The 43,910-nt window shown below is 57.7% G+C and carries 33 protein-coding genes (1 of these 33 only partly in view); 26 read left to right on the top strand and 7 right to left on the bottom strand.

Features of this window, described 5'->3' with window-relative positions; genetic code table 11:
* The 4 genes from ACESLM_RS04755 to ACESLM_RS04740 all read left to right on the top strand — a co-directional run.
* On the top strand, window positions 1-835 hold an 835-nt coding region (locus ACESLM_RS04755), incomplete at its 5' end, for a copper amine oxidase N-terminal domain-containing protein (protein ID WP_372630231.1).
* A gap of 146 nt (window positions 836-981) precedes the next feature.
* The gene (locus tag ACESLM_RS04750) at window positions 982-1,539 is read left to right on the top strand and encodes an RNA polymerase sigma factor (protein ID WP_372630230.1); all 558 of its coding nucleotides are present in this window, start codon (window positions 982-984) and stop codon (window positions 1,537-1,539) included.
* On the top strand, window positions 1,536-3,074 hold the full coding sequence (locus tag ACESLM_RS04745) for an ABC transporter substrate-binding protein (RefSeq protein ID WP_372630229.1): 1,539 nt from the start codon (window positions 1,536-1,538) through the stop codon (window positions 3,072-3,074). Before ACESLM_RS04750 ends, ACESLM_RS04745 begins: the two co-directional genes overlap by 4 nt.
* Before the next feature lies 1 nt (window position 3,075).
* Window positions 3,076-4,440 (top strand): ABC transporter substrate-binding protein, encoded by a 1,365-nt coding sequence (locus ACESLM_RS04740; protein ID WP_372630228.1) that lies wholly within the window; start codon window positions 3,076-3,078, stop codon window positions 4,438-4,440.
* A 90-nt stretch (window positions 4,441-4,530) separates the two neighbouring features.
* Here the strand turns inward: ACESLM_RS04740 and mazF are convergent, their stop codons facing one another.
* The 3 genes from mazF to ACESLM_RS04725 all read right to left on the bottom strand — a co-directional run bounded on the left by mazF (window position 4,531) and on the right by ACESLM_RS04725 (window position 6,860).
* Window positions 4,531-4,872 carry an endoribonuclease MazF gene (gene mazF, locus ACESLM_RS04735; RefSeq protein WP_372630227.1) on the bottom strand — a complete coding sequence of 114 codons (342 nt, stop codon included), beginning with the start codon at window positions 4,870-4,872 and terminating at the stop codon, window positions 4,531-4,533.
* A complete protein-coding gene (locus ACESLM_RS04730) occupies window positions 4,866-5,093 on the bottom strand; it encodes an AbrB/MazE/SpoVT family DNA-binding domain-containing protein (protein WP_372630226.1) in 228 nt (75 codons plus the stop codon). Before ACESLM_RS04730 ends, mazF begins: the two co-directional genes overlap by 7 nt.
* Before the next feature lie 228 nt (window positions 5,094-5,321).
* The gene (locus ACESLM_RS04725) at window positions 5,322-6,860 is read right to left on the bottom strand and encodes a sulfatase family protein (RefSeq protein WP_372630225.1); all 1,539 of its coding nucleotides are present in this window, start codon (window positions 6,858-6,860) and stop codon (window positions 5,322-5,324) included.
* 122 nt (window positions 6,861-6,982) lie between these two features.
* Here ACESLM_RS04725 and ACESLM_RS04720 point away from each other — a divergent pair, with 122 nt between their 5' ends.
* From ACESLM_RS04720 to ACESLM_RS04685, 8 genes are all read left to right on the top strand, one after another.
* Entirely contained in the window at window positions 6,983-7,840 is an 858-nt protein-coding gene (locus ACESLM_RS04720) for an AraC family transcriptional regulator (protein ID WP_372630224.1), read from the top strand.
* A gap of 48 nt (window positions 7,841-7,888) precedes the next feature.
* Window positions 7,889-9,691 (top strand): sensor histidine kinase, encoded by a 1,803-nt coding sequence (locus ACESLM_RS04715; RefSeq protein ID WP_372630223.1) that lies wholly within the window; start codon window positions 7,889-7,891, stop codon window positions 9,689-9,691.
* A gap of 3 nt (window positions 9,692-9,694) precedes the next feature.
* Window positions 9,695-11,269: a response regulator gene (locus ACESLM_RS04710; protein WP_372630222.1), complete on the top strand. Its 1,575-nt coding sequence runs from the start codon at window positions 9,695-9,697 to the stop codon at window positions 11,267-11,269.
* A gap of 138 nt (window positions 11,270-11,407) precedes the next feature.
* Window positions 11,408-13,012 carry an extracellular solute-binding protein gene (locus ACESLM_RS04705; RefSeq protein WP_372630221.1) on the top strand — a complete coding sequence of 535 codons (1,605 nt, stop codon included), beginning with the start codon at window positions 11,408-11,410 and terminating at the stop codon, window positions 13,010-13,012.
* A 23-nt stretch (window positions 13,013-13,035) separates the two neighbouring features.
* Window positions 13,036-13,998, top strand: a complete 963-nt coding sequence (locus ACESLM_RS04700; RefSeq protein ID WP_372630220.1) for an ABC transporter permease — start codon at window positions 13,036-13,038, stop codon at window positions 13,996-13,998.
* A 16-nt stretch (window positions 13,999-14,014) separates the two neighbouring features.
* The gene (locus tag ACESLM_RS04695) at window positions 14,015-14,908 is read left to right on the top strand and encodes a carbohydrate ABC transporter permease (protein WP_372630219.1); all 894 of its coding nucleotides are present in this window, start codon (window positions 14,015-14,017) and stop codon (window positions 14,906-14,908) included.
* Window positions 14,909-14,952: 44 nt separating this feature from the next.
* The gene (locus tag ACESLM_RS04690; protein ID WP_372630218.1) at window positions 14,953-16,980 is read left to right on the top strand and encodes an alpha-L-arabinofuranosidase C-terminal domain-containing protein; all 2,028 of its coding nucleotides are present in this window, start codon (window positions 14,953-14,955) and stop codon (window positions 16,978-16,980) included.
* The gene (locus ACESLM_RS04685) at window positions 16,977-18,737 is read left to right on the top strand and encodes a glycoside hydrolase family 2 protein (RefSeq protein WP_372630217.1); all 1,761 of its coding nucleotides are present in this window, start codon (window positions 16,977-16,979) and stop codon (window positions 18,735-18,737) included. Before ACESLM_RS04690 ends, ACESLM_RS04685 begins: the two co-directional genes overlap by 4 nt.
* A gap of 128 nt (window positions 18,738-18,865) precedes the next feature.
* Here ACESLM_RS04685 and ACESLM_RS04680 read toward each other — a convergent pair whose 3' ends face one another.
* The 4 genes from ACESLM_RS04680 to ACESLM_RS04665 form a co-directional block, all read right to left on the bottom strand.
* On the bottom strand, window positions 18,866-21,190 hold the full coding sequence (locus tag ACESLM_RS04680) for a S8 family peptidase (protein ID WP_372630216.1): 2,325 nt from the start codon (window positions 21,188-21,190) through the stop codon (window positions 18,866-18,868).
* Between the two features lie 150 nt (window positions 21,191-21,340).
* Window positions 21,341-22,318 carry a sugar ABC transporter substrate-binding protein gene (locus ACESLM_RS04675; protein ID WP_372630215.1) on the bottom strand — a complete coding sequence of 326 codons (978 nt, stop codon included), beginning with the start codon at window positions 22,316-22,318 and terminating at the stop codon, window positions 21,341-21,343.
* Window positions 22,287-23,894 (bottom strand): response regulator, encoded by a 1,608-nt coding sequence (locus tag ACESLM_RS04670; RefSeq protein WP_372630214.1) that lies wholly within the window; start codon window positions 23,892-23,894, stop codon window positions 22,287-22,289. Before ACESLM_RS04670 ends, ACESLM_RS04675 begins: the two co-directional genes overlap by 32 nt.
* An 11-nt stretch (window positions 23,895-23,905) precedes the next feature.
* Complete coding sequence (locus ACESLM_RS04665; protein ID WP_372630213.1) at window positions 23,906-25,711, bottom strand: sensor histidine kinase; 1,806 nt, start codon at window positions 25,709-25,711, stop codon at window positions 23,906-23,908.
* A 262-nt stretch (window positions 25,712-25,973) separates the two neighbouring features.
* Here ACESLM_RS04665 and ACESLM_RS04660 point away from each other — a divergent pair, with 262 nt between their 5' ends.
* From ACESLM_RS04660 to ACESLM_RS04595, 14 genes are all read left to right on the top strand, one after another.
* The gene (locus tag ACESLM_RS04660) at window positions 25,974-27,026 is read left to right on the top strand and encodes an ABC transporter substrate-binding protein (RefSeq protein WP_372630212.1); all 1,053 of its coding nucleotides are present in this window, start codon (window positions 25,974-25,976) and stop codon (window positions 27,024-27,026) included.
* Between the two features lie 88 nt (window positions 27,027-27,114).
* On the top strand, window positions 27,115-28,623 hold the full coding sequence (locus ACESLM_RS04655; protein WP_372630211.1) for a sugar ABC transporter ATP-binding protein: 1,509 nt from the start codon (window positions 27,115-27,117) through the stop codon (window positions 28,621-28,623).
* A gap of 5 nt (window positions 28,624-28,628) precedes the next feature.
* Entirely contained in the window at window positions 28,629-29,669 is a 1,041-nt protein-coding gene (locus ACESLM_RS04650) for an ABC transporter permease (protein ID WP_372630210.1), read from the top strand.
* A complete protein-coding gene (yjfF, locus tag ACESLM_RS04645; protein WP_372630209.1) occupies window positions 29,659-30,627 on the top strand; it encodes a galactofuranose ABC transporter, permease protein YjfF in 969 nt (322 codons plus the stop codon). The genes ACESLM_RS04650 and yjfF overlap by 11 nt, the downstream gene beginning before the upstream one ends.
* 108 nt (window positions 30,628-30,735) lie before the next feature.
* A complete protein-coding gene (locus ACESLM_RS04640) occupies window positions 30,736-31,788 on the top strand; it encodes an ABC transporter substrate-binding protein (RefSeq protein WP_372630208.1) in 1,053 nt (350 codons plus the stop codon).
* A 423-nt stretch (window positions 31,789-32,211) separates the two neighbouring features.
* Window positions 32,212-33,102: a glycoside hydrolase family 43 protein gene (locus ACESLM_RS04635; protein WP_372630207.1), complete on the top strand. Its 891-nt coding sequence runs from the start codon at window positions 32,212-32,214 to the stop codon at window positions 33,100-33,102.
* A 202-nt stretch (window positions 33,103-33,304) separates the two neighbouring features.
* Window positions 33,305-35,098 (top strand): sensor histidine kinase, encoded by a 1,794-nt coding sequence (locus tag ACESLM_RS04630; RefSeq protein ID WP_372630206.1) that lies wholly within the window; start codon window positions 33,305-33,307, stop codon window positions 35,096-35,098.
* A gap of 2 nt (window positions 35,099-35,100) precedes the next feature.
* A complete protein-coding gene (locus ACESLM_RS04625) occupies window positions 35,101-36,726 on the top strand; it encodes a response regulator (protein WP_372630205.1) in 1,626 nt (541 codons plus the stop codon).
* 96 nt (window positions 36,727-36,822) lie between these two features.
* A complete protein-coding gene (locus ACESLM_RS04620) occupies window positions 36,823-38,169 on the top strand; it encodes an ABC transporter substrate-binding protein (protein ID WP_372630204.1) in 1,347 nt (448 codons plus the stop codon).
* Window positions 38,170-38,342: 173 nt separating this feature from the next.
* On the top strand, window positions 38,343-39,236 hold the full coding sequence (locus ACESLM_RS04615; RefSeq protein WP_372630203.1) for a carbohydrate ABC transporter permease: 894 nt from the start codon (window positions 38,343-38,345) through the stop codon (window positions 39,234-39,236).
* 33 nt (window positions 39,237-39,269) lie between these two features.
* Entirely contained in the window at window positions 39,270-40,109 is an 840-nt protein-coding gene (locus ACESLM_RS04610) for a carbohydrate ABC transporter permease (protein WP_372630202.1), read from the top strand.
* Window positions 40,110-40,114: 5 nt separating this feature from the next.
* Window positions 40,115-42,154: a hypothetical protein gene (locus ACESLM_RS04605; RefSeq protein ID WP_372630201.1), complete on the top strand. Its 2,040-nt coding sequence runs from the start codon at window positions 40,115-40,117 to the stop codon at window positions 42,152-42,154.
* A gap of 265 nt (window positions 42,155-42,419) precedes the next feature.
* Complete coding sequence (locus ACESLM_RS04600) at window positions 42,420-43,766, top strand: ABC transporter substrate-binding protein (protein WP_372630200.1); 1,347 nt, start codon at window positions 42,420-42,422, stop codon at window positions 43,764-43,766.
* Window positions 43,767-43,777: 11 nt separating this feature from the next.
* Window positions 43,778-43,910 carry the 5' portion of a cache domain-containing sensor histidine kinase gene (locus ACESLM_RS04595; RefSeq protein ID WP_372630199.1) on the top strand. The gene runs 1,676 nt beyond the window's last position, so 133 of the gene's 1,809 nt are visible here — the first part of the coding sequence; the start codon lies at window positions 43,778-43,780; its stop codon lies beyond the right edge, outside the window.

Raw genomic sequence — 43,910 nt, 5'->3', positions numbered from 1 at the left:
CGGCGCAGTTGTTGAAGCGAATCAGTTGAATAAAATGATCGGCAGTAAAAGTGAGCTTGTGATTACCAACAGACGTTATCAAGCAAGCTTTGCCGCCGGGCAGCTGAAGGAATGGGGACTTAAAGAGAACTCCAAGGTTACCATCATTTTTGCGCCAAGCCCTGTCGTCATTAAGGATAATGTCATTAATAAACTGGTAAAGACGGATAAGGTGAATGAGACGCTTCTGAAAGAGGTCTATGAGATCAACATTAAGACAGACGGCCAGGCTGTTGGTAGAACCAAGACACCGACGAAGGTTACGATTCATGTTTCCGACTTAAATCTGACCGACGAGCAGAAAGCTAACTTCACCGGTATCATTTTTGATGAAAAAACGCAGACCTACCGTCAGCTAGGCGGCGAGTTCTCGCCAGACGGCAAAACCTTTGAATTTTACACCTATGAAACAGGAACGCTTGGAGTGATTGTTTCGGACAATCTGTACAAGATTAACTTCAAAATTGGCGACCAAGAATTTTCGAAAAATGGAGAGCAAATGGATAATGACGTTGCGCCTTATATCGCTGGAGGCAGGACAATGATGTCGCTCCGCGCTGTAGCTGAAGCGTTAGATGCGTCTGTGAGCTGGATCGCCGATACAAGAACCGTTGTGATTACCAAAGGCGGCGTAACCTTGAGACTTGTTATAGACGAGCAACTGCCTGATGGCATGGGTTCAGCTACTTTATCTCCTGCAGGTCGCACATTTGTGCCAATTAGGTATATTTCAGAAAATCTTGGCGCTAATGTAGTTTGGGATGCAAAGAAAAAAACGGTTAATATTTATAAATAACCGCAACGTAAAAAACCTTGCCGATAAATGAAGGCAAGGTTTTTTACTGTAGAATCAGTACCCTATCTGTCGTCTTGGCGATTTATTTTTCCGGAAAAGGGAACTTTCGCCGCATTGGCTCGTCCTATTGTCGGGAGGGATCGAAAGTGGCTTTCGATTACTTGAAGCATATGACCGGCGGAGTGGACAAGCACGCTCTGTTCGACGAGTTAATGATGACCTACGGCAGAGACGTATCGAACTACGCCTACTTCATCACCAAGCGCAAAGACTTGGCGGAAGATATCTGTCAAGACGTATTCGTGAAAGCTTACGAGCATCTGGATTCTTTCCGCGGCCGCTCCAGCGTGAAATCCTGGCTCTTATCCATTACCCGCAATACCGCGCTCGACTATCTCAAGACCGCCTGGATGCGCAGGGTGCAGCTCTTCCCTTCCTGGTTCCGGCAGGACTCGCAGCGTTCGGCTGAGAGCGAATGGTTCGGCAGCGAGGAGAAAAACCGCATCTGGAGCCTGGTGCTGAAGCTGCCTCGCAAGCAGCGCGAAGTGCTTATTCTGTTCGCTCATTACCGCTTGTCTATGAAAGAAATTGCCGAGTTGCTGAATATTTCCGAAGGTACGGTCAAATCCCGGCTTCATCGGGCGAGGTTGTCGATCGGCTCGAGCTTGTCGGAGAATGCCGAAGAGAGGAGCGAGCGCTTATGAGCCGGAAGCTGAGCGATTGGGAAAAAGAGCTCTCCGAAGCCCCCCTTGGAATCGGAAGCTTTAACGAACGCACGATGCGAAAAATCAAGGAGCGTGTTGCTGTGCCTGCCACTCGTAAACCCAGATTTCAGCCGGTCTTCGCCGGGGCCATGGTCGTTCTTCTGCTCGCCTCCGGATGGTTGATGCGAGATTCGTTGTCGGGCTTGTTTGCCGGCAAGGAGAGCGGGGAGACGGCTCGAATCGACGCTTGGGATCAGGAGGATGTCGTTCTCAAAATCCAATATTCCGATCGGGCGAGCTTCATGAACGAATTCGGTCTTCCGTTCGTCGTGCGGCACCCGAATGCGCAGATTGAAGTTCCGCCCTACCCGGAATCGACCGAGCCGGAGGAATATAAACAGTGGCTGCTGCAGTACGAGCCCGATCTGCTGCAAATTCCGCTGTTCCTCGTCGACGCTCTCTCGAAGGAAGGTCTTATTCAGCCGCTGGACGCCTGGGCAAAGAGAGACAGCTTTGAACTGGACGATTTTCACGCGCCGATTATCCGTACGATCCGGGAAGCCGGGAATGGCGAGCTGTACGGCTTGACGCCCTACTTTGAAACCTATGCCTTGTACTATAACAAAAGCCTGTTCGAGCGCCTCGGCGTTGCGCCTCCGGAAGAACGGATGACGTGGAGCGAGATTCTGGAACTGGCCGCCCGTTTCAACGGACAGGGACAGTCCGGGCAGCCGATCTACGGGCTGACAACCGCTTGGGGCATGTCGCCCTTTGATCTGATCCAAAATGTCGGGGAAGCGGACGGACTTCGTCTGACAGACGCGGATCTGAACCCGACGATCGACTCCGCTTCGTGGCGAAACGTCTGGGACAAGGTAACTCGCGGTTATCGGGATGGATGGATATTCGACGGAGTATGGCCGTCCTCCGAGCCTGACGGCCACATCTCGACGACCGATCTGTATAAAGCAGACCCGTTCCTGACCGGGTATGCGGCGATGACGTTCAGGTCGAGCTACTACAGGCAGGATGTCTTCTCTGCCGCCGATCAGATCGGATTCCAGGACGAGTGGGGAATCGTCACTCAGCCGGTCTCGTCGGATCGTTCCGACATTGCCTCGGAGTTGTCGATTGCGACGGTGTACGCGATCAACGCAAAGTCTCCGAACAAGGACGCCGCTTGGTCGATGCTCCGATTTATGAACGGGCCGGAGCACGCGCAGAGCGAGCGGAGTCGCAAAGGGAGTTCATTGTCTTCGAGGCTCCCCGCTTCGCAAGAGGATTCGGCAACCGGAGAGGGCGTCTTCTATAAGCTGAATGTCGACAGCGCCTCCGTGCTGCGGTACGAGGAGTCGATTTACAGGCCGCCCAACCCGTCTTTCATCCAATCGGTGAGAGCTGCGGGCGACGAAGCGGCGCGCGGGGCGATCAAAGGGAACTATTCGTCGGAGCAGGCGGTGAGCCAATTGCAGCAGCGTACGGAAGAGCTTGCCATTGCGGCGCGGGCGGAGATGGCAGCGCGAAAGGAGAACTAACGTGACTAAAATACGAAAACGAATGCGGCAAACGCTGCTATGGGCGGTTGCGGCCGCCGTACCGGCAGCCTTGCTGTCCGGCTGCCAGCCCGAGGCCAAACCGGAAGCGCCGAAAGAGCTCGTGCTGGGCGTGATCGATGAAGGAACTTACGATTATCAGTTTCGGGCGATATTCGAAGGACGTTTTCCCGGCTGGAAAATTACACTTGCGCCGATGAGCGACGTCAAGCTGTATGAATTAAAGGGGGAAGAGGCACTACGAGCGTTTAATGATTACTTGGAGCGAACTAAACCCGATCTGGTCATTATGAACAGCTTGATGTACTCGCCTATGGCCGACATGGGGGCTTTGCGGGATTTGGGCGAATGGGTGTCGCGGGACAAGATGGACCTGAACGTATTTTCTCCCGGCATGATCGAACGGATGAAGGACAATGAAGAGGGCAAGCTGTTCGGGCTGTCGCCAAGCATCCGAACCTCCATCCTGTACTACAATAAAACGATGTTTAACACCTACGGCATCGAGAAACCCCAGCAGCGGATGACTTGGAGCGAGGTGCTGAGCCTGTCCGATCGTTTTACGCAGGATGCGTCGCTGGAGAAAGGAAGCTATGGCTTCTACGAGCCTTACGTCAGATCTCCTTTCGATTTGGTTCAAGTCGCAGCGCAGACGGAGGGGCTGAATTTTGTCGATACCCGCAACGGTAAAATGACCATGCAGAGCGAGGAATGGAAGCGGATGTGGCGCATGGTCGCCGATTCCTACCGCCGCGGCTCGCTCGGGTTGAACGGCCGGCAGCAGAAAGTTGTCGACGGCGTGACGTATGTGAGTCAGGAAGAACAGGAAGCCTCCGACTTGTTCTACAAAGGCAAGGTCGCCATGACCTACGGGCAAGTCGATCTGATGCAGAAGCTGAAGGCGAATCCGCCGTCCTTCGAATGGGGCGTGCTTCCGGGGCCGGTCAGCGAAAGAGACCCTGAACGCACCTGGTGGTTCACCGCCGACTACATATTTGTTATTCCGACCGTCGCAAGCCGACCGGAGTCGGCCTGGAATGCGATCCGCGAGCTCCACTCCGAGCCGGTCGGCAAAGTTTACGCTTCGGCAGGCACAGAGCTGTCTTCCTTCAAGGATTATCCGAAGTGGAAAAACGATCCCGATTACGAGCCTTTTTACCAGCAAAAAGGCTGGCCGAGTCCGCCGAACTACGTTACGAGCGTCATTCCGACGGAGTTTTACGCGCCGTTTAACAAGCTGGTCGTCGAGCAGATGGACGCCACGATTGCAAACGAAATTACGACGGAGCAAGCGCTTGAGACGCTGCAGTCGGAAGGGCAAAAATTGCTCGACCAGTTCGCACCCTAATCCTGCGCGAGTACCGATTCTCGCGCTGCAGCCCGACCGGGTCGGGCTGCAGCAGTTGTTTGGATTCCCACCGCTCCAGGATGATGGAGCTCACCGGATCAACAAATCGATTTTGGACAAAACTTCGTTTAACGTCTCCTCGGACACTTTACAGATGAATTTGGCTTGACGGGACTGCCAATCGAGATTTTTTAACTGATCGGATAGAACGACCCCTTCGATCGGGAGATCCTCGGGGAGATTAACTTCGAACGGATACCCTTTGACTCGGGAGGTTACCGGGCAAAATAAGGACAATCCGGTCTTCCCATTGTAGGCGGCCGGGGAAATCGTGAGGGCGGGGCGTTTTCCCGATTGTTCATGCCCCGCTTGAGGATCGAATTGAAGCCAAACCAAGTCGCCGCGATCCGGAACGTATCTCACTTCTACCATGTTTCCCGTCCTTGCCGCTCTCCCGTTTGAATCTCGGCATGGAGATTGTCGGGCGTTATTTTGTCCAGCAGTTCGTCCAAAGCTTTGGTCTTCGGAACGATAACGAGATGGCCGTCTTCGATGTCGAGATCAACTTCGCTGCCTTCTTCCAGTCCGACTTTGGTGGCCAATGCTTTTGGAATGCGTATCCCCAGACTGTTGCCCCATTTCTGAACCAGCAATCGAATCACCTCGCGAAATGATTGTTTATACAAAGTTTAAACATGTCATGGAAGAAAGTCAATTCCAGGCAGGAAACCCGAGCATAAAAAAAGTAGGCTAGCGGCAACGGGCCGCTAGCCTCAAGGTATATATGATTGAAAAGGGGGGTCATGTTTGTATTGTAACCCCTCAACATGAAGATCAGATGAAAGCTATATTACGGTTCGATTACAAATGGTCAGGCTCTGTTACGCATGATGGATGCGCGGCATCGGCATCGGTTCTTTGCCAAGCTCGGCCCAGATATATTTCAGCAGAAGCTCTCCCTTTAATACCGCGTGCTCCGGATCGTCCCACAGGTTGCGGAGCTCCCCGGGGTCTTCGTCCAGATCGAACAATTCGCCGTAGGTTTGATTGTAATATACCGTGATTTTGTACCGTTGATCCACATAGGTTTTCTGGTGGATCGTCGTAGGCTCATGACGGAATTCGCAGATGGCGTGCTGCCTCGCCCTCTCCTCGGTTCCGAGCCACACTTCCTTCTGGTCGACGCCCGTCATGGCAGGCGGAATCGGCAGGCCGCTGAAGGAGAGGAACGTAGGCGCCAAGTCGACGAGCGATTGAATCGCGTTCGAGGTCGCCCCGGCCGGCACATGTCCCGGATATCGGACGATGAACGGCAGCTTGATCAGATCCTCGTAATGGAAACCTCCCTTGGCTTGAAGGCCGTGCTGGCCGAAGAAGTGCCCGTGGTCCGTCGTGAACACGACAAGGGTATCGTCCGCCAATCCCAGTTCGTCCAGCTTATCGAGAATACGCCCGATATATTTGTCCATCAAGCTGATCATCCCGTAATACACGGCGACCAGCTTCTTCCTGTCGGCATCGGTCAGCCGGAACTTCGTGCCGTATTCATAGTAATGGTGCGAGCGGTAGCCGTGGATGCCGAACCCGGTCTCCCCCAAGTGGGAGAAGTCGGGATTGTCTTCCTGGGTCAGGCCGAAATGCGGCGGATTCCGTTCATGCTCTCCCGGCGCGGCGGACGGAATCGTCAGCTTGTCCGGATCGTACATCGTGTCCCAAGGCTCGGGCACCAAATACTCCGGATGCGGATCGAAAAAGCTCGACCACAGAAAGAAAGGAGAATCGTCCTTCTTATAGTTTTCCAGCAGGGCATTCGTTCGATCCGCAATCCAGGCGTTGTAGTGGTATTTTTCCGGAATGGGCCACTTGTACGTCACCGCCGAGTCCATCGTTCCGGTCGGAGGGAGAAAATAATCGCGCCAGTTGGCGCATCCCTGCTCTTCCATCCATAGCGCGTAATGCTGCCCGACATGCGCTTCGTTCGTATGGTTGCGGGCCAGCTCGACATGATCGAAGCCGTAGAACGGTCCGTTGAAGCGCCTCCAGTAGTCCAGATCCTGCAACACCGGGTAAGCTTCGAGAGAAGGATATTGCTCCGTCGATTTCAGCGGTTGAAAATGGGCTTTGCCCACGAGCGCCGTCCGGTATCCGGCCTGCTTGAAATCTTCGCCTACCGTATGGCGATCCTCCAGCAGCTTCGTGCCGAGCGTCCAGGCTCCGTGCTGGCTCGGATACATCCCCGTAATGATGGAGGATCTGCTGGGCGTGCAGGTCGGATTCGGGCAATAAGCCCGAGAGAAAACGGTGCCTTCGCGGGCAAGGCGGTCCAGGTTCGGCGTAGAGATCTCCGGATTGGAAGTGCCGAGGGTGTTCCAATGCTGTTGGTCGCTTGTAATTAACAAAATGTTAGGTGCGCTAGACAATTGAAATCGCCTCCAACTATGATATTATGGGGTAAACGACATTTCGTAAATGGCATGATGTTAGATTTGGTTTATCATTTTGTCGCTTTTGTGCGGAAAATGATTAAGCGGAGGGAGCCGGGATGATGCAGGAATACGATTACGAGTACGCGGAATTTTTTTACTATACGCCCGCGGACTTGGACCGGGAGGGGCGATTATGGCCGGTACGGGCGGGACGCAGCCGTGCCAAGCCGAATTACAAAGTCGGGCCGAAACGGATCGAATGCTATAGTCTTCATTTCATACACGACGGGATGCTGCGGCTTGAGCACGACGGCAAACAGACCGACTTGCGGAAGGACGATCTGTTCTGTCTTTTTCCTGACCGTACGTATCATTACCGCATGCTCCCGTCGGACACGCCGCTTCGCATGAGCTGGCTCGCGCTGGACGGGGACAGGGCGAAGCCGCTGCTGGAGCTCGCCGGACTGAGCCCGGAGAAGCCGTATGGCCGGAAGCTGGCGACCCCTCGCGTCAAGGATGCGGCCGAACAAACGATTCGGACGTTGGCGGAGGTGGAGCGGTGGAGTCCGTCCGCGGCGTTGAAGCTGCAGAGTCTCGTCTGCGGACTGCTGGCGGACCTGATTCCGGCTACGGCATCCGTTTCTTCTGCGGAATCCAGCGGTTGGATCGGCGAATGTCTGGAATACATGGAACTGCACGCCACGGAAGGAATCTCCGTGCAGCAGGTCGCCGCCTTCGCGGGCGTCCACCGCTCTTATTTCACCCAGGTGTTCACCGGCCAGACCGGCTTGTCCCCCATAAAGTATCTTCAGAGAATCCGTATGGAGAAGGCGAAACGGCTGCTGCGGGAGACGAGCGCGACGATTACGGAAATCGCTCTTACTCTGGGGTATCCCAGCCTGTATACCTTCACCAGAGCGTTCAAAATGTACTACCGAATGTCGCCTCAAGCCGTTCGCGCGACGGAAGGCTGAGCGTCTCTGCACTGCTGCAAGCGCATACACGAACAAGGGGGCATGGACATGATTCTATCCCGGCTTCGAAGATGGTTTTCTCCCCGACTGAATATTCAGGGTAAAATGTTTATCGCATTCGGACTCGTCACCTTGCTGTCGATCGTCTCCGTCACTTCCATTATCTATGTCAACATGCGCGAGACGATCAAGAAAAACGCGGTGACCTCGGTGTCGGACAGCATCCGTCAGGCGGACGAATCCTTGAACATGATGCTCCAGGAGATCGACCGGCTGAATACCGTAGCGGTGACCAGCAAGACGAGCGTGCTCGATACGCTGCTGAGTCCGCATGACCAAGTCAGCTACGAAGGGTTTCAGGAGCAGAAGCGGACCGAAGAATTCCTGTCGGGGCTCATGGCCTACAAACCGTACATTACGCGGATGGCGATCGTCGGCTTGAACGGGAAGGTGATCTTCTCCGGCGCGCCTTGGCTGGACCGCAGATTTCTGGACACCGAGATGATGGCCTACATCCTCAGCAACGGATCTCGCCATGCTTACTTCAAGCCTCCGGGCGATACGGATGCCATTACCGTAGGGCGGGAGATTCGTTACAATCGCGAGACGATCGGGGTCGTCATGGTCGATCTGAACTACGATTTCATCAAGAAAACGTTCGGCGTAAGACCGACGAAAGACAGTCTGCTCTACGTGCTGGATGCCCAGAACGAGTTCGTCTACCAGACGGAATCCGCCCCTTCCGCCTCCACCCCTTCCATAGACACGATTAACGCCATGAATCGGCAGTATGCCGGCCTCACCCGTTCGGCAGAGCATGAGCTGGACGGCAAATCCTACATCGTCGTCCGCCATCAATCCGACTATACGGGATGGACGACGCTGGCTCTCGTTCCGATGGACTCGCTGCTGAGCGAATCGACCCGAGTCCGCAATTTGATGATCGAGGTATCGGTCGTCGTCTTTCTTGTCGTCCTGTTGGGGGCTCTGCAGATGTCGTTCCGGACGACCGTGAATATCAGACGCTTGAAGTCGATGATGATGCAGGTGAAGGAAGGGAATTTATCCTTTCCGCGGACGGAGATCCGATCAAGGGATGAAATCGGCGAATTATACCGCGTATTCGTCAGCATGGTGGAGGAGCTGAAGCGTTTGATGGAAGGGATACGGGTCAGCGAGAAGAAGAAGCGGGAGGCGGAGCTGACGGCGCTTCAGGCGCAGATTCGGCCGCATTTCCTGTACAATTCGCTGAACACGATCAAATATTTGGCCAAGCTGAACGGAGTGCCCAACATCGAGGAGGTGTCCGGTTCGCTGATCGAGCTGATGCGGGCCGTGCTCGGCAATTCGAACGAGTTTCTGACGGTACGCGAGGAATTGGAGTACGTCTCCAGCTACGTTTCGGTCGTGAAGTACAAGTATATGGAGCCGGTTCGGATGTCGACGCAGATCGAGGATCGGGCTTTGCTGGAATGCCAGGTGCCGAAGCTGATGCTGCAGCCGCTGGTGGAGAATGCGATCCTTCACGGCATAGGGCGGACGGATCGAGAGGGGAACGTGATCATTCGCGTGTACGGGGAGCATAACGACCTCGTCATCGAAGTCGAGGATAACGGCGGGGGGATGACGCGGGAGCAGATGGACGGCATGCTGAAGCCGGGGGACGGCGAAGCTTCGTCGCGGTTCAGCGGAATGGGCGTTCGCAACGTGCATGAACGAATCTTCCGCATGTACGGGGAGCCGTACGGAATCCGCTTGTTCAGCGAACCGGGCAAGCATACGAAAGCGCGAATCCGCTTCCCCAAGCTGTACTCGGAAGAAGTCGAAACGATCGGAAAAGAGGCGATGTAGACGATGCTGCAAGTACTGCTGGTAGACGACGAACCGTTGGCGCACCATCATCTGCGAAATCTGCTCGATTGGGAGAAGCACGGCTTTAAGCTGTGCGGCGAAGCTTATACGGCCGGCATGGCGTTGGAGATGATCGAGCGCTCTCCGCCTCACATCGCCGTCATCGACGTGGACATGCCGGAAATGAACGGCGTCGAGCTGAACCGGACGATCCGCGACCGCTATCCGTCCGTTAGGACGCTCATGCTCAGCAGCTACGACGATTACGACTATGTGCGCGAATGTCTGAACAGCGGCGCCGCCGATTACCTTCTGAAGCATCGGCTGGACGATGCCGCTCTGATCTCCTTGCTGAATAAGGCAGCGAAGGAATTGCGGCAAGAGAGCGGCGCCGCCGAGCTTCCTTCCGCGCGCCGGAGTCTCGATTCGGCCGTTCTTCGCGATCTCGCGGCCGATCTGGCGAGAGGCACGCCGGAGTCCGCCAAGGAGCTGGAGGCTTTGGCGGATAGGCAGGGTCTGTATCCCGGAGCGATAAGCTACGTGGCCGCGGTCGTGCAGATGATTCCGTTCCTGCTGCTGACGGAATCGTACAGCGACGTTCAGACGAACCGGATGGTTCAACAGGCCGTCGATATTCTTCAACAGAGCTTGGGCGACATACGCGATCGCACGGTCGCTTACGTCGAAGACGGACGATTTATCGTCGTATTCGCCTTCAAGGAACGCAGCGAGCATGCGGTAGCGAGCGAGGCGGACAGACAGATGAGCAAGCTTCGGCATTCTCTGGAGCTGTTCCTGAATTTGAAATGCATCTGCGCGATCGGGCATGCCTGCGGCAGCTTGTCGCAGCTCGGCGCGAGCTACGCTTCCGCCGAACGGAAGCTGGATCGAACGAGCCAAGGTTTGCCCGAAGAGCGCGCTTCGTTATCGATCGAGGAGCAGAAGCTGCTGCTGCTGGCTGTCGAAAGGCAGGATCATGAAGCGATTGGGCGGCTGCTCGCCGCCATTTTCTCGTCGCTGCGCAGCTATCCGTATCATTCCCATGCCGTGCAGACCATCGTCGGCGAGCTGCTCAAGGTGAGCGATAAAGCGTTCAAAGAAGGGCTGGCGTCGGCCCGAATCGGGCAAGGGGAGCTGCCTTCGCGCACCGATCTCGGCCGGATCGCCGAGATCGGCCAACTGGAGAGGTGGATGCAGGATTACTACTCCGCGCTGCTGAATCTGCTCAAGCGGCAGCGCGCGGGCGGCTCGTATTCCCGCCACGTCTCCCAAGCGATCCGTTTCGTTCGCGAGCGGTACCGGGAGAGCGTCACACTGGAGATGGCGGCCAAGCATATCGGCTTGAACCCTTCGTATTTAAGCCGGATTTTCAAGGAAGAGACGCATTCGACCTTTTCCGAATATTTGAACCGGGTGCGCATCGACGCCGGCCGCAAGCTGCTGGAAAGCGGGCAGTATTCGATCAAGCAGATCAGCGATCAAGTCGGATTCGGGACGTACAACTACTTCTTCAAGGTGTTCAAGGAAACGACCGGAATGACGCCTCAAGCGTATATCAACAGTTTGGGACGCCAGTAAAACCGTAAAATATGTGGAGTAAATAGTCATATTATTATAATTTTGCTCTTTCTCCGGTGACTTATAATGAACGCACATTGACGGAAACGCTTACACGAGCCGTCGGTGAAATCTACGATAAGTGGAGGTCACTGCTTTATGCGCAAACCTTGGAAGAGCTCTGCGGTCAGCATCGCGATCGCGACGAGTCTGGTTTTGGCCGGATGCAGTTCCGGCTCCGGCTCCGATTCGAAGAACAAAGGAAACGATGCCTCCAGCACCCCTTCGGCTTCGCCCTCGGGCGTCAGCGCCAGCGGATTTCCGATCGTCCCGGAGACGATCAAGCTCAAGATGTTCACCCGTATCGCCCCCGTCAACGGACCGTTCAAGGACATGCCCGTCTTCCAGGACTACGAGAAGCTGAGCAACATTCAAGTGGAATTCATCGAAGCGCCGACGGACGGCTTCGTGGAGAAGAAAAACCTGCTGTTCGCTTCCAACGAGCTTCCCGACGCCATCTATCGCTCCGGCTTGACGCCGCTTGAAGCGACCCGTTACGGAGCTGCCGGCCAGCTGATTCCACTGGAGGATTTGATAGATCAATATGCGCCCAATCTGAAGGCGTTAATGGAGCAGTATCCGGAAATTAGGGCGGGCATTACGACGCCGGAAGGCCATATCTACGCCATTCCGGGCATCGTCACGCTGGCGGCGGCGCGCACGGACAAGAAGTGGATCAACAAGGCTTGGCTGGATAAGCTGAATCTGAAAGTGCCCGAGACGACCGATGAGCTGTACGAGACGCTGATCGCCTTCCGGGATCAGGATCCGAACGGCAACAACCAGAAGGACGAAATCCCGATGACTGCCCGGGCAGGCCAACCTGGCCAAGGGTTGCCGGTGGTCAACATGATGAGCGGCTCGTTCGGCCTGGATCAGCAGCTCGGCTATAACATCAACATCGACAATGACCAAGTGCAAATCTGGATGGGTAACGATCGGAACAAGGAAATGCTGATGTATCTTAACAAGCTTTATAAAGAAAAGCTGCTCGACCCCGAACTGTTCTCGCAGAAAGAAGCGGAATATCTGGCCAAGCAAGGCTCGGGCAAAACCGGATTTTTCTTCGACCAGACGAACAACAACTTTTTGCCGATTCAAGATCAGTATGTCGGGATTGCGCCGCCGACCGGCCCGAACGGCGACCGCTTGCAAGCTCAGACCTCGCCGATTGCCAGAGATTTCGGGGCCTTCGCGATTACCGACGTCAACAAGCATCCGGAAGCGACGATGCGCTGGATCGATTATTTCTACAGCGACGAAGGCTCCACGCTGCTGAGGTTCGGCAGGGAAGGCGAGCATTACGTGCTGAAGGACGGAATTCCTTACTACACGGAGGAATATTCGACGGCGGAAAACCAGCCTAAGATTACGCCGTATGCGGGAGGGGGAGCGCCTCACATCATCAGCGATCGGGTTGCCTCTTACATTAATCCGCCGCAAGTGCAGGAAGCGCAGAAGCAGCTGGATCCGTACATGCCGAAGGTGAAATACGGGGCGCCAATGTTCGACGAGGAGACCGCGCAGCGGGTCAACGTCCTGCGCAACGACATCGACAAGTATTACGAGGAGCAGAGCACGAAGTTCATTGCCGGAGCGCTCAGCTTCGACAAATGGGACGAATTCCGCAGCACCCTGAACAAGATGGGGATCGAGGAGCTGCAGCGGATTTACCAGGAGGCGTACGACAAGACGAAGTCCTAAGCTTGAATAAGGAGCAGATTTTCATGGAGAGCGCGCAAGTCGACGCTGCGGTTGCGCCGCTTCGGCGCCGGAGCGGACGAGGCGGCCGCCTGCTTAGACAGATGGCCAAGCGGTACGACCTGTACCTCATGCTGTTGTTGCCGATGGCCTGGTATTTGATCTTTCATTACGGTCCTCTGTACGGGTTGCAGATCGCCTTCAAAAATTTCAATCCCGGCAAAGGCATCCTGGGCAGCCCTTGGATCGGATTCGATCATTTCGAGCGGTTTTTCGACTCTTATTATTTCGGAAGGCTGCTGTGGAACACGCTGACGATCAACCTTTTCTCCCTGCTGATCGCCTTTCCGATTCCGATCTTCCTGGCGCTTATCGTCACGGAAATCCGCGGCAAAACGTTCAGCAAATGGCTGCAAAACATTACGTACGTGCCTCACTTTATTTCGGTGGTCGTTATCGTCGGGATTTTGACGGTGTTTCTCTCTCCTTCGACCGGTCCGGTCAATAAGCTGATCGAGGCGTTCGGAGGCTCTCCGGTCCGCTTCATGGAGTCGGCGGGCTGGTTCAAGTCGATCTATATCGGCTCGAACATCTGGCAGAGCATGGGGTGGCAATCGATCATCTACATTGCCGCGCTGAGCGGGGTCAACCCGGACCTGTACGAGGCGGCGAAAATGGACGGGGCCTCGCGGCTGAGGCGCATCTGGCACGTCTCCCTGCCGGGCATCGTTCCCGTCATCGTCATTTTGCTCATTCTGGACGTCGGCCATTTCATGAACATCGGGTTCGAGAAAATATTGCTCATGCAGAACAACCTGAATCTGGAGTCCAGCGACGTCATCTCGACGTTTGTGTATACCACGGGCATTTTGAAGGGCGAATACAGCTATACGTCCGCGATCGGCTTGTTCAATTCGCTCATCAATTTGACGCTGCTGCTGCTGGTGAACCGGTTTGCGCGCAAAACGTCGGAGACGAGCTTATGGTAAAGGAGGAGATGCCGCTATGGCCAAGCAAGCGACCCTGAGCCGTTCGTCGGAAGACAAAGTATTCGACGCGGTCTTGTACGCGATCGCCGCGTTAATCATCGTCATCGTGCTGTATCCGCTGATCTTTATCGTAAGCGCCTCTCTCAGCGATCCGACGAAGGTGCTGGGCGGGGAAGTATGGCTGCTGCCGAAGGGAGTTACCGTCGAAGCTTACGCGAACATCATGCAGAACGATAAAATCTGGATCGGCTACCGCAATACGATTTTCTACACGACGGTCGGTACGCTGATCAACCTGGTCATGACGATTTTGGCGGCTTACCCGCTGTCCCGGCCCGATCTTCCCGGCAGAGGCCCGTTGATGCTGATCATCACTCTTACGATGTTCTTCAGCGGCGGGCTGATTCCGACCTATATGCTGGTCAAAAGTCTGGGCATGGTCGACACGATGTGGGCGTTGATCGTTCCGGGAGCGATTGCGACGTATAATCTCATCGTAATGAGGACGTATTTTCAATCCAGCATTCCCTGGGAGCTGCAGGAGGCCGCCCATATGGACGGCTGCACGAACTGGAGGCTGCTGGTCAACATTATTCTGCCGCTGTCCAAGCCCATTCTGGCGGTCATGGTGCTGTTCTACGCGGTTGGCCACTGGAACGCCTTCTTCGGGGCGCTGATCTACATCCGCAACGAGGCGCTGTATCCGCTCCAACTCGTGCTGAGGGACATTTTGCTGATCAGTCAATCGGACGTGGCGGACAGCGGCATCGGCCTGGAGGACAAAATCCTGCTTGCCGAGAGCATCAAATACGCCGTGATCATCGTGTCCAGCCTGCCTGTATTGGTCATGTATCCTTTCGTTCAGCGGCATTTCGTCAAAGGAGTCATGATCGGCTCGATTAAAGGATAATAAGTCCGGACATTTTACGATCGATATCGATTTGGAGGCATAAAATGACTACGAACGCAACCATTACCGTCGATTGCAGCCGCCCGAGCGAGCATACGGTCAACCCCTATCTGTTCGGGCATTTCGTCGAGGATATTCGGGACCATATGGAAGCGATGCTCGCTTTCCCGCTGAAGGATATGGATTTCGAAAGCGAATCGGAGATGAGAATCGAGATTTCGGGAAGCTGGAACCCCTATACGAACGGGAGAAATACGCAGTACGCGCTTGAAGCGCCGGCCCCGAGGCATTCCGGCCGCGCCCAGCGCATTCGGATCATGAGCGACGACGAGGCTTATGCCGGCATTACTCAGAACGCGGCCTTGAAGGGGCCGATCGATTATACGGTCAAGCTGGTCGCGCGGGCTTCCGTCGAGCTTAAATTCCTGTACGTCGAAGCGGCAGACCGTCGCACGGGAGAACGGCTCGGCCGAACGCGCATCGAGCTGACGAGCCACAACTGGCGGCAATACGAGGCGGTGCTTACCGTCTCCCGTGCTTGCGCCGAAGCCGAGATCCGGGTGTACGTTCCGGCGGATCACCCGCGATGGCTCGATCATGTGTCCACCGGCATGCTCTGGCTCGATCACGTCTCTCTGCTGCCCGCGGACAGCGCCGGCTTCGTGAAGCGCGAAGTGATCGAGATGACGCGACCGTTGAACGCCGGCATGATGAGAATCTCCGGCAACTATATCAGCGCGTACCATTGGGAACATGGCGTCGGCTCCGTCCTCGAACGGCCGGTCATGTACAACGAAGCCTGGGGCGGCTGGACGAGCAAGTATTTCGGAACGGACGAGTTCATCGCGTTTTGCCGGGAGCTGGGGGTAGAGCCGCTCATCAGCGTGAACGACGGCTCCGGCACGCCGGAAGAAGCCGCGCTATGGATCGAATACTGCAACGGAAGCGCCGATACGCCAATGGGGGCGCGGCGAGCCGCGAACGGCCATCCCGAACCGTACAATGTCCGGTATTGGGAGATCGGCAACGAAGTATGGGGCCAGTGGCAGGTCGGAGCGTGCGCCGCAGAGCAGTTCGCCGAACGCTGCGCAAGCTTCGCGCGGGCGATGAAAGCGGCCGATCCGTCGATCGTCCTGCTGGCCTGCGGCCATTACGATCAGGAATGGAACAAGGCGGTACTCGACATTGCGGGCGAGCATTTCGAGTATTTGACCTTGCACTTGTACCATGGCCTTGGACGGTTCGGCATGGACCGGAACACGCCGGCAGAGGAGCGCTACAGGGCGATGGCGGCGTACTCGGAGTGGACGCGGGAAGACATCCGGCGGACAACGGAGAACATCCGCAGGGACGCGAAGACAAGCCATGTGAAGCTGGCGATTACCGAGTACAATACGATGTATTACCCGAACACGATTCGCAAAGGGCTGCCGGACGAGCATACGCTCGGAGCCGCGGTCGCCAATGCCGCCAATCTGAACGAGATGCTTCGCGGCAGCGATATGGTCGAGATCGGCAGCTTCTCCGACCTGGTGAACGGCTGGCTCGGAGGCTGCATCCGCGTAGGCGATTATTACGCCGACCAATACCGGGGCAAGCTGCCGGGCTGGAGCGGACATCCGCTTACCGTATACGGGACGCCAACCTATGAGGTACTGAAGCTGTACGCGGGCCGGAACGTCCGGAGGATGCTTCCCGTCGATACCGTCTGCGGCACCTTCGCGGTCCGGTCGCATAAGCCGGCGCCGTTTGCGCTCGAAGGGCTGCCGGATTTGGACGTAGCGGCCTGCGCGAACGACGACGGGAGCGCCGTTACCGTGTTTATCGTGAACCGGGGCTTGCAGGAAACGAAGGTCGAGCTGAACCTGCGAGATTTCGAGATTTCCGGGGACGCGGTTATCTATGAGATTACGGGAGACTCCTTCGAAGAGATCAATTCGGTCTTCGCGCCGAAACGAATCGTCTGCAAGACGCGCACAATTCCGGCGGAGGCTTGGCGCGACGGCTGCGTGCTGCGTCCGTTTTCGATCTATGCGCTGGAAGTTCGCGGAGCGGCGGGAGGCAGGGCATGACAACGAAAGCCTACATCAAAGATTATCCCAGACCTCAATTCGTGCGGGACAATTGGCTCAATTTGAACGGGGAATGGAGCTTCCGCTTCGACGATCTCGACGCCGGGGAGGCGGAGAGGTGGCCGGAGAAGTTCGAAGGCACGCATACGATCAACGTTCCCTACTCCTATGAGACGAAGGCGAGCGGGATCGGATTGGAAGAGTTCCATCCCCGGGTCTGGTACGACAGAACGGTGCATATCTCGCAAGACGCGGCTGGCCAGAGGGTGATTCTGCATTTTCAAGCGGTCGATTACCTCGCTAAAGTATGGGTGAACGGCGCGATGGCGGGCTCGCATCAGGGCGGCTATGCGGCGTTTTCCTTCGACATTACTCCGTATGTGACGTTCGGAGCGGACAATCGGATCACCGTGAAGGCGGAGGACGGCGACAGTTGTACTCAACCGCGCGGCAAGCAGCGCTGGCTTCCGAACAATTTCGAATGCTTCTACGTACAGACGACGGGCATCTGGCAGACGGTATGGCTCGAATACGTCGGCCAGCGGCGGCTGGCTTCCGTCAAGATGACGCCGGACGTCGATCGCAATACGATTCGGTTCGACTACGAGGTGTGCGGAGCGGAAGCGGGAGGGAACTTGAGGCTGGAGACGATCGTGACGCTAAAAGGAAAGCACGTCAAGCGGGTAAGCGCGGCGGCGGACCGCTCCTCCTTAACGGTCGAAGTCGACCTGACGCACGAGGCGAACGGACCATGGAAGAAATGCCTCTGGTCGCCGCAGCACCCGAACCTGTATGATGTGGAATTCGTCCTGTATGCCGATGACCGGGTCGCAGACCGGGTATTCTCTTATTTCGGCATGAGGAAGGTGTCGATCGAGAAGGGCCAAGTGCTGCTGAACAACGTTCCGATCTATCAAAGGCTGATTTTGGATCAAGGATACTGGACGGACAGCCACTTGACTCCTCCGGGCGAGGAAGCGCTGATCGAGGATATCGACAGGATGCTGGAAATGGGCTACAACGGCGTGCGCAAGCACATGAAAATCGAGGACGCGCGATTCCTCTATTGGTGCGACGTGAAGGGACTGCTGGTCTGGTCCGAAATGGCGGCGACGTTCGAATTCCATGATCGGGCGATCGAAGCGTTCTCGAAGGAATGGCTCGAGATCGTCCTTCAGCAATACAATCACCCGAGCATTATTACGTGGGTTCCGTTCAACGAATCGTGGGGCATCCCCAACGTCCTTCGCGACAAAAGGCAGCAAAAGTTTACCGAGGGCATCTACCATCTGACCAAATCGATCGACCCGTACCGTCCGGTCATCGCCAACGACGGCTGGGAGCATACCGTGTCGGACATCGTGACCTTGCACAATTACGTCGAAACCGGCGAAGGCTTCGAGCGGCAGTATAAAAGCAAAGAAGCGATCGTGAGCAACGAAACCGCATGCAATCAATGGAAATTCGCGTTCGCCGAAGGCTACGAATACCGCGGACAGCCGATCATGGTTACCGAATTCGGCGGAATCGCCTACCAATCTGACAAGGGATGGGGCTACGGCCGCCAGGTGGCTTCGGACGAAGAGTTCCTGAAGCGGTTCGAAGGGCTGACGCGGGCGATCAAGAGCAAGGATTACATCTGCGGTTACTGCTACACGCAGCTCACCGACGTCCAGCAGGAAATTAACGGTCTTCTGACGGAAGACCGCAAGCCGAAGATTCCGCTCGAGAAAATCAGGGACATCAATTTGGGCTGAAGGGAAGAGAGGACAAGCCGATGTAAAAATCAAAGGCTATATAGGTATGTCGGCGATCAAAAAAGCAGGCTACCGGCAAACGGCCGCTAGCCTCTTAAGTTCTCTTGAACGGATGCGGGACTGTTTCGCTAATTGCCGATGCGGGAGGGCAGAGGCGGCAGATCGTTCGGATCGTTAGCCCTGTAAGGTTTTTCGAGCAGTCCGCCGATGCCGTTGCCGACCAGCGTGCGGATGAATTGCAGCGCCTCCGCTCGGGTAAGCGCCTTGTCCCCTAGAAAACCGCGCAAACTGATGTCATTCGGATTCGTTCCTTCGGCCAATCCGAATGCCAATAGGTAATGAATCGCATCGTCGCCTTTGAAGTTCACGCCTTCCGTCGCAGAGATAAGTTCGGCGACTTGCCCGCGCAGGATGGCCGCATCCCTCGCCCGAAGATCCCTCGCGCCGTTCAACGGGTAGTTCAACGTCTCGGCCCGGCGATACAATTCTTCCGCCCAGTGCTTTCCCTTCGAAGAGGCTGGATCCGGTTCGAAGGCGCGAAGCAGCATGGCTAGAAACTCCGCTTCGGTTACCGTCTTGCCCGGCTTGAACGTGCCGTCCGGGTAGCCTTTGATAATCCCTCTGTCAAATCCCCATTGCGCGGCGGCTTCGTACCAGGAGCCTTGCTTGACGTCGGTGAACGGCGAACCGTTCGAGGCGGCTGTGTCCGATAAAGCCGGTCGACCGCTCGTAACGGCGAATTCCAGCAACAGCGGATTTCTCAATTCGGCAGCATTGCGCTGCACCAGTCCGGGCCTGCCTCTGACCGAAGAATCGACGATGACGGTATAGGTCTCGTTAGAGGCGAAAGCACCGGAAGCAGGCATAACGACAATCCGATTAAACCAGATGCGGACTTCCGCGTCTTGCGCCAGTTCCCCTTTGCCGTTCAGAACGAATACGTTCAAGCCCGGCTTCACCGACGCTTCGTCGACATACTTGTAGTTCTGGTTTTTCATTGCGGCTTCAAGACTGATTCCAACCGGTACGAACGGACGAATCGTTCTGGCCGGATACGAATGGAATCCCATCTCCCGTCGCAGCGAATTCAAAGCCGTTATCCGCTCTTCGCGCTTGCGGGCGTCATCCAGCGCCTGAATCGCAAGCATGGCGTCGACGAAATCCAGAACGGCCAGGGAATCCTCGGCTCTCCCGAGCGCCAAGTCGGCTTCATTCAGCTTATCCGCTTCGGAGGTTGGGGACACTCCGCTGACCGGCACGGGCGCTGCCGAGGAGTAACCGTCGTCTCGGAAAGAGACTTCTCCAAAGCCGTACTCGCGGTCGCGTCCGGGCACGCCAAGATCGACGGTGAACTTTCGAAGCTCCTCGCGCAGCGCGACGTTGGACATGGCCGGATACTTCTGTTTCAGCAGCGCCATCATGCCCGAGACGTGGGGTGCCGCCTGGGACGTTCCGCCGGTTTCCGCGTAAACTTCCGATCCGTCCAAATCCACATACGTAGAGAGGATTTCGTAACCCGGGGCCGCGAATTCGACTTGTTCCCCGACGGAAGACGAGGGCCCGCGCGCATGATGCTTATCGATGGCGGCAACGGCCATAACGCTGTCGTACTTGGCAGGATAGTTAATCGTATTCGTATCCAGCGGCACATCCATCTGATCGTTGCCGACCGCCGCGACGACGAGGATGCCCTCGCGGTAGGCGCGATCCACGAGGCTTTTGAGCAGCGGGGAGTTCACCTTCGTGCCGAAAGAAAGGTTGATGACGTCCATGTGATTGGCGATCGCCCAATCGAGCCCTTCCAGCAAGTCCAGAAGGTTTCCCTTGCCGTCTTGATCCAGCGATTTGACCGCGTACAGCCGCACATCGGGCGCAATCCCGACGATTCCCTTGCCGTCGCTCCTGGCGGCGATAATGCCGGCGACGTGCGTGCCGTGCCCGTTGTCGTCGGCGTAGCTGTCGGTGTAGTCGACCGCGGAGAAGCCGCCCGCAATCGTGAGCTCGCCGTGCGCCGAGATGCCGGAGTCGATTACGGCGACTTTCACGCCTGCTCCCGTGAAGCCTTCCTCCCACAGGAGCGTCGGTTGTACCGCTTGGAAGCTCCATAGGGACCGTTCGGCCGCTTCGGCTGCGGATACGGACCGATAATCGCGCTCTGCGACCCGGAAGGTTACGTTGCGTTCGATATACGCGATATTCGGGTTCGCTGCCAGCTCCTCCAATTCGGATTTGGCGACCGTTGCGGAAAGGGCGGGAACAGCCGCAAACTCGTGCCGGACTTTCACGCTGCGGCCATGCGCCGCCTCCTTGCCTTTATCGTTTTTGTATACGATGACGATTTCTTGCTCCAGGCCTTCCTGTCGATCGCTAGCCGACGTTAAGCTTGCCTGGATCGGGAGGAACAGAAACAGAATGACTGCGGACAAGGCGAGCGATGGATATCGGTTCCTCAAACTTATTCTCCTAGCGAATATAAAGTAGAATGTATGAATAGATTATCGGATGGCATAGTAGAAAAGTGTTGTGGTAAATGTTGCTTAAGGTGGCTCATCGAAAAAACACCGGGCCGGGCGCAAAAAGAACGCGCCCGGCTGACGGTGCGATTACGACTGGAACACCTCGATCTCCCCGTCGCCGAACGAAGGGATCGCGCGTCCTTGGGCCGCCGCCTCCAGCGTCTCCACGATGCGCCGGCCCCATTCCTCTTCCTGCTGAGACAGCACCGCGGTTAATTGGCCGTTGCGCAGCCCTTCCCGATGCTGGGGGCTCAGTCCGATCGTGAAGGCGTATCGCGACAAGCCCTTGGCTTTCCAGACGAGAATCGAAGCGGAGCCGGACACGGCTTCGAGCCCGACGAAGGCGTCGAAGTGGGGATGCGCGTCGAGCATCTCCTCCAGATCCTGCAGCGCCCGGGCTTCGTTGCCCTCGTGATACCGGACCTCGAGCACCTGAATGTCGGTGCTTTCGTTCAGGTAAGCCAGCAGCCCCTCCAGCCGCTCGTTCAGGCTTTGCATTCGGAGCATCCCCGTCTCTACGAGAATCATTCCTTTGCCTTTAAGCCGCTCGTTGAGCTGCTCGCCCAGTTTCCTGCCCGCCTCCAGATTGTTGCCGCCGACGTAAGCGAGGCGATTGCTTCCCGGGGAGTCGGATTCGAAGCAGATGACGGGAATGCCGCTGCCGACGGCTTTGTCGATCAGCGGGGCGAGCGCGTCCGCGTCGATCGGATCGATCGCGATGCCGTCGACCCGCTGGACGATCAGCGTCTCCATCATCCGGATCTGCTGCTCCAGGTTCGCTTCCCCGGGAGCCTTGACGACGAGCCGCACGCCGGACTCTGCCGCCGCTTCTTCCGCGGAATGCGTGATCGTCTCGTAGAAGGCGTGCATCATCGGATAGATGATGCCGAAAGTGTATTTCTGTTCCGCCGCCGGCGAATCGGAAGGCTGAGCGGAAGCTCCGGACTCCGCCGGCAGCGTCTCCCCGCGGCATCCTCCGATCGCCGCGAGCGCCGCCGACAGAAGAAGAGCAAGCAGCGGCGGGTATACGCGGTTACGCCGTTTGGCCGTTGCCGCCATGGCCATCCCCATCTCCTTCCGCATCCGGCGCGGGAACGCCTTGCCGGCGGAACTCCCGGGTCGTCATGCCCGTCATTTTCTTGAACAGGTTGGAAAAATAGTGCGCGTCGTTATACCCGACCCGATAGGCGATCTCGTACGATTTGTCGTTGGTCGTCCGCAGCAGCTCCATCGCTTTGCGAATCCGGGTTTGCGTTAGAAATTCGATGAAGGTCTGGCCCGTCTCCTGGCTAAACACCTTGCTCAGATGGCTGGGGCTGACCCGCACGTGCTCAGCGGCGTCCTGCAGCGACAGCCGGTCGTTGGCGTACTCCCGCCGGATGTAGCTCTGGGCGGCGGCGATAATTTCCCCGTAACGGCTGGCCGCTTCCGAGCGCCACGCCCACAGCTTGCCGAGCAGCTCCTCCAGGAACAGGCACGCCTCTTCCCAGCAGCCGATACTCCGGATGCCGGTCTGCCAGACGGAGACGGAATCGCCCGCAAGGTCTCCGGAGCGGAACGTCTTCTTCACTTCCCGCACGGCTTCCAGCATAATCTCGTTCAGCAGGTAGTAGCCGTAGGGCGACGCCTGCCAATCGATCCCCTTCAAGCCTTCGGCGAAAGAGCGGACGAAACCGCGCGCCTCGGCAGGCGTCCCCAGCCGCAGAAATTCGATGAACCGCGCCCTGTCGAGATAGACGGTCGCCTCCGCCGATCTGCCGGCCGTGCTCCACAAATCTCTGCGGTTCACGGAAGACAGCCGGCGAAGATTGCGGTCCTCTTCCGCCTCCAGGAACGAGACGTGGATGCCTTGAAGGCGGTCCTGTACGCTGCCGATGCCGAAGACGACCGGGACCGGATCGCTGTCGAACAGGGGAACGATCCGGTCACGGATGCGCGCGATCGTCTCTTCCAGCCGCTCCGCCGAAGCGCTCTTCAAGATCAAGACCTTCTCCGTACGGCTGCGCTTGAAGCACCAGCCGTCCGCCGCTTCCGCCAGGCGCTCGTCTAGCAGCCGTTCGGCCTGTGCGACGGAAGCGGAGTCCGTATAGATCTGCTGATTCAGTCCTCTCATGTCGCAGATCAGCACCGCGTAGACGGAGGCGATCAGATTCAGCGACAGCTTCGAAGCGATCTCCAGCGCCTCGGGAGCCGAGACGAGCCCGCCGCACAGATCGCCGAACAGCTTCTCGGGAGTGCAGGCCCGCTCTTCCCGCAGCCTCCGCTCCTGGTCGATCTTGTCCGCGACCGCGTGCAGCAGCTTGATCAGATCCAGAGAGCGGACGGGCTTCAAGCAGTATTCTTCCACGCCGATTTGCAGCGCCGAGCGCGCATAGCTGAATTCGTCGTGCCCGCTCAGGATGACGATCTTCGTATTCGGCCAGCGCATGCGGACGATCGAGCTGAGCTCCAGCCCGTTCATGAACGGCATTTTGATGTCGGTGATCAGAATGTCCGGCTCCCACTTCTCGATGAGCGGGAGCGCGACTTCGCCGTCCGAAGCGTCCCCGCAGTAAATAAACCCTTCCCGTTCCCATTGGACGCAATCCCTGATGTTCTCCCGGATGACGATTTCGTCGTCGACGAGCATCACCTTTTTCATCGCGACTCCTCCTATCTCTTCGGTATGCGAACGCTGACGCGTGTGCCCTCGTTCTCCGCGCTGTCGATGGCAAGCCCGTACCGCTCTCCGAAATACAGCTTCAGCCGCTGATGGACGTTGGCCAAGCCGAAGCCGATATTCGCGCCTTCTTCCGCCTCGTCGCCCGGCTCGAACTCTCTGGGAGCGTCGAGCTGCCTGCGGATTTCCTCCAGCCTCGGTCCCGGAATGCCCACGCCGTTGTCCTCGACGAACAGGACGATGTCCTGAACCTGCTCGACGTATGCGCCGATGCGGATGAGACCCTGTCCCCTCTTGTTTTTGATGCCGTGATACAGCGCATTCTCGACCAGCGGCTGCAGCGTCATTTTCAGAATCGGGAATACCTGCAGCTCTTGGCCGACCTCGATCTCGTAATCAAGAATGTCGCGGTACCGCATCTTCTGGATAAACAGATAGCTCTGCACGTGGTCCAGCTCGATCTTGATGGAGATCCAATCCCGCCCTTTGTTCAGGCTGATGCGGAACAGGCGGGACAGCGCCTGCACGAGCTGAATGACCTCCTCGTTCTTGCCGGCTTCGGCCATCCATACGATCGAGTCGAGCGTGTTGTACAGAAAATGAGGGTTGATCTGCGCCTGGAGCGTTCGTAGCTCGGCTTTCTGCAGATGCTCCTGCTCGCGGATGCTTTGCTCCAGCAGCATTTTGATTTTCTCGATCATCGTGTTGAAGCTCGTGCCGAGATCGGCGATCTCGTCTTGGCCGCTGGGCTTGACTTTGGCGTCGAGATAGCCGGAGGCGGCTTGGCGCATTTTGCTCTTCAGCAGCTGGATCGGGCGCGTCAGGCGCGAAGTGATGAAGAAGTAGAGCGTAATCGTGAAAATGATGCTGAGCGCGACGCTGACGATGATGAGCTGGCGAATGCGGTTGGCGTCCTCGACGATCTCCTGCAGCGGGACGCTGCCGACGATCTTCCACCCGGTCGCTTGCGAGGCGGCGAACACGACGAACGTCGGTTTTCCGCCTTCCGAATCGACGAAGCTGTCCCGATCGGCAGCCATTCGCGTGCCGAGATCCGCAGGGCGGAAAGGAAGACCGGATTGTTCAAGGGAGGAAGGAGCGAACAGGGGAGCTCCCGAGTCGTCCACGACGTAGAAATAACCCGTCTTGCCGATCGAAGCGCTGCCCGCGTAGCTTTCGACGACCGAATCGTCCAGATCGATGACGATAAAGCCGATCACCTCATGGGTAATCCGCTGCTTGACGGCGGCCATCATCGTAATGACGTTGCGATCCGGGTACAGAAAGCCGTCCAGCCGATCCAAGTCGGAGGCCTTCGCCGGGGGGACGATCAGCGCCTCGTCCGGTTCGTGCATCAGCTGCAAGAACCGGGGATTGCGCAAAGGGTTGTAATCGAGCTGGAACACTCCCCTGCGGTCGCTGATGCCTCTGCCGTACAGATTGATCATCGTCATATTGAGGACGCTTTCATATTTGTACGTTTTGCGGTAGAGATCGAACGTCTGCAAAATAAACTTCGCGTCGTCGTAGGTTTCGCTGTGCGAAAACAGGAAGCGAAGCACTTGGGGATTGTTCTCCAGCTCAAGCAGACGCTCCGTGTCCTGGAACAAAATGTCCACATCCCTGGCGAGCCGGTCGGCGACGAGCATCGTAGCCGCCTTGCTGTGCGCGGATACGGTGGAGAACGATTTCTGATAAGAGACGAGCCCGACCGCGATGAGGGGGATCGAGGTCAGGATGACGAACATGGTCAGCAGCTTGGCGCGCAAGCTGGAGGCGATCTTCCGAACGACGTTCATCTGCAGCGATCCTTCCTTGGGAAGTCGTTCCATGATAGATCTACTATAGCAAAAAAAGCGATGTTCGTGGATCTCCCTCGGCGAACGTGAAGGTTATCTCCAACTTTTGAATAAAAAAACGCAACATGGCCCCGTTCCCTGGCCGCACATCCCATAAAATTGCAAAATAAGGCGGCGATTCTCCGTATAAGCGCAACCTGCAAGCGCTTTATAATGAGCTCACGCCGCTCGTTGGCGAACTAAACGGAGAGGGTGTCATCGGATGATCGGAAAGAAAAAGCGGGGCGCATCGTTGGTTTTGGCTTCTTTAATGCTGTTTGCCGCGGCTTGCGGAGGAACCAAGGATAACGGAGGCAGCGCGAGCCCTGCCGCCGCTCCTTCCAGCCCGGCCGCCCAGGCGTCGGAGAGCGCCGCGGCGACCCCGGCGGCGGCCGACAAGAAAATCGTGCTCGGCTTCTCCCAGGTCGGCGCGGAGAGCGGCTGGAGAACGGCCAACACGAATTCGATCAAGGACTCTGCGGCGGAAGCGGGCTTCGAGCTCAAGTTTTCCGACGCGCAGCAGAAGCAGGAGAACCAGATCAAGGCGATCCGTACGTTCATTCAGCAGAAAGTCGACGTCATCTCTTTCTCGCCGGTCGTCGAATCCGGCTGGGATACCGTGCTGAAGGAAGCGAAAGACGCCGGCATCCCGGTTATTCTGACGGACCGCGCAGTGGACTCCAAAGATACGTCGCTGTACAAAACGTTCATCGGCTCCGACTTCGTGGAGGAAGGACGCAAGGCCGGCCAATGGCTGGTCGACCAAAACAAGGATGCGCAGGAGGACGTGAACATCGTTGAGCTTCAAGGCACGACGGGATCGGCTCCGGCGAACGACCGCAAATCGGGCTTCGAGGAAGTCATCAAGTCGAACGGCAAGCTGAAGATCATCGCTTCCCAGACCGGGGACTTCACGCGCGCCAAAGGCAAGGAGGTCATGCAGGCGTTCCTCAAGGCGCATAAGAAGATCGACGTGCTGTACGCGCACAACGACGATATGGCGCTGGGCGCCATTCAGGCTATCGAAGCGGCCGGTCTCGTTCCGGGCAAAGACATCGTCATTATCTCGGTCGACGCGGTTAAGGACGGCATGGTAGCCGCCAGCGAAGGCAAAATCAATTATATCGTGGAATGCAATCCGCTGCTGGGACCGCAATTGATGCAAGCGGTGCGCGACGTGCTGGCGGGTACGGAAATTCCGCAGCGCATCGTGACGGAAGAGACGGCGTTTACTTCCGAGCAAGCGAAGGCCGCTCTGCCGGACCGGAAATATTAATCCCGCATAGCGCATGCGGAAAGTCGGCCGCTCCGTATCCGGTCGCTTGGCGACGGAGCGGCTTTTTCTCTTAAGGAGGACCGAACGAATGACGAATGCTCAACCGATCTTGCAAATGAACGGCATCCGCAAAAGCTTTCCCGGCGTACGCGCGTTAAAGGGAGTCGATTTCCGCCTGTTTCCCGGAGAGGTTCACGCTCTTATGGGGGAGAATGGGGCGGGAAAATCCACGTTGATCAAAACGTTGACGGGCGTATATGCCGTGGACGAAGGAAGCGTCCTGTTGGAAGGCAAGCCGATTCGCGTGCACAGTCCTCAGGAAGCGCAGGCGGCGGGGATCAGCACGGTTTATCAGGAAGTAAATCTATGTCCGAACTTGTCGGTGGCGGAAAATATATTTATCGGCCGCGAGCCTCGCGGATTCGGGGGCATCCGGTGGAAAGAAATCAACCGCAAGGCCGAAGAGCTGCTGAGCGAGCGGCTGAATCTGCGCATCGACGTCCAGCGAACGCTGAACGCCTACCCGGTAGCGATCCAGCAGCTCGTCGCCATCGCGCGGTCGCTAAGCGTCTCGGCCAAGGTGCTCATCCTGGACGAACCGACGTCCAGCCTCGACAGCAACGAGGTAAAGCAGTTGTTTGCCATCATCCGGAAGCTGAAGGGCGAAGGGATGGCGATTTTGTTCGTTACGCATTTTCTTGACCAGGTGTACGAGGTATCGGACCGGATTACGATACTGCGCAACGGGGAGTTCGTCGGGGAATACAAGGCGGCGGAGCTGCCGAGAATCGAGCTGGTATCCCGCATGATCGGCAAGGAGCTGGACGTGCTGGAGGAATTGCCTCGAGAGGCGGAAGAGGGGCAGATCGACCGCAAAGTATGGATCGAAGCGGCGGGGCTTGGACGCCAAGGGGCCATCGATCCGTTCGATCTGGCGATTCGCGAAGGGGAAGTCGTAGGGCTGGCCGGCCTGCTCGGCTCAGGGCGGACGGAAATCGCCCGCCTGTTCTTCGGAGCTGACCGGGCCGACAGAGGAACGCTTAAGCTGGCGGGGGAAGGCGGAGGCGTGCGTTCGCCGCGGGAAGCCATCGCCAGAGGGATCGGCTTCTGTCCGGAGAACCGGAAGACGGAGGGAATCATCGACGACCTGTCCGTCAGGGAAAACATCGTTCTTGCGATGCAGGCTTCGCGAGGCTGGCTAAGAGCGATTAGCCGCAAGCGGCAAGCGGAGATCGCGGAAGAATATATCCGGGCGCTAAACATTAACCCGCCGAATCCGGAACATCTGGTCAAAAACTTAAGCGGCGGCAATCAGCAGAAGGTTATTCTGGCCCGCTGGCTGCTCACCGAGCCGAAGCTGCTCATTCTGGACGAACCGACCCGCGGCATCGACGTGGGGGCGAAGGCCGAAATCCAGAAGCTTGTTTTGGCGCTGTCCCGCAAAGGAATGTCCGTCCTGTTCGTCTCGTCCGAGCTGGAGGAAGTGCTGAGGGTCAGCGGAAGAATCGCCGTGCTGCGGGATCGCCGGGTAGTCAAGGAATTCGAAGGGCAGGGCATCGGCCAGCAGCAGGTCATGCAGGCCATCGCGGGAGGCTGATCAAGATGAACCGAATGATGAAGCATCACTTATTTTGGCCGCTCTCCGTTCTGGGGGCGCTGTTATTGTTTAATCTCGTTTATTCGCCGGATTTCTTCTCTATTAAAATGCAAGGCGGGCAACTATACGGCAACTTGATCGATATCCTGAACTTTGGGGCGCCGCTCATCCTGGTCTCAATCGGTATGACGCTTGTCATCGCGACGAAGGGCATCGATTTGTCGGTCGGATCGGTCGTGGCGATCGCCGGGGCGATGTCCTGCCTGACGATCAGCAAGGGAGCCGACCAGAGCTCGCTCGGCCTCGTGCTCGTAGCCGTCGGACTGGCGCTTGTCCTGTCGCTTGCGACCGGTCTGTGGAACGGCTTGCTCGTCTCCGGATTCGGCATTCAGCCGATCATCGCGACCTTGATTCTGATGGTGGCCGGACGGGGCATCGCGCAGTTGATTACGGACGGACAGATCATTACGCTATCGAGCGATCGATATAAATTCATCGGCGCCGGCTCGCTCGCCGCGCTGCCTTTTTCCATCTTCGTCGTCGCGGCCGTGTTCGCCGCCGCCGCTCTGCTGACGCGCAGAACGGCGCTCGGGCTGTTCATCGAATCGGTCGGCACGAATCCGGAAGCGAGCCGTCTGGCGGGTGTCCGCTCGAACGTCGTCGTTCTGGTCGTCTACATGTTCTGCGGTCTGTGCGCGGGCATCGCCGGGCTGCTGCTCAGCTCGAACGTATCCAGTGCGGACGGCAACAACGCGGGATTGTGGTACGAGCTGGACGCGATTTTGGCGGTCGTCATCGGCGGAACGTCGTTGAACGGCGGCCGCTTCTACTTGACGGGCACGCTGGTCGGCGCGCTGATCATCCAGACGTTGTCCACCACGATCTATTCGGTCGGCATCGCGCCGGAAATTACGCTGGTCGTCAAAGCTTTCGTCGTCCTGGCGGTATGTTTGATCCAGTCGGAGTCGTTCCGCAGGACGATCGCGCAGCGCTGGCGAACCCGTCGATATCCGGGGGAGAAGGAGGTCGCGAGGCATGCTTCTTAATCGCAAATATTTCCCGATTCTCGTCACGATGGCTCTATTCGCGTTAATGATGGCGATGGGCGCGTTCCGGTATACCGGATTTTTCTCTTTGCAGGTGTTGTTCAACCTGTTGATCGACAACGCGTTTCTGCTTGTCGTCGCGGTAGGAATGACGTTCGTTATCGTCTCGGGGGGCATCGATCTGTCGGTCGGTTCCATGATCGCGCTGACGACGATGATGTCGGCAAGTCTCGTTCAGCAGCACGGCGTACCTCCGCTCGTCGTTATTCCGCTCGTGCTCTTGTTCGGATGCGCGTTCGGTTGGGCGATGGGGGCGATCATTCACTATTTCAAGGTACAGCCTTTTATCGTTACGCTGGCCGGCATGTTTCTCGCGCGCGGACTCTGTTATGTCATTAGCCTGGGGACGATTACGATCGACCACCCTGCCTATACGTCCATCGCCATGGCGAAAATATCGCTGCCGGGAGGAAGCTTTCTGTCGGTCAACGTCGTCATTGCGCTTGTCGTCGTGCTGGCAGGAATCTTCGTCGCCCACTACACGAGGTTCGGCCGCAACGTATACGCGCTCGGAGGCAGCGAGCAGTCCGCCTTGCTGATGGGGCTTCCCGTCGGCCGGACGAAGATCGGCGTCTATGTCGTGAGCGGCTTCTGCTCCTCGCTGGCCGGCGTTATCTACACGTTCTATATGCTGTCCGGCTACGGCCTGCATGCGGTCGGAACAGAGTTGGACGCGATCGCCGCGGTCGTCATCGGAGGCACGCTGCTAACCGGCGGCGTCGGCTATATTGCCGGCACGTTCTTCGGCGTGCTGATCTACGGCGTCATCCAGACGCTAATCAGCTTCGAGGGGACGCTGAGCTCCTGGTGGACGCGGATTGCCATCGGCGTGCTGCTGTTCGTGTTTATCGTTCTGCAAAGAGCGCTTAGCGCTCGCCGTTCGACGATTAAGCTGTAAAGCTGTATAGTCCGGCCTGCTGGCCCAACGGATGTCGGGCTTTCTGGTATAATGAAAGCGTGTGCAATTACGATCGCCGATCATCGTTTGCTTTGGAGGCCGATGCCATTGATCACTCCGTATTCCCGTTTGCTTATGCTAAGCGTGTTCCTTGTCCTGTTCGTCGCTGCGGCAGTCGGCTGCGACTCGAATTCTTCGTCGACGGCAACGAGGACTCCCGTTCCAACAGGAGAGAAAGGTCCAGTCGAAACGACGGACGAAATTCCGATCGCTTCCCGTCAAGATATCAAGCTGGGCTTCTCCCAACTCGGTTCAGAGAGCGACTGGCGGCTTGCCAACACGGCCTCGATCCGGGAAGCGGCGAAGGAAGCCGGCATCGAGCTGCTGTTCGACAATGCGGAGCAATCCCAGGAGAAGCAGATCGAGGCGATTCGGAGGTTCATCGCGCAGAAGGTCGATGTGATCGCTTTTTCCCCTGTCGTCCAATCCGGCTGGGAACCGATCATGAAGGAAGTGAAGCAGGCGGGCATCCCTATGATCGTCTCCGACCGGTCCGTGGAGGTAAGCGACTCTTCGCTCTACGTGACGTTCATCGGCTCCGACTTCACGGAAGAAGGCCGGAAAGCGGGCAAATATTTACTGGATAAAATGAGAGACGTCCCCGGTCCGATCTCGATCGCGGAATTAAAAGGAACGGAAGGCTCGGCGCCGTCCGTCGAGCGAGGCAAAGGCTTCCGCGAGATTATCGCCAAGCGGGAGGATTTCCGGATCGTTGCCAGCGAATACGCCAACTTCACGCAGAAGGAAGGCAAAGAGGCGATGCGGGCGCTGCTTCGGGAGCAGGGCAGCCGGATCGATGCTCTCTTCGCGCATAACGACGACATGGCGCTGGGCGCCATCGAGGCGATCGAAGAGTTCGGCCTGCGGCCGGGAGAAGACATCGTTATTCTCTCCGTGGACGGCACCCGCAAGGCGCTGGAAATGCTGGCCGCCGGCAAAATCAATGTCGTCGTCGAATGCAATCCGCTGCTGGGTCCGAATCTGATGCAGGCCGTGAAAGAATTGATGGCCGGACGAACGCTCCCCAAAAGAATCGTGACTCCGGAGAGTGTGTTCACTCAGGCGATCGCCGAGAAGGAAGCGGCGGGCCGGAAATATTAAATGAATGGGTAATTTAGTTTGCAGTAAGAGGCGGGCAGCCAGGGGAAAAAACGGAGCGTATGGCATCTGCAGATGACTCAGGGAGAGAGAAAATGAGATAGATGGGTTTTTTCTAGTGAAAATATGGAAGAAAAGAGAGGGACAGGGTTGGGCTGAAATCCCGTTGCCGCATCCGATCCCGCGGGAGTATACTAGGGCATGTATGCAAACCCGCTCAGAGGCATCTATCACCGCCTTTTCGCCCCCTGCTGCGTCACTTTTGCTTGACGTACCCCCGGTACGCCTTCACAAAAGTTCCTTGCATGGAACGAAAATTCGGCAACATCTGCTATCCTCGGAGTATGCATACACGCCTTAGGTCAAGTAAACGAGTTTGCCAGTATACAAGGAATGCCGGAAGCGGCTTGCGAGGAGAGGACAGAGATGAGAGGCATTACGAACCCGATCGTGCCGGGCTGGTACGCGGATCCCGAAGCGAGAACCTACGAGGGCAAGCATTGGATCTACGTCACCCGGTCGATCACCGAGTACACGAAGCAGATGAATCTGGACGCGTTCAGCTCCGAGGATCTGATCCATTGGGAGAAGCACGAGGGCATTATCGAGATGGCCGACTTTCCGTGGATCTGGAGAGCGGTATGGGCTCCCACCCATATTGAGCACAACGGAAAATACTATCTCGTGTTCGCCTCCAACGACATCCAATCGAACGACGAAATCGGCGGATTGGAGATCGCGGTCGCGGACCGGCCGGAAGGCCCGTACCGGGGATACCTGGGCCGGCCTCTCGTGGACAAGTTCATCCATCATGCCCAGCCGATCGACGCGCATCTGTTCAAGGACGACGACGGAACGATCTATTTGTATTACGGCGGCTGGAGACACTGCAACGTGGCCAAGATGAACGACGACATGACCGGCTTCGTACCGCTGGAGAGCGGCGAGACGATCTTGCCGATTACACCGGAAGGTTACGTGGAAGGCCCTTGCATGCTGAAGAAAGACGGTCTCTACTATTTAATGTGGTCGCTGGGAGACTGGACGAACGGCACGTACCGGGTCGCTTACGGGGTGAGCGACAACCCGCTCGGCCCGTTCCCGAACCAGGGAACGATTCTGGAGCGGCAGGAGCCGCTCGCGGAGGGGCCGGGGCATCACGGCTATTTGCACTTGCCGGACACCGACGAATGGCTGATCGTGTACCATCGCAGAATGATCGGCGATCCCGAGCCGGGCAACCGGATGCTGTGCATCGACCGCATGCAGGTCGGAGATGGCAAGATCGAGCCGATCGTCATGACGGAACGGTGGTAAAGGTCGCGTAGCCGGATCCGAACCGGACCCGAACCGGACCCGAACATTTTGCATGTCCCGACCCGATAAAAAAGCATTCCCTCTTCCGGCTATTGCTGATAAAGTGGAAGTGAACGCGCCGCAAGCGCTGTCAAGCCGCACATCAGCGCCCCCTTCGGGCTACGCCGGGAGGGGGTTATTCTTTATACGGAAGGGGAGCCCTATGTTCTACTCGCTCAGAACCCGCTTATCCGCCACGTTTATCCTCGTATTCATCGTTCCTTTCATTACGATGGTCGCCGTTTTCACGCAAGTGTCCAATATCGTCATCGGCACGTCCATCGAGGAGTCGACCTCCCAGACGATGGACCAGTACGCCTCGTTCGTCAATACGCTGACGACGCAGGTCGAGGACGTCGCCAACCAGGTGCTCAGCAACGAAGTGACACAGATGTGGATTACCGCCCAGCTCGATAAGAGCCTCCCCCAGGAGAAGCGGATTACAGCCGACGCCGAGCTCCGCAAGTTTCTCTCCTCCATCGCTTTGAACCATTCCTCGATTTCTTCGATTACCCTTTTTAACGAGAACGGAACGGCCGTTGGCATTCGCGACAAAGCTTTTAACGACGATCCGTCCTTCCTGGACGGAGACTGGTATACGACCTTCAAACGGGACGGCGTCCGCTGGGTTCCCGCCCATCTCGATCCGTACCAGCCCAACTATCTGGAGAAGGTCAGCATGAACAGCCTGCTCTACAACCTCGTGCAGCTCAGCTCGTTCCGCAATATCGGGGCGCTTAAGCTGAACGTGGAGACGTCCAAAATCCAGACGCCGCTGGACAAAATCAAATTCGGCGAGACGGGCCGCGTCTACCTCGTCGATATGGACGGGCGACCGGTGCTGGAGCAGCGCATTGAAGAAGGGATGTCGGGCTTCCTGCAGGAGATGGCGGCGATCGCCAAGGATAAGCATTCCGGGGGGAAGCTGACGGTCAAGCAGAACGGGGAATCCCGTCTGGTGCTGTACCGCAAAATCAAAAGCGCCAATTGGGCGCTCGTCGGAGAGGTCAAGGAGTCGGAGCTGTTCGAGAAAATGAAGCGGGTGCAGCAGACGATGCTGGTTGTCGGGGCGGCGCTGCTGCTGTTGACGATCGTCGCCGCGTTCTGGCTGTCGTCGGGCATCGCCCGGCCGCTTACCCGGTTGGCGAGTTCGATGCGGCTCGTGGAACGGGGCGACTTCGGCAAGGTGGAGGACGAGGCGCTTGCGCGCATGCCGATTCCGCGCAACGAGGTCGGATACGTCGTAAAGGTGTTCCGCAACATGGTTCAGCGGCTGAGGTTCCTGATCGAGACGGAATTCCAGGCCGACATGCGGCGCAAGGACGCGGAGTACAAAGCTCTGCTTATGCAGATCAACCCGCATTTCCTCTATAACACGCTGGAAGCGATCGGCAGCTTGTCCGCGCAGAGGCGGAGCGAGGAAGTCATCGACGTGACGGAATGGCTGGGGCAAATGCTGCGCTATTCCTTGCGGGCGGACAGCGACATCGTGAAGCTGAAGGACGAGATGCAGTACATCCGGGATTACGTGTCGATTATGAAGGTGCGCTTCGGAGAACGCATCCGCGTCGAGATCGGGCATTCTCCGGAGCTTGGGAATGCGCCGATCGTCAAGTTTATATTGCAGCCGCTCGTCGAGAACGCGATCAAGTTCAGTCAGGAAAACCCCGACGGAGCCTTCGTCAAAGTCGAGACGAGAAGAGACGGGGACGCGATCGAGATCGAGGTGTCCGACAACGGAACGGGCATGTCCGAGGAATTGATAGAGGAGCTGCGCGAGGAGATGGCCCGCGGGCGGATGACGGACGTGCTGAGCGCGGGCGGAAGGCGAATCGGACTGCGCAACGTGCTGGCGAGATGTTATTTGCATTACGGTGAAGGCTTCTCCGCGCGCATCGAATCGTCGTCCCAATCGGGGACGAGGATCGTGCTGAGATTGCCGGCGAAGGAGGAATAGGGATGTATCGCGTATTGCTGGTCGACGACGAACTGGAAATTCGCACCGGGCTGAAGCTGAAGATCGATTGGCCGGCGCTCGGCTATGCCGTAGCGGGAGAAGCGCAGGACGGGCGCGAGGCGCTGGCGCTGCTGCAAGCGGAACGTTACGACTTGATTCTGACCGACATTCGCATGCCGGTCATGAGCGGGCTGGAGCTGCTGAAGCAGTGCGCGGAAAACTATCCGCGGACGAAGGCGGTCGTGCTGTCGGGGTACGACGATTTCCATTTCGTCAAGGCGGCGCTCCAGAGCGGGGCCAAGGATTATTTGCTCAAGCCCGTCGTACGAAGCGAGCTGACGGCGCTGCTCGTCAAGCTGCGCGAGGAGATGGAGTCGGAGCGGGCGGCGCTCGCTTCCGAGAATTCGACCCGGCTCGCGCTGTCGGAGAGCCGCTCGGTGCTGCGGGAGCAATTGCTGTTGGAGTGGATCGGCAACGACGACGAGAGCCGCGTCCCCGCGCTGAAGAACGAGACGAAGCGGCTTGCGATGAACGGCTGGCTGCACGACGGAGCCGTCCTGCAGATCGTCAGCGCGGAATATCGTCTGCCCGAGGGCCGGCTCGGCGAGCAGGCCGAAGGGAGCGGCTTATTCCGTCTCGCCTTCCGCATGCTCTGCCGGGAGACGCTGGAGGCGTTCGACTGGTCCGATTCGGCGTTCGCGTTCTGTCATCGCGGCTACTCGCAGATGATGCACGTCATCGTCTCCTCTCCGAACGAGGAGGAAGCCGGTCGCCGCGCGGAAGCGCTGGGCAAGCTGCTTCAGGCCAACGTGAACCGGTACCTGCAAGTCGAAGCGGTCATCGGGGTAGGCGAGCCGTTCCGGCAAACGACCGGGCTGCGCCAAGGGTTTCTGTCCGCGCTGCTGGCCTGGAGCGGGAGCCGTCCGGGAGCCGTCTCTCAGATCGTCACTGCCGACGAAGGGGGCGAAGATCCCGGGGACTGGCTTCCCGAAACGGAGAAGAAACTCGTCTCGGCGATGGACAACGCCGATCTCGAAGCTTTCGCGGGCACGGTCGAAGCGGTAATCGCGACGGGCGGTCGTCCGATTCGAGACGTCGCGTTCTTCGTTCTGCGCGCCGTGCTGCTCGTAGACCAGGTCGCCCGCCGCCACCGTCTCGTTATTCCCGAGACTCAGGAATGGCTGCTGCCGGATGCGGCTTGGCGGCACGGCTCGGGCGCGGAAGCGATCCCTTACTTGAACGGAATCGCCGCGCGGGTCATCGAAGGCGTTCGAGCTTCGAGAACGACAGGCGGCGCGTCGGCGGTCGAAGCGGTGCGCGATTATATCGATCGCTCGTACATGAACGAGATCGCCCTGACGCAGCTGGCCGACCGGTTTCATCTCAACCCGACCTACTTGTCGGAGCTGTTCAATAACACGACCGGCTCGACGTTCAGCGATTACGTGACTCAGGCGCGCCTCGGCAAGGCGGCCGAGCTGCTCGGCGACCCGCACATGCGTCTGGCGGACATCGCGGAGCTGGTCGGGTTCGCCAACGCGAGTTACTTGAGCAGCGTATTCAAGAAGCATTACGGCGTCAGTCCTAACGAATACCGCCAGCATATGGCCTCCCCCGCGGACCGATGATTTTATACGCCAACATCCGAAGCGGACGAATTCCGCGCAGCCCCGCCGGATGCTAGCCTGTAGATGCAGCACAATTAACCGAAGGGTGAGGGTCCAATGAGAAAGAGTACGCTCCTGCTTCTATCCGTCACGCTGGCATTCGGGCTGGCCGCTTGTTCCTCGAAATCGAATTCGGGTTCCTCGGGTTCTCCGAGCGCTCCCGCGGGTTCGGGTGCGGCATCGAACGTTCCGGAAGGCGAGACGGTCACGCTTACGTTCTGGCGGCACGACTATGCTCCGGAAGCGGCCGCTTTCGACAAGCTGATCGCTTCGTTCGAGGAGGCGCATCCGAACATCAAAATCGATTTCCAGATGATTCCGAACGATCAGTACGAGACGAAGATCCGTACGGCTCTGGCCGGCGGCAATCCGCCTGACATTATGGCGCTGGACGCGCCGACGCTGGCCTCCTACGCCAATTCGGGCGCGATTATCCCGCTTGAGGATTATTTCGTCAAGGACGGCGATAAGGACGACTTGCTGAAGCCGGTCATCGAAGGGCTGACCTTCGACGGCAAGATGTACGCGGCGCCGAACAACGAAGGCACGATCGTCATGTTTTACAACAAGAAGATGTTCGAGGAGAAGGGCATTCCGCTCCCTTCCAAAAACGTCGACGAGGCGTGGACGTGGGACCAAGTGCTGGACGCCGCCCGCAAGCTGAACGACCCGGCGAAGGGCGTCTACGGCTGGAACCCGACGCCTTGGGGCTTCGCGGGGCACGAGGGCGCTCCGTATTCCGAGATGGCGTTCCTCTGGCAGGCCGGCGCGGAAATCCTGAGTCCCGACGGCTCGACATCGAAGGGCTATCTGGATTCTCCCGAGGCGAAGAAAGCGATGACGTTCTGGAAGTCGCTGTTTAACGAGGAGAAGGTGTCGCCGAAGGAGCTGCCGCAGGACGCCTTCTGGACCGGCAAGGTCGCGATCCATGTCGACGGTCCGTTCGCCTTCTCCTACCAGGAGCAGAACTTCCCGGACTTCAAGCTGGGAGAGGACTACGATGTCGCTCCGCTGTGGAAGGACCAGCGCATGATCGGCACGACGGGAAGCTGGGGCATGGCGATCACGTCCAAGTCCGAGCATCCGGACGAGGCATGGGCGTTCGTGAACTGGGTGACGGGAGTCGAAGGGGCCAAGGTATGGTACCAGGAGACGAAAAACCTCCCGGCGCGCCAATCGACGTTCGACGCGTTCGCAGAGCTGAAGGAGTATCCGATGAACATCTATGCCGAGCAGCTGTCGAAATACGGCCATCCGCGTCCGGTCACCCCGGCTTACCCGGCGATCAGCGAGGCGATCCGCCTGCTGTTCGAGGACGTCGGTCTCGGCAACGGAGGCGTCGACGAGGCGCTGGCCAAGGCGGTCAAGAAAATCGAGGACGGCTTGGCGATGCATAAGCAATAGTCCCGGCAGGACCGGTGGCGAGAGCGCCGAGGCCAAAAAAGTGCCTCGGAGCGCTCCGGCGCAACTCCAATTTTATAACGAAGGCGGCAGGGGGAGTAGGGTAGCCAACATCCTTACTCCCCTTTGCCGTTCCGTCAAACGGTTAGAAACGCAACATGAAGGAGGGACCGAAGTTGAGAAAGTCGGCATACGTCGCGTTCGACAAGCAGGAATCCCGCGCCGCGCTGCTCTTTATCGCGCCCGCGTTCGTTCTGCTGGCCGTGTTCATATTTTATCCGATGTTCCGCGCGCTGCTGATCAGCTTCCAGAACTTTAATCTGATTTCCGCGCAAGCGTCGTTCGCGGGCTTCGCCAATTACGGCAAGCTGCTGCAGGACGAAGCGTTCGGCGCGAGCCTGTGGCATTCGTTTTATTTCACCATAATCGTGCTGCCGGTGCAGACGGCGATCTCTCTGGGGCTCGCGCTGCTCGTGCAGAAGAAATTCCGGGGAGTCGGCTTCTTCCGCACCGTCTATTTTCTGCCCGTCGTCGTCTCCTTCGCGATCGCGTCCACGGTGTTCCGTCTCATCTACAACAAAGATTACGGCATGCTCAACGTCATCCTAAAAGGAATCGGACTGCCGGCGCTCGACTTCCTGTCCAATCCGGACATCTCGATGCTGGGCATTATCGCGCTCTGCATCTGGCGGGCGATGGGTTTCGTCATGGTCATTTTCCTGGCAGGGCTCAACAACATTCCTGAATCGCTGTACGAGGCGGCGCACGTGGACGGCGCCGGCGCGGCGCAAAGATTTTTCCGAATCACGCTGCCCCTCCTGAAAAGAACGATGGCGTTCGTGGTCATCATCACGACGATGGACGCGCTGAAAATTTTCATCCCGATCTACATTACGACAAGCGGAGGTCCGGCGGGATCGACGAGCACGGTCGTGCACTTCATCTACGAGACGGCGTTTAAGCAGATGAACATGGGCTACGCCGCCGCGGCCGCGTTCCTGTTCTTCTTTCTCGTCCTGATCGTCTCCATCGTGCAGCTGCGGCTGTTCCGCACGGACGTCGAGTATTGACGCCGCAATTCGATTAGCAAGGAGGTTGCCCGTATGAAAAATACCGCGTTCGTCTTCCTGAGGCTGACGGCGATGGCCGCGATCGCGCTCGTCTCCGTATTTCCGATTTACTGGATGGTCATGAGCTCCTTCCGCACTCACGAGGAAATTTTCAAATACGCGACGCTGAGCCCCGAGCTGTTCCTCCCGGTCAAATGGACGCTGCAAAATTACCGCGACATTTTCCTGGACCCGAGCAAGCCGTTCGGACGGTACATGCTGAATACGCTGCTGGTCGCCGTCGTCGTCACGACGCTGGGACTGATCGTGAACGCGCTGTCGGCATTCGCCTTCGCGAAGCTGAGATTTCCGTTCAAGAAGCTGCTGCTGACGATCTTCCTGTCTTCTCTCGTCATTCCTTACGAGGTCATTATGGTTCCGCAATATTTGCTGATGCGCGATTTCGGCTGGATCAATTCGTACGCGGCGCTCATCGTGCCTCAGATCGTATGGGTGTTCGGCATCTTCATGCTGATCCAGTTTTTCTCGGACGTTCCGCGGGACATTCTCGAAGCGGCCCGAATCGACGGCTCCGGGTGGACCCGGATTTTCGTCAAAATCGTATTGCCGACGGCCGTTCCGGCGCTGATTACGCTGGGACTTATGACGTTCCTGAACCAATGGGATTCGTTCCTCTGGCCGCTGGTCGTCATTAACGAAGAGAAGAAGCAGGTGATCCAGGTCGCGATTTCCTCGTTCCAATCGCTGCGCAACATCTCGTGGGGCAAAATTTTGGCGGCGACGTCGATCAGCTCCGTGCCGATCTTGATCTTGTTCCTGTTCCTGCAAAAATATTACGTGCAAGGCATTACGATGTCCGGAGTGAAAGGGTGAAGGCGATGCTGCCGTTGTGGTTGGGCGAGAAAATCGGGCTTCTCTGGCACGAGGGCGGACGATGGCGCGAGATTGCGCCGAGCGTTGCGCGACACGAGCGGAGAGGCGCGTTCTGGGCGGCCGACGCCGGCGGAGCGGAGATCGAAGTCGAGCTGGCTTGGGAAAAAGGGGATGGGGAAGCTTCGATCGGGCGGAGAGCGGCCGCGATACAGGTGACGGTCCTGCCGCCGGCGGGCGGAGACGGGACGCTGAAGTTCTCCGGAGCGCAGGTGTATCTCGTCAACGAATCCAGCCTGGAGTGCGTCTGGAAGCCGCATCTGTCGCCGCTCGAAGGCATGGTCGTCGGGGATAAGGCGTTTCGCTCCCCGGCCATCGTGTTCGAGGACGAGCGTATAATGGCGGCGCTCGTTCCCGATCTGGCGTCGATCGAGGGAGGGCGGGACGTGCCGCATGTAATGGACTATACCGTGCAGGATCGGCGGTTGACGTACGGGCTGTGCGAATACGAGGAGACGGGGCACGTCTACCACGAGCTGAAGCCGCGCGAGATCGAGCGGTCCGAGCCCCTCCGCTTCCGGTTCTGCTTGGTCGAATGGGAGAAAACGGCCGGACAGCGGAAGCGGGACTTGCGTGCGGTCGAGCGTTTTCTGTGGCAGAGGTTCGGGTGTGGGAACATGCCGGTATCGGGGAACGACGAGCTGCTGCGTTCGCTGGAGCCTTATGCGGATTACGCCTATGGCTGGGCATTGGACCGGTGGAGGGACGTCGCTTGGCAGCAGTTCCGAATGCCGGACGGCACCGAGGTCGGAGGCGTCGTCTTCATCGTCCGAGCCCGACAGAAGCCCGGACTCGGATATGAAGAGGAGTGGCGCGAGCCGAAGAGTCTATGGAACCAAGCTTGGTTTTGCAGCCTGAGGTCGGCATACGGCTACGCGCTCCGAGGCAAGGAGCAGGGGCGCGCGGACTGGATGGAGAAAGCCGAGCTCGCGCTTAACTTCGCGCTATCGGCTCCTCAGACGGACGGCTTGTTTCCCGGCTATTACCAGGCGGGAGAGGACGGCCGCTGGGAAACCGGCCGCTGGTACATGTCCGGGCCGCGCCGTCCCGCCGGGCACGAGGAGCATGCCCATCTGCTCGACGCCTCGTGGACGTGCTGGTGGCTGCTCAAGTGGTATCGGGACATTCGCGCGGACGAACGGATATTGCCTTTCGTCATCCGCTACGCGGAACGGCTTCTGAAGCTGCAAAGGGATGACGGGGGATTTCCCGCCTGGGTTCGCGCGGACGGCTCGGGCACGTCTCCGTTTCTGACCGAAAGCCCCGAGACTTCCGCGCACGTCATGCTGCTCGGATTGCTGAACCGGCTGCGGCCGGACAAGAGATATGCCGCCTCCGCTCTTCGCGCAGCCGGCTTTGTCGCGGAGAGCATCATGCCGGAGGGGCGCTGGGAAGATTTCGAGACGTACTGGTCCTGTTCGAAGCAATGGGAGTGCAAGCAATTTGGAGAGAAGGATGCTCGGAGCGGCTTGTACAACCAGTGCAGTTTCGGCATCTATTGGACGGCAGAGGCGATGAAGGAAGCCTACACTTTAAGCGGAGATGCCGAGTGGCTCGATCTCGGGGAGCAGGCGTTGGCAGAGGCTTCGCTGTACCAGCAAATTTGGCAGGCGCCGTTCTTCCCCGTGCCGACGGTCGGCGGGTTCGGCGTCATGACCAGCGACGACGAATGGAACGACGCGCGGCAAAGCCTGTTCGCGTTGACGTATTTGGACTATTACCGGCTGACCGGCAACGAGAGCTACAGGGCTCGCGCCGAATGGGCGCTGAGAGCTTCGTTCTATATGATGTACTGTCCCGAGAACGCCGGGGTGAAAGCGATCTACGAGCGGGTTCATCCGCATTTCGACGAGCGCGACTACGGGTTCCATATGGAAAACTTCAACCATCACGACGGCACGCCTGTCGACGGACTCGGGGAGTTCACGATTTTCGATTGGGGCTGCGGGGCCGCGGCGGCTTCTCTGGCGGAGTTTAAGCGCGGATAAAAAAAAGGAGGCTAGCGGCAACGGGCCGCTAGCCTCAAGTTTTATATTTCAAAGGGGGGTCATGTGTTTATATTAACCTGCGAACATGAAGGGAAGATGAAAGGAACATTACGTTCTCGTTACAAAGTGTTAGGGGAATGTTTTAGTACAAAACCGATAAAGTTTAAAATGAATGCCTGAACAATTTTAAAGTTCAATGCGCCGGTTAATGATATAATACCTACACTCATTCCAGCTTTCACTCACGAAGAGGTGCTGCAATAAAATGTCGACGATACGCAAAGCGACAAGATCCATGCTGACGATTCTTGTCTTTTTGATTGTAACCGCTTGCGTCGAAAAAGGAGCCGGCGATCCGGGCCCGACTGAGGCGCTGCCCTCGAACGGCGCTTCGGCCGATCGCGTGACGCTGACGTTTTGGAGAAACGCCGGCAACGAAGCGGAGAACAAAGCTTACGAACAACTCGTGACGACGTTCATGGAGCGCAACCCTTCAGTCGCAGTCGAGATGAAGCTGATTCCTTACTCGGATTACGAAACGAAGCTGAGAACGTCCGTCGCTTCCGGCAATGCGCCGGACATCATGGCGCTGGACGCTTCGTCGGTTGCCTCCTTCGCATATGCTGGCGCCTTGCTGCCGTTAACGCAGTATTTTAGAAGAGACGGCCATATGGACGACATTCCGCCTTCCACGCTCGCGACCTATACCTTTCAAGACGAAGTGTATATGGCCCCTTTGAACGAATCATCCATTGCATTGTTTTACAATAAGAGAATGTTCGAGGCCAAGGGAGTTCCGTTTCCGCCCGGAGACCCCGATCAGCCGTGGACTTGGGACCAAGTGTTGGACGCAGCTATTCAACTGAACGATACCGACAAGGAGATTTACGGCATCGATCCGGCCCAGGGGTTTCAGAACGCGGGGGCGACGGCGTACTTCAAGTATCCGATCATTTGGCAGTTCGGAGGGGAATTGATGAGTCCGGACGGCTCTACCGCCAAGGGGTACCTCGATTCCTTCGAGACGAAGGAGGCAATCCGATTTTACTCGGCTCTCTACAATACCTATAAAGTGTCCGCGCTCGAGTATCCTCCGGATCCGTTCCCGACCGGGCATCTCGGCATGACGATCGAAGGCTCTTGGACACTGGCGTACTTCGCCGAGAAATTCCCCGATTTCAAGCTGGGCGAAGACTACGGAATCGCTCCGCTCCCGAAGCAGGCCGTGCAGGCGGTCGCAAACGGAAGCTGGGCGCTTGGCATATCCTCGAAAACCCGCCATGCGGACGCTGCGTGGGAATTTGTGAATTGGATAACGGGCCGCGAGGGGCAGGTTCTCTACTGCTCCATCACGAAGGACATTCCTGCCCGGTATTCCGCGGCCAAGGAATTTCCCAAGCTGAACCAATATCCGATGAGCATCTTCGTCGTGCAGAACCAGAAGTTCGGGAGGCCGCGCCCCGTGACGCCGATCTTCCCGCAAATGTCCGAGGCGATCCACCAATTATTCGAGGACGTCGTGATCGGCCAACAAGATCTGGATGGATCCATCGCAAATGCGGTCGTCAAAATAGACCGGGATTACGCGCAAATGCTGTCCCGGACCCGATAGGTGAGTGAACGATGCTCTATTCCTTGCGCAGCCGACTGACGCTCGTTTTTTCGATATTGTTGATCGTGCCGTTTACGGCGGCGATCTTTCTGCTCAGCCACGAATCCGGCAGGCTGCTGCAACTCTCGATCGAGCGGTCGACGA

The sequence above is a fragment of the Cohnella sp. genome (genome assembly GCF_041641335.1).
Taxonomy (GTDB): Bacteria; Bacillota; Bacilli; order Paenibacillales; family Paenibacillaceae; genus Cohnella.
The sequence above is the reverse complement of the archived record's forward strand: the minus strand, read 5'-3'. Positions and strand labels throughout refer to the sequence as shown.

Excerpts from the sequence above, each read along its gene's own strand:
- ACESLM_RS04700 (WP_372630220.1), top strand. The coding sequence starts at position 13,036 with ATGGAGAGCGCGCAAGTCGACGCTGCGGTTGCGCCGCTTCGGCGCCGG.
- ACESLM_RS04670 (WP_372630214.1), bottom strand. The coding sequence starts at position 23,894 with ATGAAAAAGGTGATGCTCGTCGACGACGAAATCGTCATCCGGGAGAAC.
- ACESLM_RS04660 (WP_372630212.1), top strand. The coding sequence starts at position 25,974 with ATGATCGGAAAGAAAAAGCGGGGCGCATCGTTGGTTTTGGCTTCTTTA.
- ACESLM_RS04745 (WP_372630229.1), top strand. The coding sequence starts at position 1,536 with ATGAGCCGGAAGCTGAGCGATTGGGAAAAAGAGCTCTCCGAAGCCCCC.
- ACESLM_RS04690 (WP_372630218.1), top strand. The coding sequence starts at position 14,953 with ATGACTACGAACGCAACCATTACCGTCGATTGCAGCCGCCCGAGCGAG.
- ACESLM_RS04715 (WP_372630223.1), top strand. The coding sequence starts at position 7,889 with ATGATTCTATCCCGGCTTCGAAGATGGTTTTCTCCCCGACTGAATATT.
- ACESLM_RS04610 (WP_372630202.1), top strand. The coding sequence starts at position 39,270 with ATGAAAAATACCGCGTTCGTCTTCCTGAGGCTGACGGCGATGGCCGCG.
- ACESLM_RS04600 (WP_372630200.1), top strand. The coding sequence starts at position 42,420 with ATGTCGACGATACGCAAAGCGACAAGATCCATGCTGACGATTCTTGTC.
- ACESLM_RS04685 (WP_372630217.1), top strand. The coding sequence starts at position 16,977 with ATGACAACGAAAGCCTACATCAAAGATTATCCCAGACCTCAATTCGTG.
- ACESLM_RS04720 (WP_372630224.1), top strand. The coding sequence starts at position 6,983 with ATGATGCAGGAATACGATTACGAGTACGCGGAATTTTTTTACTATACG.
- ACESLM_RS04620 (WP_372630204.1), top strand. The coding sequence starts at position 36,823 with ATGAGAAAGAGTACGCTCCTGCTTCTATCCGTCACGCTGGCATTCGGG.
- ACESLM_RS04635 (WP_372630207.1), top strand. The coding sequence starts at position 32,212 with ATGAGAGGCATTACGAACCCGATCGTGCCGGGCTGGTACGCGGATCCC.
- ACESLM_RS04630 (WP_372630206.1), top strand. The coding sequence starts at position 33,305 with ATGTTCTACTCGCTCAGAACCCGCTTATCCGCCACGTTTATCCTCGTA.
- mazF (WP_372630227.1), bottom strand. The coding sequence starts at position 4,872 with ATGGTAGAAGTGAGATACGTTCCGGATCGCGGCGACTTGGTTTGGCTT.
- ACESLM_RS04605 (WP_372630201.1), top strand. The coding sequence starts at position 40,115 with ATGCTGCCGTTGTGGTTGGGCGAGAAAATCGGGCTTCTCTGGCACGAG.
- ACESLM_RS04650 (WP_372630210.1), top strand. The coding sequence starts at position 28,629 with ATGAACCGAATGATGAAGCATCACTTATTTTGGCCGCTCTCCGTTCTG.
- ACESLM_RS04625 (WP_372630205.1), top strand. The coding sequence starts at position 35,101 with ATGTATCGCGTATTGCTGGTCGACGACGAACTGGAAATTCGCACCGGG.
- ACESLM_RS04665 (WP_372630213.1), bottom strand. The coding sequence starts at position 25,711 with ATGAACGTCGTTCGGAAGATCGCCTCCAGCTTGCGCGCCAAGCTGCTG.
- ACESLM_RS04705 (WP_372630221.1), top strand. The coding sequence starts at position 11,408 with ATGCGCAAACCTTGGAAGAGCTCTGCGGTCAGCATCGCGATCGCGACG.
- ACESLM_RS04655 (WP_372630211.1), top strand. The coding sequence starts at position 27,115 with ATGACGAATGCTCAACCGATCTTGCAAATGAACGGCATCCGCAAAAGC.
- yjfF (WP_372630209.1), top strand. The coding sequence starts at position 29,659 with ATGCTTCTTAATCGCAAATATTTCCCGATTCTCGTCACGATGGCTCTA.
- ACESLM_RS04695 (WP_372630219.1), top strand. The coding sequence starts at position 14,015 with ATGGCCAAGCAAGCGACCCTGAGCCGTTCGTCGGAAGACAAAGTATTC.
- ACESLM_RS04675 (WP_372630215.1), bottom strand. The coding sequence starts at position 22,318 with ATGGCCATGGCGGCAACGGCCAAACGGCGTAACCGCGTATACCCGCCG.
- ACESLM_RS04710 (WP_372630222.1), top strand. The coding sequence starts at position 9,695 with ATGCTGCAAGTACTGCTGGTAGACGACGAACCGTTGGCGCACCATCAT.